The 56,488-nt window shown below is 73.9% G+C and carries 53 protein-coding genes and 1 pseudogene (2 of these 54 only partly in view); 19 read left to right on the top strand and 35 right to left on the bottom strand.

Annotated elements, in window-relative coordinates:
• The 6 genes from ffh to ftsY form a co-directional block, all read right to left on the bottom strand.
• A protein-coding gene (ffh, locus tag M8C11_RS10555; RefSeq protein ID WP_252449415.1) for a signal recognition particle protein crosses the window boundary here: on the bottom strand, window positions 1-31 show its 5' end (the start). Its footprint begins 1,523 nt before the window's first position; 31 of the gene's 1,554 nt are visible here — the first part of the coding sequence; its start codon is at window positions 29-31; its stop codon lies off the left edge, out of view.
• A 114-nt stretch (window positions 32-145) separates the two neighbouring features.
• On the bottom strand, window positions 146-2,407 hold the full coding sequence (locus tag M8C11_RS10560; protein WP_252449416.1) for a [protein-PII] uridylyltransferase: 2,262 nt from the start codon (window positions 2,405-2,407) through the stop codon (window positions 146-148).
• Between the two features lie 17 nt (window positions 2,408-2,424).
• The gene (locus M8C11_RS10565; RefSeq protein WP_013284578.1) at window positions 2,425-2,763 is read right to left on the bottom strand and encodes a P-II family nitrogen regulator; all 339 of its coding nucleotides are present in this window, start codon (window positions 2,761-2,763) and stop codon (window positions 2,425-2,427) included.
• A gap of 25 nt (window positions 2,764-2,788) precedes the next feature.
• Complete coding sequence (locus tag M8C11_RS10570; RefSeq protein ID WP_308212737.1) at window positions 2,789-4,144, bottom strand: ammonium transporter; 1,356 nt, start codon at window positions 4,142-4,144, stop codon at window positions 2,789-2,791.
• A gap of 166 nt (window positions 4,145-4,310) precedes the next feature.
• The gene (locus M8C11_RS10575; protein WP_175438700.1) at window positions 4,311-5,174 is read right to left on the bottom strand and encodes an aminoglycoside phosphotransferase family protein; all 864 of its coding nucleotides are present in this window, start codon (window positions 5,172-5,174) and stop codon (window positions 4,311-4,313) included.
• Between the two features lie 8 nt (window positions 5,175-5,182).
• Window positions 5,183-6,373, bottom strand: a complete 1,191-nt coding sequence (ftsY, locus tag M8C11_RS10580; protein ID WP_120571183.1) for a signal recognition particle-docking protein FtsY — start codon at window positions 6,371-6,373, stop codon at window positions 5,183-5,185.
• 148 nt (window positions 6,374-6,521) lie between these two features.
• Between ftsY and M8C11_RS10585 the strand changes: the two genes are divergently transcribed.
• The 5 genes from M8C11_RS10585 to M8C11_RS10605 all read left to right on the top strand — a co-directional run bounded on the left by M8C11_RS10585 (window position 6,522) and on the right by M8C11_RS10605 (window position 11,447).
• The gene (locus M8C11_RS10585) at window positions 6,522-8,234 is read left to right on the top strand and encodes an alkaline phosphatase D family protein (protein WP_252449417.1); all 1,713 of its coding nucleotides are present in this window, start codon (window positions 6,522-6,524) and stop codon (window positions 8,232-8,234) included.
• A gap of 13 nt (window positions 8,235-8,247) precedes the next feature.
• Window positions 8,248-8,673, top strand: a complete 426-nt coding sequence (locus tag M8C11_RS10590; protein WP_120571185.1) for a MarR family winged helix-turn-helix transcriptional regulator — start codon at window positions 8,248-8,250, stop codon at window positions 8,671-8,673.
• Between the two features lie 110 nt (window positions 8,674-8,783).
• On the top strand, window positions 8,784-10,373 hold the full coding sequence (locus M8C11_RS10595) for an MDR family MFS transporter (protein WP_252449418.1): 1,590 nt from the start codon (window positions 8,784-8,786) through the stop codon (window positions 10,371-10,373).
• A gap of 2 nt (window positions 10,374-10,375) precedes the next feature.
• Window positions 10,376-10,864, top strand: a complete 489-nt coding sequence (locus M8C11_RS10600) for a universal stress protein (RefSeq protein WP_120571187.1) — start codon at window positions 10,376-10,378, stop codon at window positions 10,862-10,864.
• A gap of 52 nt (window positions 10,865-10,916) precedes the next feature.
• Window positions 10,917-11,447, top strand: a complete 531-nt coding sequence (locus M8C11_RS10605) for a DinB family protein (RefSeq protein WP_252449419.1) — start codon at window positions 10,917-10,919, stop codon at window positions 11,445-11,447.
• Window positions 11,448-11,453: 6 nt separating this feature from the next.
• Here M8C11_RS10605 and M8C11_RS10610 read toward each other — a convergent pair whose 3' ends face one another.
• The 3 genes from M8C11_RS10610 to M8C11_RS10620 form a co-directional block, all read right to left on the bottom strand.
• Window positions 11,454-12,071, bottom strand: coding sequence for an HAD family hydrolase (locus M8C11_RS10610; RefSeq protein WP_120571189.1), 618 nt, complete (start codon window positions 12,069-12,071; stop codon window positions 11,454-11,456).
• Window positions 12,068-15,667, bottom strand: a complete 3,600-nt coding sequence (smc, locus tag M8C11_RS10615) for a chromosome segregation protein SMC (RefSeq protein ID WP_252449420.1) — start codon at window positions 15,665-15,667, stop codon at window positions 12,068-12,070. The genes M8C11_RS10610 and smc overlap by 4 nt, the downstream gene beginning before the upstream one ends.
• A gap of 315 nt (window positions 15,668-15,982) precedes the next feature.
• Window positions 15,983-16,177, bottom strand: a complete 195-nt coding sequence (locus tag M8C11_RS10620; RefSeq protein ID WP_013284566.1) for a hypothetical protein — start codon at window positions 16,175-16,177, stop codon at window positions 15,983-15,985.
• A gap of 371 nt (window positions 16,178-16,548) precedes the next feature.
• Here M8C11_RS10620 and M8C11_RS10625 point away from each other — a divergent pair, with 371 nt between their 5' ends.
• Together M8C11_RS10625 and M8C11_RS10630 are read left to right on the top strand one after the other, a co-directional pair.
• Window positions 16,549-17,781 carry a CAP domain-containing protein gene (locus tag M8C11_RS10625; RefSeq protein WP_252449421.1) on the top strand — a complete coding sequence of 411 codons (1,233 nt, stop codon included), beginning with the start codon at window positions 16,549-16,551 and terminating at the stop codon, window positions 17,779-17,781.
• A gap of 77 nt (window positions 17,782-17,858) precedes the next feature.
• Window positions 17,859-18,728: an endo alpha-1,4 polygalactosaminidase gene (locus M8C11_RS10630; RefSeq protein ID WP_120571193.1), complete on the top strand. Its 870-nt coding sequence runs from the start codon at window positions 17,859-17,861 to the stop codon at window positions 18,726-18,728.
• A 48-nt stretch (window positions 18,729-18,776) separates the two neighbouring features.
• Here M8C11_RS10630 and M8C11_RS10635 read toward each other — a convergent pair whose 3' ends face one another.
• The 10 genes from M8C11_RS10635 to rsmD form a co-directional block, all read right to left on the bottom strand.
• Window positions 18,777-20,282 carry an MFS transporter gene (locus tag M8C11_RS10635; RefSeq protein ID WP_252449422.1) on the bottom strand — a complete coding sequence of 502 codons (1,506 nt, stop codon included), beginning with the start codon at window positions 20,280-20,282 and terminating at the stop codon, window positions 18,777-18,779.
• Between the two features lie 188 nt (window positions 20,283-20,470).
• The gene (locus M8C11_RS10640) at window positions 20,471-22,693 is read right to left on the bottom strand and encodes an MMPL family transporter (RefSeq protein WP_252449423.1); all 2,223 of its coding nucleotides are present in this window, start codon (window positions 22,691-22,693) and stop codon (window positions 20,471-20,473) included.
• 239 nt (window positions 22,694-22,932) lie between these two features.
• A complete protein-coding gene (gene mutM / locus M8C11_RS10645) occupies window positions 22,933-23,790 on the bottom strand; it encodes a bifunctional DNA-formamidopyrimidine glycosylase/DNA-(apurinic or apyrimidinic site) lyase (RefSeq protein ID WP_252449424.1) in 858 nt (285 codons plus the stop codon).
• Complete coding sequence (gene rnc, locus M8C11_RS10650; RefSeq protein ID WP_252449425.1) at window positions 23,783-24,580, bottom strand: ribonuclease III; 798 nt, start codon at window positions 24,578-24,580, stop codon at window positions 23,783-23,785. The genes mutM and rnc overlap by 8 nt, the downstream gene beginning before the upstream one ends.
• A complete protein-coding gene (locus M8C11_RS10655; RefSeq protein WP_252449523.1) occupies window positions 24,577-25,560 on the bottom strand; it encodes a phosphate acyltransferase PlsX in 984 nt (327 codons plus the stop codon). Before M8C11_RS10655 ends, rnc begins: the two co-directional genes overlap by 4 nt.
• A 108-nt stretch (window positions 25,561-25,668) precedes the next feature.
• Window positions 25,669-25,842, bottom strand: coding sequence for a 50S ribosomal protein L32 (gene rpmF, locus M8C11_RS10660; protein WP_030500827.1), 174 nt, complete (start codon window positions 25,840-25,842; stop codon window positions 25,669-25,671).
• A gap of 5 nt (window positions 25,843-25,847) precedes the next feature.
• Window positions 25,848-26,411 carry a DUF177 domain-containing protein gene (locus M8C11_RS10665; RefSeq protein WP_120571197.1) on the bottom strand — a complete coding sequence of 188 codons (564 nt, stop codon included), beginning with the start codon at window positions 26,409-26,411 and terminating at the stop codon, window positions 25,848-25,850.
• A gap of 124 nt (window positions 26,412-26,535) precedes the next feature.
• Window positions 26,536-27,033: a hypothetical protein gene (locus M8C11_RS10670; protein WP_018786307.1), complete on the bottom strand. Its 498-nt coding sequence runs from the start codon at window positions 27,031-27,033 to the stop codon at window positions 26,536-26,538.
• A 262-nt stretch (window positions 27,034-27,295) separates the two neighbouring features.
• Window positions 27,296-27,772: a pantetheine-phosphate adenylyltransferase gene (gene coaD / locus M8C11_RS10675; protein WP_252449426.1), complete on the bottom strand. Its 477-nt coding sequence runs from the start codon at window positions 27,770-27,772 to the stop codon at window positions 27,296-27,298.
• On the bottom strand, window positions 27,769-28,332 hold the full coding sequence (gene rsmD / locus M8C11_RS10680; RefSeq protein ID WP_252449427.1) for a 16S rRNA (guanine(966)-N(2))-methyltransferase RsmD: 564 nt from the start codon (window positions 28,330-28,332) through the stop codon (window positions 27,769-27,771). The genes coaD and rsmD overlap by 4 nt, the downstream gene beginning before the upstream one ends.
• Window positions 28,333-28,578: 246 nt before the next feature.
• Here rsmD and M8C11_RS10685 point away from each other — a divergent pair, with 246 nt between their 5' ends.
• Window positions 28,579-29,532 (top strand): cell wall anchor protein, encoded by a 954-nt coding sequence (locus M8C11_RS10685; protein WP_252449428.1) that lies wholly within the window; start codon window positions 28,579-28,581, stop codon window positions 29,530-29,532.
• An 82-nt stretch (window positions 29,533-29,614) separates the two neighbouring features.
• On the opposite strand, the gene M8C11_RS10690 is transcribed toward M8C11_RS10685, so the two are convergent.
• The 3 genes from M8C11_RS10690 to M8C11_RS10700 all read right to left on the bottom strand — a co-directional run bounded on the left by M8C11_RS10690 (window position 29,615) and on the right by M8C11_RS10700 (window position 34,448).
• Window positions 29,615-30,550, bottom strand: coding sequence for a serine hydrolase (locus M8C11_RS10690; protein ID WP_252449429.1), 936 nt, complete (start codon window positions 30,548-30,550; stop codon window positions 29,615-29,617).
• Between the two features lie 86 nt (window positions 30,551-30,636).
• The gene (gene recG, locus M8C11_RS10695) at window positions 30,637-32,838 is read right to left on the bottom strand and encodes an ATP-dependent DNA helicase RecG (RefSeq protein WP_252449430.1); all 2,202 of its coding nucleotides are present in this window, start codon (window positions 32,836-32,838) and stop codon (window positions 30,637-30,639) included.
• Complete coding sequence (locus tag M8C11_RS10700) at window positions 32,835-34,448, bottom strand: DAK2 domain-containing protein (RefSeq protein WP_252449431.1); 1,614 nt, start codon at window positions 34,446-34,448, stop codon at window positions 32,835-32,837. Before M8C11_RS10700 ends, recG begins: the two co-directional genes overlap by 4 nt.
• 210 nt (window positions 34,449-34,658) lie before the next feature.
• On the opposite strand from M8C11_RS10700, the gene rpmB reads away from it, so the two are divergent.
• A complete protein-coding gene (gene rpmB / locus M8C11_RS10705) occupies window positions 34,659-34,850 on the top strand; it encodes a 50S ribosomal protein L28 (protein WP_013284551.1) in 192 nt (63 codons plus the stop codon).
• A 209-nt stretch (window positions 34,851-35,059) separates the two neighbouring features.
• The gene (locus tag M8C11_RS10710) at window positions 35,060-36,316 is read left to right on the top strand and encodes an ATP-grasp domain-containing protein (protein WP_252449432.1); all 1,257 of its coding nucleotides are present in this window, start codon (window positions 35,060-35,062) and stop codon (window positions 36,314-36,316) included.
• On the opposite strand, the gene M8C11_RS10715 is transcribed toward M8C11_RS10710, so the two are convergent.
• Entirely contained in the window at window positions 36,313-36,780 is a 468-nt protein-coding gene (locus tag M8C11_RS10715; RefSeq protein ID WP_252449433.1) for a GNAT family N-acetyltransferase, read from the bottom strand. The two genes, M8C11_RS10710 and M8C11_RS10715, sit on opposite strands and share 4 nt — an antisense overlap.
• Window positions 36,781-36,961: 181 nt before the next feature.
• Entirely contained in the window at window positions 36,962-37,912 is a 951-nt protein-coding gene (locus M8C11_RS10720) for a thiamine-phosphate kinase (RefSeq protein ID WP_252449434.1), read from the bottom strand.
• Between the two features lie 163 nt (window positions 37,913-38,075).
• On the opposite strand from M8C11_RS10720, the gene M8C11_RS10725 reads away from it, so the two are divergent.
• Together M8C11_RS10725 and M8C11_RS10730 are read left to right on the top strand one after the other, a co-directional pair.
• Window positions 38,076-38,309 (top strand): Lrp/AsnC ligand binding domain-containing protein, encoded by a 234-nt coding sequence (locus M8C11_RS10725; RefSeq protein ID WP_013284547.1) that lies wholly within the window; start codon window positions 38,076-38,078, stop codon window positions 38,307-38,309.
• Window positions 38,310-38,897 (top strand): DUF3515 domain-containing protein, encoded by a 588-nt coding sequence (locus M8C11_RS10730; protein WP_252449435.1) that lies wholly within the window; start codon window positions 38,310-38,312, stop codon window positions 38,895-38,897.
• A gap of 39 nt (window positions 38,898-38,936) precedes the next feature.
• On the opposite strand, the gene M8C11_RS10735 is transcribed toward M8C11_RS10730, so the two are convergent.
• Together M8C11_RS10735 and M8C11_RS10740 are read right to left on the bottom strand one after the other, a co-directional pair.
• Window positions 38,937-40,040 carry a D-alanine--D-alanine ligase family protein gene (locus tag M8C11_RS10735; RefSeq protein ID WP_091420221.1) on the bottom strand — a complete coding sequence of 368 codons (1,104 nt, stop codon included), beginning with the start codon at window positions 40,038-40,040 and terminating at the stop codon, window positions 38,937-38,939.
• Between the two features lie 166 nt (window positions 40,041-40,206).
• A complete protein-coding gene (locus M8C11_RS10740) occupies window positions 40,207-40,431 on the bottom strand; it encodes a hypothetical protein (protein WP_252449436.1) in 225 nt (74 codons plus the stop codon).
• Between the two features lie 235 nt (window positions 40,432-40,666).
• Here M8C11_RS10740 and M8C11_RS10745 point away from each other — a divergent pair, with 235 nt between their 5' ends.
• Complete coding sequence (locus M8C11_RS10745) at window positions 40,667-41,512, top strand: helix-turn-helix transcriptional regulator (protein ID WP_013474343.1); 846 nt, start codon at window positions 40,667-40,669, stop codon at window positions 41,510-41,512.
• Between the two features lie 4 nt (window positions 41,513-41,516).
• Window positions 41,517-41,717, top strand: coding sequence for a DUF397 domain-containing protein (locus M8C11_RS10750; protein WP_120571209.1), 201 nt, complete (start codon window positions 41,517-41,519; stop codon window positions 41,715-41,717).
• A gap of 22 nt (window positions 41,718-41,739) precedes the next feature.
• On the opposite strand, the gene M8C11_RS10755 is transcribed toward M8C11_RS10750, so the two are convergent.
• The 5 genes from M8C11_RS10755 to M8C11_RS10775 form a co-directional block, all read right to left on the bottom strand.
• A complete protein-coding gene (locus M8C11_RS10755; protein WP_252449437.1) occupies window positions 41,740-42,789 on the bottom strand; it encodes an ROK family protein in 1,050 nt (349 codons plus the stop codon).
• Window positions 42,790-42,874: 85 nt separating this feature from the next.
• Window positions 42,875-43,666 (bottom strand): putative protein N(5)-glutamine methyltransferase, encoded by a 792-nt coding sequence (locus tag M8C11_RS10760; protein ID WP_135243721.1) that lies wholly within the window; start codon window positions 43,664-43,666, stop codon window positions 42,875-42,877.
• Window positions 43,667-43,838: 172 nt separating this feature from the next.
• On the bottom strand, window positions 43,839-44,957 hold the full coding sequence (locus M8C11_RS10765; RefSeq protein WP_252449438.1) for a cystathionine gamma-lyase: 1,119 nt from the start codon (window positions 44,955-44,957) through the stop codon (window positions 43,839-43,841).
• 11 nt (window positions 44,958-44,968) lie between these two features.
• Window positions 44,969-45,976 carry an NAD(P)H-dependent glycerol-3-phosphate dehydrogenase gene (locus M8C11_RS10770; protein ID WP_120571211.1) on the bottom strand — a complete coding sequence of 336 codons (1,008 nt, stop codon included), beginning with the start codon at window positions 45,974-45,976 and terminating at the stop codon, window positions 44,969-44,971.
• The gene (locus tag M8C11_RS10775; protein ID WP_013474338.1) at window positions 45,973-46,698 is read right to left on the bottom strand and encodes a 1-acyl-sn-glycerol-3-phosphate acyltransferase; all 726 of its coding nucleotides are present in this window, start codon (window positions 46,696-46,698) and stop codon (window positions 45,973-45,975) included. Before M8C11_RS10775 ends, M8C11_RS10770 begins: the two co-directional genes overlap by 4 nt.
• 95 nt (window positions 46,699-46,793) lie before the next feature.
• Between M8C11_RS10775 and cofC the strand changes: the two are divergent.
• The 4 genes and pseudogenes from cofC to M8C11_RS10795 form a co-directional block, all read left to right on the top strand.
• Window positions 46,794-47,417 (top strand): annotated as a pseudogene (gene cofC, locus M8C11_RS10780) (2-phospho-L-lactate guanylyltransferase); the annotation flags it as partial.
• A 24-nt stretch (window positions 47,418-47,441) separates the two neighbouring features.
• The gene (locus tag M8C11_RS10785; protein WP_043330566.1) at window positions 47,442-47,639 is read left to right on the top strand and encodes a cold-shock protein; all 198 of its coding nucleotides are present in this window, start codon (window positions 47,442-47,444) and stop codon (window positions 47,637-47,639) included.
• Between the two features lie 54 nt (window positions 47,640-47,693).
• Window positions 47,694-50,000 carry an RNA degradosome polyphosphate kinase gene (locus tag M8C11_RS10790; RefSeq protein ID WP_374667784.1) on the top strand — a complete coding sequence of 769 codons (2,307 nt, stop codon included), beginning with the start codon at window positions 47,694-47,696 and terminating at the stop codon, window positions 49,998-50,000.
• A 6-nt stretch (window positions 50,001-50,006) separates the two neighbouring features.
• Entirely contained in the window at window positions 50,007-50,924 is a 918-nt protein-coding gene (locus M8C11_RS10795; protein WP_252449439.1) for an NUDIX hydrolase, read from the top strand.
• A gap of 28 nt (window positions 50,925-50,952) precedes the next feature.
• Here M8C11_RS10795 and M8C11_RS10800 read toward each other — a convergent pair whose 3' ends face one another.
• The 4 genes from M8C11_RS10800 to leuC all read right to left on the bottom strand — a co-directional run bounded on the left by M8C11_RS10800 (window position 50,953) and on the right by leuC (window position 55,887).
• The gene (locus M8C11_RS10800; protein WP_252449440.1) at window positions 50,953-52,941 is read right to left on the bottom strand and encodes an endonuclease/exonuclease/phosphatase family protein; all 1,989 of its coding nucleotides are present in this window, start codon (window positions 52,939-52,941) and stop codon (window positions 50,953-50,955) included.
• 134 nt (window positions 52,942-53,075) lie between these two features.
• Window positions 53,076-53,681 (bottom strand): HU family DNA-binding protein, encoded by a 606-nt coding sequence (locus M8C11_RS10805; RefSeq protein WP_091419419.1) that lies wholly within the window; start codon window positions 53,679-53,681, stop codon window positions 53,076-53,078.
• Between the two features lie 159 nt (window positions 53,682-53,840).
• Window positions 53,841-54,428, bottom strand: coding sequence for a 3-isopropylmalate dehydratase small subunit (leuD, locus tag M8C11_RS10810; RefSeq protein WP_120571216.1), 588 nt, complete (start codon window positions 54,426-54,428; stop codon window positions 53,841-53,843).
• 16 nt (window positions 54,429-54,444) lie between these two features.
• A complete protein-coding gene (gene leuC / locus M8C11_RS10815; RefSeq protein ID WP_120571217.1) occupies window positions 54,445-55,887 on the bottom strand; it encodes a 3-isopropylmalate dehydratase large subunit in 1,443 nt (480 codons plus the stop codon).
• Window positions 55,888-55,936: 49 nt separating this feature from the next.
• Between leuC and M8C11_RS10820 the strand changes: the two genes are divergently transcribed.
• Window positions 55,937-56,488: the 5' portion of an IclR family transcriptional regulator gene (locus M8C11_RS10820; RefSeq protein WP_013284529.1), read on the top strand. 135 nt of this gene lie beyond the right edge of the window; 552 of the gene's 687 nt are visible here — the first part of the coding sequence; the start codon lies at window positions 55,937-55,939; its stop codon lies beyond the right edge, outside the window.

A 56,488-nucleotide genomic window follows, 5' to 3' on the forward strand; every position in this document is an offset into this window, starting at 1 on the left:
CGGACAGGCGGTCACTCAAGGTGTCAAACACGCGAACATCCCGTTTGTCGTTTTCGGCGGGCACATGCTGCCGGGCCGGTGGTCCAACCCACCGTTAGGGTATCCCGCCGCCTACCCGCCCGCTCCGGCCCGGCGGCCCGTTCCGCTACACGGCGGCCAGCACGGCGGCCTCGATCCGGGCCCGTTCCTCGTCCGAGGGCCCGCCGCCGACCAGGTAGAACGTGTCCACCACGTCGCCGCCGAGCGTCGAGATCCGGGCCGCGCGCACCTGGGCGCCGGCCTCGTCCAGCGCACAGGTCACCCGGTACAGCAGCCCGGCCGCGTCGGCGGCCCGCAGCTCCAGCAGGACCGCGTCGGTGGCCGCCTCCCGGTGCCAGACCACCCGGGGCGCGGCGCCCTGGCCGCGCGCGGCGAGCGCCCGCCCGCGCAGCCGCTGGATGACCGAGACGTCGCCGCCGACCGCGCGGCGCAGGTCGGCGCTGAGCGCGATCGGCTCCGGGGCCAGCCCGTAGCGCGGCTGCACCCGGCACTCGACCAGGGCCCGGCCGTCGACGGTGGCGGCGTCCGCGGAGATCACCTCCAGGCGGTGCAGCGCCAGGCAGCCGGCGACTGTGGCGAGCAGCCCGCGCCGGTCGGCCGCGGCCACCGACACCCGGTCCTCCCCCAGGTGTACGACCGGCAGCGGCCCCGCCACCAGCGCCGGGTCCGGAGCCGGCGGGGCGGGCACCACGCCCGTGTCCAGCGTGGTGCGCACCCGGCTCACCAGTTCGGCGATCAGCCGGCCCTTCCAGCCGGACCAGGCGGCCGGGCCGGTGGCGGCGGCGTCGGCGCGGACCAGGGCGTGCAGCAGTTCCAGCGTGCCGGTGTCGCCGACGCGCCCGGCGACCCCCGCGATGGTCTTCGGGTCGGACAGGTCGCGCCGGGTGGCCACGTCGGGCAGCAGCAGGTGCAGCCGGACCAGTGTGCCGATGAGCGCCGCCTCGTCCGGCGGCAGCCCGACCCGGGTGGCGACCGCCTCGGCCAGCGGCGCGCCCACTGTCGAATGGTCGCCGGGCAGTCCCTTGCCGATGTCGTGCAGGAACGCGCCGAGCAGCAGCAGGTCCGGCCGTTCCACGTCGCGGGTGTGCCGGCTCGCCTCGTACGCGGTCTGCACCAGGTGCCGGTCGAGCGTGAACCGGTGCACCGGGTTGTGCTGGGGCAGGCTGCGCATCCGGGTCCACTCGGGCAGCCAGCGGTCGATCAGCCCGTACCTGTCGCAGGTCTCCCAGGCGGGCACCAGGCCCGGACCGGCGCCGAGCAGGGTGACCAGCGCGGCGCGGGCCGCCGGTGGCCAGGGCGCGGGCAGCGGCGGGCAGTACGCGGCCAGCCACTCGCAGGTGGCCCGCGCGATCGGCAGCCGGGTGGTGGCGGCCGCGGCGGCCACGCGCAGCGACAGGCTCGGGTCGGGGCGGGCCCCGATGGCGGTGCGGGCGAGCACCAGTTCCCCGTCCTGCTCCACCACGTCCCGGGCGACCGGGCGGCGCAGCGGACGGCCGGGCGCGGCGCGGTGCCGCCCGGAGCGGAGCCGGTCGGCGGCCCGCCAGGCGTCGTCGAGGGCGTGGCTCACCGTGCGGGCGTCGCCGGCCACCAGCCGCAGCAGCGCGTCGCCGTCCTCGGCGCCGAGCAGGCGCGCCACGCCGTCGCGTTCCTGGGCGACCAGGCGGTCGACCCGGCGGCCCACCTGCTGGTGCAGCGCGTCGCGGGTGTCCAGCAGCCGCCGGTGTGCCGCGTACACGGCCGGGCGGAGCGCGTCGGTGACTCCGGCGGTGGCGATGGCGCGCAGGATGCCCACGTCGCGCAGCCCGCCGGCCGCCTCCTTGAGGTCGCCTTCGAGCAGGAAGGCCAGTTCGCCGTGCGCCTCCCAACGGGCAGCGGTGATCTCGCGCAGGCCGGGGAGCTGGCGGATCGCGGTCCGCCGCCAGTGGTCGGTGGCGGTACGGGAGAGCTGGTCGGTGAGCGCCGGGTCGCCCGCCACGTGCCGGGCGTCGAGCAGGCCGAGGGCGACCTTGACGTCGTCCTGGGCCACCGACAGCGCCTCGGCGACGGTGCGCACCGAGTGGTCCAGCCGCAGTCCGGCGTCCCAGATCGGATACCAGAGCGACGCGGCCAGCTCGTCGATGCCGGGCACGCCGGCGTGCAGCAGCACCAGGTCGAGGTCGCCGTAGGGGGCGCACTGGCGGCGGCCCAGCCCGCCCACCGCGACGAGCGCGACGCCGTCCCGGTCCGGGAAGGCCCGGCACAGCCAGGCGTCGAGCGCGTCGGCCCGCGCGGACCGGGCGGCCGCGCCGATGCCCCCGGGTACGCCGACGACCTCGTTGACCACCGCCTGGCCCTCGGAGGGGCCGGAGGCGGTGGTCAACGAGGTCATGTCGGCGGATCCGGCGATCAGAGGGCGTCGAGCCCGCGCTCGCCGGTACGCACCCGGACGACCTCCTCGACGCCGGTCACCCAGACCTTGCCGTCGCCGATCTTGCCGGTCCGGGCGGCGCCGACGATCGCGTCCACGATCTTGTCGACGTCCATCTCGTCGGTGAGCACCTCGACCCGGATCTTGGGCAGGAACTCGACCGTGTACTCGGCACCCCGGTAGACCTCGGTGTGCCCCTTCTGCCGGCCGTAGCCCTGGACCTCGCTGACGGTCAGCCCGGCCACGCCGAGCGCGTGCAGGGCCTCCTTCACCGCGTCCAGCTGGTACGGCTTGATGACCGCGGTCACCAGCTTCATGTCCAACCCCTCCATCCCAGGAACGTTAACCGGCGACCTTCTCGCTGACCGGCGCGGACTCGTCGGTCTCGACGGCGGGCTCCGCGGCCGGCTTGCCGGCGCCGATCCCGGCCATCGCGAACGCGCCACCGCTGCTGCCCGTGGTGGGCGACAGGTCGTAGCCGCTCTCCGCGTGCTCGGCGATGTCGATGCCGTCGACCTCGGCCTCGGCGGAGACCCGCAGGCCGATCGTCTTGTCGATCACGAAGCCCAGGACGAAGGCGACCACGAAGGAGTAGACGCTCACGATCAGCGCGCTGATCGCCTGCTTGCCGAGCAGCGAGGCGTCGCCGCCGACGAACAGGCCGTCGGTCTCCACCAGCGAGCTGACCGAGGCGGTGCCGAACAGGCCGATCCAGAGGCAGCCGATCCAGCCGCCGACGAAGTGCACGCCGACCACGTCGAGCGAGTCGTCGTAGCCGAGCCGGTACTTCAGGCCGACCGCGAGGGCGCAGACCGCACCGGCCACCACGCCCAGCAGCACCGCTGCGGCCGGGGTGATGAACGCACAGGCCGGGGTGATCGCGACCAGGCCGGCGATGGCGCCGGACGAGGCGCCGACCAGGGTCGGCCTGCCGTCGCGCAGCCACTCCACCACGATCCAGCCGAGCAGCGCGGCGGCGGTGGCGACCTGGGTGTTGATGAACGCCAGCGCGGTGACCCCGTCGGCGGTCAGCTCGGAGCCGGCGTTGAAGCCGAACCAGCCGAACCACAGCAGCGCGGCGCCGAGGGCGACCATCGGGACGTTGTGCGGCTTCATGCTCTCGCGCGGCCAGCCGACCCGCTTGCCGAGCACGAGCACCAGCGCGAGCGCCGCCGCACCGGCGTTGATGTGCACAGCGGTACCACCGGCGAAGTCCAGCGCGCCGATGTCGCCGCCGATCAGCCCGCCGCCCCAGACCATGTGGGCGACCGGGAAGTAGACCAGCGTGGCCCAGCCGAACGCGAACAGCAGCCAGCCGGCGAACTTCACCCGGTCGGACAGCGCGCCGCTGATCAGTGCCACGGTGATGATCGCGAACATCATCTGGAAGGCGATGAAGACGTAGATCGGGATGCCGGTCTCGCCCCACAGGTCGTTCTCGCCGACGAAGGTCTTGGTGCCCAGGTACTGGCCCAGGTCACCCCAGAACTTGCCGCCCTCGCCGAAGGCGACGGTGAAGCCGTAGAAAAGCCACAGGATGCTGACGAGCCCGATGGACGAGAAGCTCATCATCATCATGTTCAGAACGCCCTTGGACCGGTTCAGGCCGCCGTAGAACAGCGCGAGACCGGGGGTCATGAGCAGCACGAGGGCAGTCGAGACAAGCAACCAGGCAGTGTTCCCGGTGTCGATCTCCACGCTGCCTCCTCTCGTTGTCGTATTCCTCCCTCCGACTGAGACCTGGCAGCATCGCCCGTCAGCCGGTTGCGCGGAAGCTTTGTCGCCGGCTGTTTCCTTCAGCGACACCGCGCGATTTCCGACGCGTGACGGGTTGTTTCCGGCGTGTGAAGAACGCCGATCTTGGTCAGCGGAGCGCGTACTCCAGCTGGTGCCGCTCGTAGTCGAGCAGCCGCAGGTCGCGCATAGGGCGACGCAGGTGACCCTTGTGGACGATCCGGACGAACGCCGGCTCACCGGCGGCGGCCATCCGCCGGATGCCCTCGACGTGGTCGACGATGCGCTTGCGGATGGTCCGGATGAGGCGGTGCCGGTCGCGCGGGATCAGCCCGTACGCGTCGGCGAACAGCCGCAGCCGGCGCGGCCGGTCCGGGTGCTTCCAGCCGAGCGTGACCGAGTCGCGGTCGGAGAAGATCGGCACCCAGGTCCAGGCCGCGTACGCCACGTCGTAGATGCGGGCGCCGGGCGAGGCGAGGTCGAAGTCGATCAGCCCGAGCGTGCCGTCCGGCCGCCAGATCACGTTGTGCGGCGCGGCGTCGTGGTGGCAGATGACCTCGGTGTCCGGCGGGGGCGGCCCGAACGAGCGCCAGACCGCGCCGGGCGGCGGGGTGAAGCCGTACTGCGCGTCGTGAAACATCCGCAGCATGGTGGCCACAGTCACCAGGGCCTCGTCGGTGACCCAGTGCGGGGCCAGCGGGTACTCCCCGCACTCCCCCTCCAGGTACGACAGGACCTCCCGGTTGCGCTCGTCCATGCCGAGCGCCCGGGGCGCGCCGGTGAATCCGACGTACTCCAGGTGGCGCAGCAGCGCGTGCACGGAGGGCGTCCACGGGCCGGCGTTGCGCCGGACCGTGTCTCCCACACGGACCACTGTGCTCACGTTCCCGCCGTGCAGCGGGATCTCCTGCGAAGTCACGTACGGTCTCCCGAGGCGTGGCGACGGGTGGCTGGGGTCGCGCCACCCCGCGTAGGCGCGATCGTCAGTCGTCACGGGAGAGGCTACGCGTCCCGGGCGAGCGGCTCGGTGCCGAGCAACGCGTCGACGAACTGTGCCGGGTCGAACGGGGCCAGGTCGTCCTTGCCCTCGCCGAGGCCGACGAGCTTGACCGGGATGCCGAGCTTGCGCTGCACGGCGATCACGATGCCGCCCTTGGCCGTCCCGTCGAGCTTGGTCAGCACCACGCCGGTGACGTTCACCGCCTCGGTGAAGACCCGCGCCTGCTCCAGCCCGTTCTGGCCGGTGGTGGCGTCGAGGATCAGCAGCGTCTCGTCGATCGGGCCGTGCTTCTCCACCACCCGCTTGACCTTGCCCAGCTCGTCCATCAGGCCGACCTTGTTCTGCAGCCGGCCGGCGGTGTCGATGAGCACGGTGTCCACGCCGGTGTCGATGCCGCGCTTGACCGCGTCGAACGCGACGCTCGCCGGGTCGGCGGCCTCGGGCCCGCGGACCGTCTCGGCGCCCACCCGGCCGCCCCAGGTCTCCAGCTGGTCGGCGGCGGCGGCCCGGAACGTGTCGGCCGCGCCGAGCAGCACGCTGCGGCCGTCCGCGACCAGCACCCGGGCGATCTTGCCGCAGGTGGTGGTCTTGCCGGCGCCGTTGACGCCGACCACGAGCACCACCGCCGGGACGCCCTCCTTCGGCGCGGTACGCAGCGCGCGGTCCAGGCCCGGGTCGAGCGCGTTGACCAGCTCGGCGGCGAGCAGCGCCCGCAGTTCGTCACCGGTACGGGTGCCGAGCACCCGGGTCCGCTCGCGCAGCCGGTCGACGATCTCCCGGGTGGCGTCGATGCCGACGTCGGCGGTGATCAGGCTGTCCTCGATCTCCTCCCAGGTGTCCTCGTCCAGCCGGTCGCGGCTGAGCAGGCCGAGCAGGCCCTTGCCGAAGACGTTCTGCGAGCGGGACAGCCGCGAGCGCAGCCGGACCAGGCGGCCGGCCGTGGGTTCCGGCACCTCGACCTGCGGCACCTCGACCGGAGGGGCCGGCGGCGCCTCCACCACCACGCCGGTGGTGAGTTCCGCCTCCGGGGCCTCGACCGGCGGGCCGGCCAGGTCCTCCTCCGTCCGGGTGTCGACCTCCGTGCGCGGCAGCGGCGGCTGCGGGCGCCGGCGCAGCCGGGGCACCACGAGGCTCAGGCCGCCGATGATCAGCACGCCGAGCAGGGCGAGAGCGACGAGGAGGTATTCCGTCATGCCCGAAATCCTGTCAGATGCCGGCGACGGCGTCCCACTCACCGCCTCGGCACGCGAACAACCTGCGGGTACGCTCGCACCGGAAGGCGTACCGCAACCGCCGGCCGGGTAGGGAACAGCCGAAACGATCTTGTCGGAGGTGTATGTCGTGCCCGGTTCCCGCCTGCTCATCGGCCCGTTGCTGCGCCGGGTCGTCGACACGCGGGCGACCGTCTGGGTCGAGACGAGCGCGCCCGCGGTGGTCACCGTCCGCACGGCCGACGGCGCCACCGGCAGCGCACCGACCTTCTCCGCGTACGACCACCACTACGCGATCGTGGTGGTGACCGGGCTCACCCCGGACAGCGTCACGACCTACGAGGTGCTGATCGACGACGAGGTGGCGTGGCCGCTGCCCGACTCGTCGTTCCCGCCCAGCGTGATCCGGACCCGCGCGCTCGACGACGCGGACCAGCCGGTGCGGCTGCTGTTCGGCTCCTGCCGGGAGACCACCCAGCACTCCACCGCGCGGAAGCTGCCGCCGGACGCGCTCGACGCGTACGCCCGGCGGGTGATGGCCGCGCCCGACGAGGCCGCGCTGCCCGACCTGCTGGTGCTGCTCGGCGACCAGGTGTACGCGGACGAGACCTCGCCGACGGTGCGGCGGCTGCTCAAGCGGCGCCGGCGGCGGCCGAAGGACGCCCCGGCGACGCAGGTGGTCAGCTTCGACGAGTACACCAAGCTCTACCTGGAGTCGTGGCGCGACCCGGAGATCCGCTGGCTGTTCTCCACCGTGCCGAGCGTGATGATCTTCGACGACCACGAGGTGATCGACGACTGGAACACCTCGCAGTCGTGGCGCGCGGACATGCGCGAGCAGCCGTGGTGGGCCGAGCGGATCCGCAGCGGCCTCGCCTCCTACTGGGTCTACCAGCACCTGGGCAACCTGAGCCCGGACGAGATCGCCGCCGATCCGGTGTACGCGAAGGTGATGGCCGCCGAGGACGCCACAGGCGTGCTGCACGAGTTCGGCGAGCGGGTCGACAAGGAGGCCGACCTGGCGCACGACACCGAGCGCTGGCGGGCCGTGCAGTACCAGTGGAGCTACGCGCTGGACCTGGGCCGCACCCGCCTGGTCATGCTGGACAACCGGTCCAGCCGGGTGCTCCAGCCGGGCAACCGGGCGATGCTGCCGCCGGGCGAGTGGTCGTGGTTCCTCGACCAGGCGCACGGCACCTACGACCACCTGGTGGTGGGCAGCTCGCTGCCGTGGCTGCTGCCGCCGGGCATCCACCACGTCGAGGCGTGGAACGAGCGCCTGGCCGACTCCAGCCGGCCCTGGGTGGCCCGGCTCTCCGAGCAGATCCGCCGGGCGCTGGACCTGGAGCACTGGGCGGCGTTCCGGCGCTCGTTCGAGGCGCTGGGCGAGCTGTTCGCGCGGCTGGGCAGCGGCACCGCGCCGCGCACCGGGGCGCGGGTGGGCGCCGGGCCGGCGTACGCGCGACCGGCCTCGATCAGCGTGCTCTCCGGTGACGTGCACCACTCGTACGTGGCCCGGGCCCGGTTCGCCGACCGCGACGTCCGCACGCCCGTGCACCAGCTCACCTGTTCGCCGATCCACAACCAGGTGCCGGCCGGCATGCGCCCGCTGATGACGCTCGGCTGGAATCCGGGTCCCGCCGGGGCGACCCGGGCGCTGGCGCGTTCGGCCGGGGTACGCCGCCCGCCGGTGCGCTGGCGGAAGCTGGCCGGGCCCTATTTCGGCAACGCGGTGGCCACGCTCACCCACCAGGGCCGTAAGGCCGCCGTGGTGATCGAGGGCACGACCAGCGACGGCGAGCTGCGGCCGGTGGCGCAACAGCAACTCAGCGACGGGGACTGAGTACCCTCTGAGCGTGGACGAGACGCTGCGCGCCGTGGAGCACGAGTTGACCGCGTTGCTGCGCCGCGGCCGGGCGCTGTCCTGGGAGATCGCCCGCGAGGTCCACCCGAATCTGGAGCCCAACGCGTACGGCCTGCTGCTCTGGCTGCGCCGCTCGGGCTCGATCCGGCTCACCGACCTGGCCGCGAAGCTGGGCATCGGCAAGGGCACGCTCAGCCGCCAGATCGGCGGGCTGGAGGCGCTGGGCCTGGTCCGCCGCGACCCGGACCCGACGGACCGGCGGGCGGCCCAGCTCAGCCTCACCGAGGAGGGCACCCGGCGGTTCGACGCGGCCCGGGCGGCCCGACTCGGACAGATAAGGCGTTCCCTCGAAAGCTGGCCGCAAGAGGACGTCGCGGACCTCGCCCGCCTGATGCACCGCTTCAACGAGTCGTTCTGACCCGGCCCCACCTGGAACAAAGCCCGCCCGGGTGAAGTTGTTGCTTTAGGCAACCACCTCCTACGGTTGCCCGAGGCAACCTTTCTCCCCCGCTCCGGAGGCAATCCACGATGACTCAGGCGACTGCGCCCGCACGGGCGACCGCCGTCGACATGTCCCACCGGCAGATCCTGGAGGCGCTCTCCGGCCTGCTGCTGGGCATGTTCGTCGCGATCCTCTCCTCCACGGTCGTCTCCAACGCGCTGCCGCGGATCATCACCGACCTGCGCGGCGGCCAGTCCGCGTACACCTGGGTGGTCACCTCGACGCTGCTGGCGACCACCGCGACCACGCCCATCTGGGGCAAGCTCTCCGACCTGTTCAGCAAGAAGCTGCTGGTCCAGCTCTCCCTGGTGGTCTTCGTGCTGGGCTCGGTGCTCGCCGGACAGGCACAGACCACCGGTGAGCTGATCGCCTGCCGGGTCGTGCAGGGCGTCGGCGCGGGCGGCCTCACCGCCCTCGCCCAGGTGATCATGGCAACGATGATCGCGCCGCGCGAGCGCGGCCGGTACAGCGGCTACCTCGGCGCGGTCATGGCCGTCGGCACCATCGGCGGGCCGCTCATCGGCGGCGTGATCGTGGACACGTCCTGGCTCGGCTGGCGCTGGTGCTTCTACGTGGGCGTGCCGTTCGCCGTGCTCGCCCTGATCGTGCTCCAGCGCACGCTGCGCCTGCCGGTGGTCAAGCGCGACGTGACGATCGACTGGTGGGGCGCCACGCTCATCACCGCCGCCGTCTCGCTGCTGCTCGTCTGGATCACACTGGCCGGCGACAAGTACGACTGGATCTCCTGGCAGAGCGGCGTGATGGTGGCCGGCGCGGCGGCGCTCGGCGTGCTCGCCGCCCGGGTCGAGAAGCGTGCCGCCGACCCGATGATCCCGCCGCGGCTGTTCCGCAACCGCACCATCACGCTCGCCGTCGTCGCCAGCATCGCGGTCGGCGTCGGCATGTTCGGCGCCTCGGTGTTCCTCGGGCAGTACTTCCAGATCAGCCGCGGCGCCAGCCCGACCATGTCCGGCCTGATGACGCTCCCGATGATCGGCGGCCTGCTGGTCTCCTCCACGGTGGTCGGCCGGATCATCACCGCCACCGGCCGCTGGAAGAGCTGGCTGGTCATCGGCTCGGTGCTGCTCACCGCCGGCTTCGCGCTGATGGGCACCATGCGCGCGGACACACCGTACTGGCACCTCGCCGTCTTCATGGCCCTGATCGGCCTCGGCGTCGGCATGAGCATGCAGAACCTGGTGCTGGCCGTGCAGAACACGGTCCGCCCGGACGAACTCGGCGCGGCCAGCTCGGTGGTGGCGTTCTTCCGCAGCCTCGGCGGCGCGATCGGCGTGAGCGCGCTCGGCGCGGTGCTCGGGCACCGGGTCACCGGCTACATGGCCGACGGCCTGAGCCGCCTCGGCATCCCGGCCTCCGGGTCGGCCGGCGGCGGCCTGCCGGACGTGCACACGCTGCCCGGCCCGATCCGCACCGTGGTCGAGGCCGCGTACGGGCACGCCGCCGGTGACATCTTCCTGGCCGCCGCACCGTTCGGGCTGCTCGCCCTCGTCGCGGTGGTCCTCATCCGGGAGGTGCCGCTGCGCCGCTCCAACGCCGAGCCGGTCCCCGCCGGGCGGGAGACGGCCGAGGCGATCCCGGCCGGAGCGGGAGACTGACGATGGACGCCGCGGAACGTGAGCGGTACGGCCCGCGGACCCGTCCGCTGCCCTACGAACGGGGTACGGACGGGCCACGGGTGGTGCTCGTCGGCGTGGACGGCAGCCGCACCTCGATGCGAGCCGCCGCGTACGCCGCCGGACTGGCCCGGCGGCAGGGCGCCACGCTGGTGGCGGTGTTCGTCAGCTCGCCGACCTCGTACAGCGCGATGCTCTCCGGCGTGGTGGCCGGGGCGGTCCAGCAGACCCACGACGAGCTGGCCGACGAGCTGCGCGCCGAGTGCCGGCGCGGGGCCGAGGAGCTGGACCTGCCGGTGACGTTCCTGTGCCGGCGCGGCGACGCCTACACCGAGCTGTGCCGGGCCGCCGACGAGCACCGGGCCGACATGGTGGTGGTCGGCTCCTCCGAGCAGGCCGGGCACAGGCTGGTCGGCTCGGTCGCCACCCGGCTGGTCCGCACCGGCCGCTGGCCGGTCGTCGTGGTGCCGTGAGCCGGCGGTTAACGCGTCGCGGGGTGCCCGGCGCTCACCTAGCATCCCTCGGATGACCTGGACCGCACCCGAGATCGACCGCCGCCACGAACCCTACGTCGCCGACGAGCGCACAATGCTGCAAGGCTGGCTCGACCTCCACCGTGACACCCTGCAACACAAGTGCGCCGGGCTGACCGCCGAGCAACTGCGCACACCGAGCGTGGAGCCCTCCGGGCTGACGCTGCTCGGCCTGGTCCGGCACCTGGCCGACGTCGAGCGGTGGTGGTTCCGCCACCGCGCCGCCGGCCTGGACCTGCCGGACCTCTACGACTACAGCACCGACCCGGACGCCGACCTCAACGACGTCGCCGACGCCGACCCGGCCGAGGCGTTCGCCACGCTGCGGGCCGAGATCGAGGCGGCCGACCGGGCCGTTGCCGACCTGCCGCTGGACCACACGTTCCGGCACCGCCTGCCCGACGGCAGCACCGGCGAGATCAGCCTCCGCTGGGTGTACGTGCACGTGATCGAGGAGTACGCCCGGCACAACGGCCACGCGGACCTGATCCGGGAACGCGTCGACGGCGTGACCGGAAGCTGACCCGGCTCAGTACGCCAGCGCCGCCCGCAGGTACCGCAGGTCGGCCGGGCCGCTCCAGCGGTGCGCGGACAGGCCCGCCACCCGGGCACCGGCCACCGCGCGGTCCTCGTCGTCGACGAACAGCACCCGCCCCGGCGGCGTCCCCAGCGCCTCGCAGGCGGCCTGGAAGTACTCCTTCGCCGGCTTGTGCACCCCGATGACCGAGGAGTTGACGATCACGTCCAGCTCCTCGGTCAGGCCCAGCGCGGCCAGGTCGGCGTCGAGCAGGTCGGTGGCGTTGGTGCCCAGCCCCACCCGGATGCCCGCCGCCCGCACCTCGCGGACGAACGCCAGCACCTCCGGGTCGACCTCGCCGCGGTAGCTCTGCCACTCCGCAACGGCCGCACGCGCCCGATCCACGCCGACCGCGGGGGTCAGCGCGTCGGCGACGCTCATCATCCACTGGGCGTGGCTGACCTGGCCGGTGAGCACCGGCTGGAGCATTCCCCAGGACATCGCGATCTCACCGAGGACACCCTCGGTCAGCCCGTACTCCCGCTCGACACCCGCGGCCACCGCCGGATCCCAGCGGCGCAGCACGCCGTCGAAGTCCACCAGGAGCGCCGTGGCGCGTTCCCGACTCACTCGCTCGTCACCTGTTCCTCGTCGTCGGCCCGGTTGAGCCGCTGGCTGATCACCTGGGTCACACCGGCGCGCATGGTCACCCCGTAGAGCGCGTCGGCGATCTCCATGGTCCGCTTCTGGTGCGTGATCACGATGAGCTGGCTCTTCTCCCGCAACTGCGCCAGCAGCGTGATCAGGCGGCCCAGGTTCACGTCGTCGAGCGCCGCCTCCACCTCGTCCATGATGTAGAACGGGCTGGGCCGGGCGCGGAAGATCGCCACGAGCATCGCCACGGCGGTCAGCGACCGCTCCCCGCCGGAGAGCAGCGAGAGCCGCTTGATCTTCTTGCCCGGCGGGCGGGCCTCGACCTCGACACCGGTGGTGAGCAGGTCCTCCGGGTCGGTGAGCACCAACCGGCCCTCGCCGCCGGGGAACAGCACGGTGAAGACCTGCTCGAACTCCCGGGCGGTGTCTTCGAACGCGCTGGCGAAGACCTCCAGGATGCGGTCGTCCACGTCCTTGACCACGGTGAGCAGGTCGCGCCGGGTGGCCTTGAGATCCTCCAGCTGCTCGGAGAGGAACTTGAAGCGCTCCTCCAGCGCCGCGAACTCCTCCAGCGCGAGCGGGTTCACCTTGCCCAGCAGGGCCAGTTCCCGCTCCGCCTTGGCCGCCCGCTTCTCCTGCACCGGCCGCTCGTAGCGGACCGGCTCGGGCACCGGCCGGCCGTCCTTCTCGGCGAGCGCCACGTCCGCGTCGGTGGGCGGGACCAGCCGGTCCGGGCCGTACTCGGCGACGAGCGTGGCCACGTCCAGCCCGAAGTCCTCGGCCGCCTTCGCCTCCAGCTGCTCGATGCGCATCCGCTGCTCGGCACGGGCCACCTCGTCGCGGTGCACCTGGCTGGTGAGCCGTTCCAGCTCGGCGGCGAGGCGCTTGGCCGCACCGCGTACCTCGGACAGCTCGGCCTCGCGGGCGGCGCGCTCGCGGGCGACGGCGTCGCGGTGCTCCTCGGCCCGGGCGATCGAGACGGTGAGCCGGGTGAGCGCCTCGCGGGCGCCGCCGACCACGGCCCGGGCGATCTGGGCGCCGCGCGTGCGGGCCGCGCGCCGGGCCGCGGCGCGCTCCCGCGCCGCCCGTTCGGCGGTGGCCTGCCGGGCCAGCGAGTCGGCCCGCCCAGCGATCGAGGCCACCCGCTCCTCGGCGGTACGCACCGCGAGCCGGACCTCCATCTCGTTCTGCCGTGCCTGCGGCACCATGGCGGCGAGCTGGTCCCGCTCCTCGGTGGACGGCTCGGCGTCGATCGGGGTGGCCTCGGCCAGCCGGAGCCGTTCCTCCAACTCGGCGAGCGCGGCCAGATCCCGTTCCCGGGCCGCCTCGGCGCGGGCCCGGGACTCGCCGAGACGGTCGGTCTCCGCCTTCGCCGAGCGGGCGGCGGCGCCCAGTTCGGCGAGGCGGCGCGCGGCGGCGTTGCGGTGGCTCTCCGCCTCCCGCTTGGCGGCGGCGGCGTGCTGCACCGCCTCCTTGGCGGCGGTCACCTCGGCGCGCGCTTCGGCCAGCTGTTCGCGCAGCTCGGCGGCGGTGCGTTCGGCGGTGGCCCGGTTGGCGCGCGCCTCCTCGACGGCGGCCTGCACCTCGATGAAGCTCGGCGCCTTGGCCGACCCGCCCGCCGCCGCGTACGCACCGACCACGTCGCCGTCGGGGGTGACCGCGCGCAGCTCCGGGTTCGCGGCGACGAGCGCGGACGCGGCGGCCAGGTCGTCGACGAGCGCCACGTCGCGCAGCGCCCGGTGCACGGCCGGGCGGATCGCGGCCGAGCACTCCACCAGGTCCGGGGCCCAGCGGGCGCCCTCGGGCAGCTTCGGGCGCAGCGCGTCGGCGGAGCCGTCCATGCCCGGCCCGGCGGGGCTGCCGACGAGCAACCCGGCCCGGCCGGCGTCGGAGATCTTCAGCAGCCGCATCGCCTCGACTGCCTCGTCCACGCCGCTGACCGCGACCGCGTCGGCCAGGCCGCCCAGCGCGGCGGCCAGCGCCGCCTCGTCACCGGGGGCGACGGTGAGCAGCCCGGCGAGGCTGCCGAGCAGCCCCGGCACCTGGTCGGCGCGGGCGAGCAGCTCACCGGCACCGTCCTTGCGGCGCAGGCCCATGGCGAGCGCCTCCTCGCGGGCCTTCCAGGTGGCGGCGTCCTTCTCGGCGGCGCGCTCACCGTCGGCCAGGCTGCGCACCGCCGCCTGGGCCCGCTCGTGCACGGCCACCGCCTCGTCGTGCCGGGCGTCCAGGTCGGCGTTGTCCCGGTCCGCCTCGGTCGACTGTTCGGCGACCGCGTCCAGGTCGGCCTGCGCCTTCTCGGCCCGGCCCATCGCGTCGGTGTGCGCGGCGGCCAGCCGTTCGATCTCCTCGCCGGCGCTCGTGGTCCGCGCCCGGGCGGAGTTGACCTGGCCGGTCAGACGGGCCAGCCCCTCCCGCCGGTCGGCGATGGCCTTGGCGGCGGCGACCAGTTCCCGCTCGGCGGCGGCGAGCTGCCGTTCCAGCTCCTGGCGGTGCTCGACCGCCTCGGCCAGCCGGATCTGGTCCTCGGTGAGCGCGGCGCGCAGCTCCTCCTCCTGCTCGCGTACGCGCCGCGACTCCGCCTCCAGCTGCTCCGGGTCGCGGCCGGGGCGCTCGTCGTCGCCGGCGGCGCTGAGGTGACGCAGCCGCTCCCGGGCCAACTGCTCGATCGAGCGGAACCGCTCCTGGAGCGCGGAGAGGCGGTACCAGGTGTCCTGCGCCGCCGCGAGCAGCGGCGCGTCCTCGGCCAGCGCCGCCTCCAGCTCGCCGAGGCGGCCCTGCACCTCGCCGTGCTCGGCCTCGATCAGCTCGCGCCGCTCGCGCAGCGCGGTCTCGTCGGCGATCTCCTTGTCCAGTGTGGTCCGCAGCGTGTGCAGGTCGTCGGCGAGCAGCCGCAGCCGGGCGTCGCGCAGGTTGGCCTGGATCCCGGCGGCGCGGCGGGCCACCTCGGCCTGCCGGCCCAGCGGCTTGAGCTGGCGGCGCAGCTCGGCGGTGAGGTCGGTCAGGCGGTTGAGGTTGGTCTGCATCGCGTCGAGCTTCCGCAGCGCCTTCTCCTTGCGCTTGCGGTGCTTGAGGACGCCCGCCGCCTCCTCGATGAACGCCCGCCGGTCCTCCGGCTTGGCGTGCAGCATCCCGTCGAGCCGGCCCTGCCCGACGATGATGTGCATCTCGCGGCCGATGCCCGAGTCGGACAGCAGCTCCTGGATGTCCAGCAGACGGCAGGAGTCGCCGTTGATCTCGTACTCGCTCTCGCCGGAGCGGAACATCCGGCGGGTGATGGAGACCTCGGTGTACTCGATCGGCAGCGCGCCGTCGGTGTTGTCGATGGTGAGGGTGACCTCGGCCCGGCCCAGCGGCGCCCGCCCGGCGGTGCCGGCGAAGATGACGTCCTCCATCTTGCCGCCGCGCAGCGCCTTGGCGCCCTGCTCGCCGAGCACCCAGGCGATGGCGTCGACGACGTTGGACTTGCCGGAGCCGTTCGGGCCCACCACGCAGGTGATCCCGGGCTCCAGCTTCAACGTCGTGGCGGAGGCGAAGGATTTGAAGCCCTTCACCGTCAGGCTCTTGAGATGCACCTTCTCGATCCTCGTCCGGTGGCCGCCGTACCGTCGCCGGCTGCGCGGACCTGGTGAACCCGCAGACTAACCCGGGACCGGGGCGCCGCCGCCACGCGACCCACCCGCCGGACCGGCTGTCCGCTTTCGGCCCGGTGGTCGCGGAGGGAACAGAAATGCATGATCACAATTACCGGGCGCAATTCCGGGCGGTTCCGCAAGATCGATAATTGCGGCGGCGGCGACGAAAAGGGGTACGAACATGGCTGCGCGCCGGCACTTGAGTGTCGGCGCGCTTTTCGGTGTGGTGCGATTCAGTTTTCCGACAACTGGAGATCAGGTCAGTGCGGGCTCAGCCAGACGGAGGAGGTCATCCGCCTCCGCCGCTGCCGCCGCAAGCCGATCGTTGTCGGCGCGCAGACGCGTGATCTCGAACTCCAGTGCCTGAACCCTGGCACGCAGTCGGGTGACCTCGTCGAGCAGACGCCGGTCGGGCGCTGCACTTACGTGGCCGTAGAGGGCCTTCGCCATGCTGACTCCTTGATGTGCGCTGCCGGAAAGGCCGGCCAACGCGCGCCCATGATGTTCGCGGCTACCATTCCCACTGCATCGGGGCATGGCTGGGCGCGACTGGCGACACCTACATATTGAGCCGAAACCCCCTCCTTCGTCAAGTTGACCAAGGCCGTAGATCATCTCCACGTCAGCCGGTCCACTCGCCGGGGGCTGCCACAAGGCGCGGACACGCTCTGTCCGGACGCCTTTACTGTACGCCAGAAATGTGTGAACGACTCATCCTTGCCGCAGGCTTCGCCTTAACTCTTTCTTAGCCACGTTGCCGCAGCTCGGAGCGCACCCGTAGCGTCACCCGGGCCCGCAACCGACCCGTGGAGGGGACAGGCGTGTACCGCTGGAACGACCCGATCGAACCGGAGGGCGCCCGCCGGCGTCCCGAGCCGCCGACCGACGAGGGTCCGGCGTGGCTCAGCGACCGGCCCGAGCCGCGGTCGTCGTACCTGTTCGGGGACGGAGCGCCGCAGCCGCCCGCCGGTCACGGACCGCCGGCCGCCGAGGGCTACCGCCCCGAGAGCGCGCCCCCGGCCTACGTACCCGCCGGCTCCTACCCGCCGCCCCGGGACCGGTGGAACGGCGAGGAGCAGCCGACCGCCGCCTGGCACGGCCAGGAGCCCGCGTGGCAGGGCCACGAACAGCCCACGGCGTGGCAGGGCCAGGAGCAGCCGACGGCGTGGCAGGGCCACGAGCAGCCCACCGCCTGGCAGGGGCACGAGCAGCCGGCCGGCGGTTGGGAGCAGCCCGCCGCGACCTGGCAGCCGGCGACCGACACCCCCGCCGACGACCGGCGCCCGAAGCGGCGCCTGTCCCGGCCGCTCGTGATCGGCGGGGCCGCCGCCGCGGCGACGCTCGTGGTGAGCCTCGGCGTGGGCGCCGTCCTGCTGCCCGGCGACGACCAGGGGACGAAGCGCACCTCCGCCGACGCGCCGGTGGCCGCCGCGCCGCAGGCGCCCGACGGCACCGAGGAGGGGCCGGCCGACGCGCTCGCCCCCGAGTCGGCGAGCCCGTCGGCCGTACCGACCACCGCCGCGCCGAGCCCGACGAAGAAGGCCACCCCGAAGCCGAGCCGCAGCACCGCACCGTCGCGGCAGCAGGAGCGCAGCAGCGCCCCGAGCGGCGGCGGGTCGAGCGGGTCGAGCGGCGGCTCCACGAGCACCAAGGCCACCGCCACGACCGGCCTCAGCGCCGAACTCCAGAAGGTCGTCACGATCGTCAACCAGGAGCGGGCGAAGGCCGGCTGCAAGGCGCTCACCGTCAACGCCAAGCTGAACCTGGCCGCCCAGCGGCACAGCCAGGACCAGGCCGACCACCAGAAGATGGACCACACGGGCAGCGACGGCAGCCAGCCCTGGGACCGGGTCAAGGCCGCCGGCTACAGCTACCGCATGGTGGGCGAGAACGTGGCCTGGAACTACCAGACCCCGGCGGCGGTCATGGAGGGCTGGATGAACTCCGAAGGCCACCGGAAGAACATCCTCAACTGCTCGTACACCCAGATCGGTGTGGGCGTTGCGCGCAGCAACGGGCCGTACTGGACGCAGGTCTTCGCCACCCCGAGCTGACCGCGCGTCGTGACCGGCCCGGCGCTCGTTGACCGGTCGGGGGCGGCGTCGGGCCGCCCGCGTCCGGGGAGCTGTCGATGCGGATCCGGCCGGTGTGGGCCGTGCCGCGCTCCCGGCCGGCCCACGTCCGCCGACGTGGCCCGCGCCGGGGCGTGGCGCTCGCGCTGACCGCGCTGCTGCTCGCCCCGGTGCCGGCCTGCCGCCGGCCGATCACGCCGCCCGGCGCGCCCACGCCCTGGCCGGCCGCCCAGGCCGGCAGCTGGCGGTGGCAGTGGCAGCTCACCACCCCGGTGGACACCACCGTCGACGCCGACGTCTTCCTCCTCGACCCGGTGGCGACCACCTCGGCCGAGACCGCCGCGCTGCGCGAGCAGGACCGCCGGCTGGTCTGCCACGTCCGGGTCGGCACGTACGCCGCCGACGAACCGGACGCCACCCGCTTCCCCGCCGCCGTACGCGGTACGGCCGTGCCGGGGCGGCCGGGAAGCCGCTTCCTGGACGTACGGAACTGGGACGCGCTCGCGCCGGTGCTGGCCGACCGGTTCCGGCTGTGCCGGGGCAAGGGTTTCGGCGCGGTGGCGTTCGCCGACGCGGACGGCTACCGGCACCGCTCCGGCTTCCCGCTGGACTTCGACGACCAACTGCTGTTCAACCGCCGGCTGGCCGGGCTGGCCCGCAAGCTGGACCTCTCCCCCGGCCTGGTCGACGACGTCGCGCAGGTGGCCGCGCTGGCCCCCGACTTCGACTTCGCGGTCAACCAGGAGTGCGTACGCCGCCGCGAGTGCGCGAAGCTGCTGCCGTTCGTCGACGCCGGCAAGCCGGTCTTCCACGTCGAGTACACCGGCGAGCCGGCGGACTTCTGCGTCACCTCGGTCGGCTACGGCTTCGCCTCGATCCGCAAGGACCGCCAGCTGGACTCCTGGCGGGAGCCGTGCGCGCTGCCGTGACGCCCCGGCGCCCCCGCCCGTCGGGAGCGGGGGCGCCGGGGTGCGCGGTCAGCCGGTGGGCGCGCCGGCGGCCGGGGCGGTCGTCTCGCCGCCGCGCTGCGACGGCACCCCCGCGTGTTCCGCGCTCAGCGGGGTGGCCAGGTCCTCCAGCGACTTGCCCTCGGCCTTGACGCCGAGCGTCAGCTCCACCAGCCCGCCGATGATCATGACGGTGGCGCCGATGACGAACGCCAGCACGGTCTGCCCGACCTCCCCGCTGCCGACCAGCTTGGCGAAGAGCAGCGGGCCGGTGATGCCACCGGCGGCGGTGCCGATCGCGTAGAAGAACGCGATCGCCATGGCCCGGGTCTCCATCGGGAAGATCTCGCTGACCGTCAGGTACGCCGCGCTCGCGCCGGCCGAGGCGAAGAACAGCACCGCGCACCAGCAGGCGGTCATGGTCACGGCGCTCAGCACGCCGGAATGGAACAGCCAGGCCGTGCCGAGCAGCAGCACACCCGAGCCGATGTACGAACCGGCGATCATCGGCACCCGGCCGACGGTGTCGAACAGCCGGCCCAGCAGCAGCGGGCCGAGCAGGTTGCCGACCGCGATCACCGCGAAGTAGTAGCCGCTGTTGCCGGGCGGGACGTCGAAGAACGTCTCCAGGATCTGGGCGAACCCGAACGTGATCGCGTTGTAGAGGAACGCCTGGCCGATGAAGAGCGCGAAGCCCAGCGTGGCCCGTTTCGGGTAGCGGCGGAACAGCGTCCGGGCGATCTCCAGGAAGTTCGTGCTCCTGCGCTGCCGGATCTCGATGTAGTTGTCCGCCTCGGCGAGGTCCCTGCCGGTCTCCCGTCTCACCTCGGCCTCGACCGAGTCCACGAGGTGGTTGGCCTCGTCGGCGTGCCCGTGGATGAACAGCCACCGTGGGCTCTCCGGTACGTGCCGGCGGACCAGCAGGATCACCACGCCGAGCACCGCGCCCAGCCCGAACGCCACCCGCCAGCCGAGGTTGGTCGGCAGGCCGTTGAGCAGCGGTACGGTCAGCAGCGCGCCGAGCGCCGCACCGAGCCAGAACGTGCCGTTGATGATGATGTCGATGCGGCCGCGGTGGCGGGCCGGGATCAGCTCGTCGATCGCCGAGTTGATGGCGGCGTACTCACCGCCGATGCCCATGCCGGTGAGGAACCGGAACAGGAAGAACCACCAGGTGTCGAACGACAGCGCGGTGAGCGCGGTGGCGACCAGGTACAGCCCGAGCGTCAGCAGGAACAGCTTCTTGCGGCCGAACCGGTCGGTGAGCCACCCGAACAGGAGCGCGCCGGTACAGGCGCCCGCGACGTAGAGCGCGGCGGCCAGGCCGGTGACCTGGCTCTGGGTGATGTTCAGGCCGCTGCCCGGCTCGGCGAGCTTGCCGGAGAGGTTCCCGACGATCGTCACCTCGAGCCCGTCGAGGATCCAGACCGTGCCCAGACCGATGACGATCATCCAGTGCCAGCGGGACCACGGCAGCCGGTCGAGGCGGGCCGGGACGTTGGTCCGTACGGTGCCGGTCGCGGTGTCGGTGCTCACGACGCCCGCCGGCGGGATGCGGAGGCCGGGGCGCGACGGGCCGCCGGCGACAGCTGTTCGTCCATGGCGGCCCAGATGCCCCGCTGGTCGGGGCCTTAATCCACGGCGAAGAACCGGAACCGACATGCCCCGGGAGCCGTGACTCCCGGGGCATGTCGTGCGGGCCGGACGCCGCCTGGGCGCCCTGGTCAGCGGGCGCCGACCAGCTCCGGCGCCGGTGCGGGCGGCGGCTCGACCGCCGGGGCGGCCGTACGGCGGCGCATGAAGCGCGGCGCCCACCAGTTCGCGTCACCCAGCAGCGTCATCACCGACGGGAGCACGACCGCGCGGATGATCGTGGCGTCCAGCAGGATCGCCGCCGCCAGGCCGATGCCGAGCTGCTTGAAGTCGATCATGCTGAGCGTGGCGAAGATGGAGAACACCGCCACCATCACCACCGCCGCGCTGGTCACCACCCCGGCCGAGGAGGTGATGCCGTGCGCCACCGCCTCCCGGTTGGGCATCCCCCGGTCGACCGCCTCGCGGATCCGGCTCACCACGAACACGTGGTAGTCCATGGACAGTCCGAACAGCACCACGAACAGGAACAGCGGCAGCCAGGTGACGATCGCGTCCATCGAGGTGAAGCCGAGCAGCCCTTCCGCCCAGTCGCTCTGGAAGACCAGCACCAGCAGCCCGTACGCGGCGCCGGCGGAGAGCAGGTTCAGCACGATCGAGGTCAGCGCCACCACCACCGACCGGAACGTCCACGCCATCACCAGGAACGTCAGCGCCAGCACGAACGCCGCGACGATCGGCAGCTTCGCCCAGATGTGGGCGGCGTAGTCCTCACTGGCGGCCACGCCGCCGCCGACCGCGTACTCCACGCCCGGGATGCCGCCGAGCGTGGCCGGGACCAGGTCCTCGCGCAGCTCGTGCAGCGACCGGGACGCCTCGTCGGAGCGGCTGGCGTGCGGCGTGGCCACCTCCAGCACCGACACCCGCCGGTCCGCCGACACCTGGATCTCCGGGCCGTCCCCCTCGGCCGGCGCGAAGAGCGGGTCGGCGGCGGTACGGCCGGCCAGGTCGGTGAGCGCGGCCCGCACCCGGTCGGCCTGCTCGGCGGGCGCCCGCACGGCCACCGTGTGACTGGTGCCGTTGCTCGGGAACGCCGCGGTGAGCCGGTCGTACGCCTGCATGGCCGCCGTGTTGCGCGGCACGTCCTCCGGGCCGGGGAACTTCAGCTTCATGCCGAGCGCGGGCGCGGCGAGCGCGAGCAGCAGCGCCACCGAGATCAGCAGCGTGGCCACCGGCGCGCGCAGCGCCGGCTTGAGCACCGCCGGCCAGAACCGGGGCCGGGCCGGCTGCCCGTCCCGCCCGGTGCGCGGGGCGGTGAGGCGCCACAGCAGCGGCACCCGCGGCCGGTCCACCCAGCGGCCCAGCTTCGCCAGCAGCGCCGGCAGCACGGTCAGCGAGCCGATCACGGCGACCGCCACCACCAGGATCGAGCCGACCGCCAGCGAGGAGAAGATCGCGTCCTGGGCGAGCAGCAGACCGCCCATCGAGATGATCACGGCGGTGCCGGAGACCACCACGGCGTGCCCGGAGGTCTCCGCCGCGATCTCCACGGCGTCCAGGCCGGACCGGCCCTTCGCCCGTTCCTCCCGTTCCCGCCGCACGTAGAACAGCGAGTAGTCCACACCGACCGCCATGCCGATCAGCAGGATCACGCTCGCGGTGGTGTCGGTGGCCGGCACCAGGTGCGAGGCGAGTGTGGACAGACCCATCGCGGCGGCCACCGAGGAGAGCGCCAGCAGCACCGGCACCCCGGCGGCGATCAGCGCGCCGAACGCGATGATCAGGATGGCCAGCGTCACCGGCAGGCTGAGCAGCTCGGCGCGCTTGAAGTCCTTGCCGAGCGTGTCGTCGAGCGCCTTGTCGATCGACGGGCCGCCGACCTGCTCCACCCGCAGTTGCGGGTGCGCGACCTGCACCTTCGCGGTGGTGTCCCGCAGCGGCTGCACCCGGTCCCCGGCGGTGCCCGGGTCGCCCGACATGGTGATCGGCACCAGCAGCGCGCTGCCGTCGCGCGACGGCATCGGCGTACCGATCGACGCCACGCCGTCGACCTGCCGCAGCCGGTCCGCCGCGTCCTGCGCCGCGGCCTTCGCGGCAGCCTGGTCGAGCGGACCCGACCGGGCGGTGATCAGCACGTTCTCCGTGGCCGGCTGGTCGAACCCGCCACTGTCGACGATCAGCTGTGCCCGTCCGAACTCGCCGATCGCCTGATCCTCGTCGGTGGCCTCGTTCAGCCCGGCGGCGCTGCCGCCGACGAAACACACCGCCACGAAGACCACCCACAACGCGATCGCGCGCCACGGATGCTCCGCACTCCACCGTGCCAGCCGCACGGTCACCGGTCGCCTGCCCATGTCCCGGGTTCCACCCTCCTGATGCCGGCCCTGCGCCGACCCAAGATGACGCTAGGCAGCAGGCGGGTCCCCGACATCGGGGAACGGCCCCCGCTCGTCCCCGATCCGGGCGGCGAGGTCCGCGCGGCCGGTTCCGGCCGCGCGGACCGGGCGGAAAAGGGCATCTCCGGGTACGCTCCGGCGCGTCTCCGGGGACCGCCTGGCGATGCACGCCGGCGCAACCCCGAACCGGCTCGGGGTCATCCCCGGAGGGTGCCCCGGGGCCGCGGCTGGCATCGCGGGCAACTGTAGGAGGACCGGTTCATGAACGCCTCGCGCCGGATCGGCGCGCCGCAGCGCGGGCAGGGCTCCCCCTCCCGGCCGTACGCGTTGAGCGACCGGTCGAAGTAGCCGCTCTCGCCGTTGACGTTGACGTACAGCTCGTCGAAGCTGGTGCCGCCCTGCTTGATCGCCTCGGCGAGCACGTCCCGGACGTGCCCGAGCAGCCGCAGCGCGGCCGGGCGAGTGAGCGCGTCGGCCGGGCGGGCGCCGTGCAGCTTCGCCCGCCACAGCGCCTCGTCGGCGTAGATGTTGCCCACCCCGGAGATCAGCGTCTGGTCGAGCAGCGCGCGTTTGACCTCCGTACGCTTGCGGTGCAGCGCCGCCACGAACGCCTCGTCGGAGAACTCCGGGTCCATCGGATCGCGGGCGATGTGGGCGATCTCGGCGGGCAGCTCCGCTCCACCGGCCGACACGGACAGGCCGCCGAACGTGCGCTGGTCGACGAAGCGCAGCTCCGGCCCGTCGTCGGCGAACCGGAACCGGACCCGCAGGTGCAGCTCGTCGGCCGCGCCGACCGGCTGCAACAGCAGCTGGCCGGACATGCCGAGGTGGCCGATGACCGCGTCGCCGCTGTCCAGCGGCAGCCAGAGGTACTTGCCGCGGCGGCGTACCCCGGTGATCGTCCGGCCGGCGAGCACGTCGGCGAAGTGCGCGCCGCCGGGCGCGTGCCGGCGTACCGCCCTCGGGTGGCGTACCTCGACCGCGGCGATCCGCCGGCCGATCACCCACTGGGCGAGTCCCACCCGGACGGTCTCGACCTCGGGCAGCTCAGGCACGGCCGGCGCCCGCCTCGACATCCGTGGTGTCGACCTGCGGGCTCGCCTCCTCCTGGGCCCGCGCCGCCGCCTCCGCCTCGGCCTGCTCGGTGAGCGTCCGCCAGGCCGACTCGGCCGCGCGCTGCTCGGCCTCCTTCTTGCTGCGCCCCTCCGCGCCGCCGTAGCGGTTGCCGGCCACCACCACCCAGGCGGTGAACGTCTTGAGGTGGTCCGGCCCGGTGCCCTCGATCCGGTACTCGGGCACGCCGAGCCCGAGCGCGGCGGTCAGCTCCTGGAGGCTGGTCTTCCAGTCCAGCGCCGCGCCCCGGCCCGCCGACTCGGCCATCAGCGGGTCGAACAGCCGGTGGATGACGATGGCGGCGGTGTCCAAGCCGTACTGGAGGTAGATCGCGCCCAGGAGCGCCTCCAGCGTGTCGGCCAGGATGCTCGCCTTGTCCCGTCCGCCGGTGGCCTCCTCGCCCTTGCCCAGCAGCAGGTACGCGCCCAGCCCGTCCGGGCCCAGGCCACGCGCCACGTCGGCGAGCGCCCGCATGTTGACCACGCTGGCGCGCAGCTTCGCCAACTGCCCCTCGGGCAGGTCGGGGTGGTTGTGGAACAGCGCTGTGGTGATCACCACGCCGAGGACCGAGTCGCCCAGGAACTCCAGCCGCTCGTTCGTGGGCAGGCCACCGTTCTCGTACGCGTACGAGCGGTGGGTCAGCGCGCGTTCCAGCAGTTCCGGGTCGAGCGACACCCCGAAGGCCGCCTCCAGGTGGCCGACGGGAGCACGCCGCCGCTTGTCGTTGGTCATGGTGCTACCTCGGTGTCGTGTCGGTCAGGTGCGGGATCGTGCGGAATGTCGGCGAGCAGGTCGCGGGCCGTCCCGGCGGCGTCGCGGCGCCACAGGTGAGCGGCCAGCGCGATGCCGGAGGCGACATCCTCGGCGCCGGCCGCGCCGTGGCACACGACCACGGTGCCGCCCACGCCGAGCAGCGCGGCGGCACGCGGGGCGCCGCCGCGTGACGGCGGGCCGCCGGCCATGGCGTACGCGCCCTCGATCGCCTTCAGCAGGACGTTACCGGTGAAGCCGTCGGTCACCACGACGTCGGCGCGGACGCCGAGCGAGATGTCGTACCCCTCGACCAGGCCGACGTAGCGACCGTCGCAGGGCAGTGGCGCGGCGGCGAGGGCGGGCGCGGCGACGCGGCGCAGCCGGTCACCCTTGCCCGTCTCGAGGCCGACGGAGAGCAACCCGACGCGGGGCGCGGTGACGGCGTGGGCCACCGACGCGTAGGCGGCGCCGAGGAGGGCGTGCCGGGCCAGCGTGGCCGGGCCGGGTTCGAGTGTGCCGCCGACGTCGAGCAGCACCACCGGCCCCTCGACGGCGGGCAGCGTGGCGGCGAGCGCGGGCCGGCGTATCCCGGTCCAGCGGCCGAGGCCGAGCGCGGCGGCGGTGACCGTGGCGCCGGTCGAGCCGGCGGAGACGACGGCGTCGGCGAGCCCGTCGCGGACGGCCTGCACGGCGGTGCGGACCGTGCTCTCGCCGCGGGCGGCGGTGGGATGGTCGGCCATGCCGACGGCGGCCCGCACCGGGCGGACCGTGACCCGGGCGCGCTGGGCCGGGTCGAGCGCACCGATCAGCCCGTCGGCCACCTCGATCGGGCCGACGAGCAGCAGGTGCAGGGCGGGATCCGTGCGTACCGCTCGCAGAGCGCCGTCAACCACGACGGCGGGAGCATCGTCCCCGCCGAGGAGGTCGACGGCGATCCGCGCGGTGCCCGGCTCCGACAGTCCGCCGGCCGTGAGCCGGCCGACGGCGACGGGAGCCGGGGCACCGGGCGAGAGCCTTGGTGCGCGCGTCCCCCGACCGGTGGTCGGGGACGTCACTCGGCAGCCGGGTCAGACCTCGAGGACCTGACGGCCGTTGTAGGTGCCGCAGACGGAGCAGGCGGCGTGCGGCAGCTTGGCCGACTTGCACTGCGGGCAGGCCACGGTCGCCACCGCCGAGGCCTTCCAGTTCGCCCGGCGGGCGCGGGTGTTGCTGCGCGACATCTTGCGCTTGGGGACGGCCACGGTTCTTACTCCTCTGTACGGGTCAGTTGCGTCAGGCTCGCCCAACGCGGGTCGACCTGCTGATGGCTGTGGTCGGCCGGCAGATCGTCCCAGTGCACCCCACACTCGGGGCACAGGCCTGGGCAGTCCTCCCGGCAGAGCGGGTTGGTCGGCAGCGCCAGCACCACCGCGTCCCGCAACGCCGGCTCCAGGTCGATCAGATCGCCCTGCATCCGGCCCACCTCGTCCTCGTCGGTCGTGTCGTCCGTGGTGCTGTGCTCGTACGCGTACAGCTCCTGGATCGTCACTGCCAACGAGTCGTCGATCTCGCGCAGGCAGCGGCCGCACTCGCCCTTGACGGGACCGGTGACGGTCCCGGAGACGAGCACGCCCTCGGACACCGACTCCAACCTCAGGTCGAGGTCGAGGTCCGCGCCCTCCGGCACGCCGATCAACTCGACGCCGAGGTCCGCCGGTGCCGGCACGACCCGCTTGTGCGTACGCAACGCGCCAGGTCGGCGCGGCAGTTCCCTCGTGTCGAGGACCAGCGGCGACCTGGGGTCGAGTGTGCTTGGCGAGTGTTTGGGCATAGTCAGACTCCGGCCGTTGAGAGGCCGACAAAGAAGGTTACCTGCCAGACGGGCGGACCGTCGAACCGGGGGCTCACCTCCGGCCCGGCGGCAGCCGGCTGTCGGCGACCGGCCCGCGCGCCGCTCAGAAGGGTAGCGGGCGGTCCGCCTCGTCCCCGGCGAAGGTGCCGATCTCACGCAGCGCGTGCATCTTGTCGCGGCCACGCTCTATCGAGGCCAGCGCCCGGGTGAGGAACTGCTCGAAGTTGGCCAGCGCGGTGTCGACGTAGTCGTCCACCTCCTCGCGGAGGCGCTGCGCCTCGGCCCGTGCCTCGGCGATGATCCGGGCGCCCTCGTGCTCGGCCGAGACGGTGATCTCGTTGACCGAGACCAGCCGGGCGTGTTCCGCCTCACCCTCGCTGATGATCCGGTCGGCCTCACGCTTGCCGGCCTCCATGATCTTGTCCCGCTCCTCCAGCAGCGCGGCGGCCCGGCGCAGGTCCGCGGGAAGCTCCGCGCGCAGCTCGTCGAGCGCGGCGATCATCTCGCCCCGGTCGACCATGCAGTTGTTGCGCGACATCGGGACGGAGCGGGCCTGCTCCACCATGGCGATCAGTTCGTCGATGCGATCGAGCGGGTCCACCGGTACCTCACTCCTGTCTTCGTCGGCCGCCCTCCATCATGCGGCCTCGCGCCCCGTCTCGGCGCTGCAGACATCATGTCGCGCCGAGGCCACCCACACCCCACCCGCCCCACCCGGCGCGTCGCCCCCCGCCCCTCTCCCCGGCCCCTCTCCCTCGCGATCTTGCACTTGTGGCCCGGCACTCGTCCCTTGCGGGAGGAATGTCCGGGCCGAAAGTGCAAGATCGCGGGGCGGAGGGGGGTGGGGTGGGCGAGGGCGGGGGTCAGGGGCGGAGGCGGGCGGAGAGCTGGGCTCGGACCAGGTCGGGGACGTGGGCGGAGATGTCGCCGCCCCACTTCGCCACGTCCTTGATCAGGCTGGACGAGATGAACGAGTAGAGCGGGTTGGTCGGCATGAACAGCGTCTCCACGCCGGCCAGGCCGATGTTCATCTGGGCCATCTGCAGCTCGTAGTCGAAGTCGCTCACCGCCCGCAGACCCTTGATCAGCACACTCGCCTGCTGCGCGCGGCAGAAGTCGACGAGCAGGCCGCGGAACGACTCCACCCGGACGTTGTCGTACGAGGCGGTCACCTCGTGGAGCATGTCGATCCGCTCCTCGACCGTGAACAGGCCCTGCTTCGACTGGTTGACCAGCACTCCGACGATCACCTCGTCGAACAGCCGGCTGGCCCGGCCGATGATGTCGAGGTGTCCGTTGGTGACCGGGTCGAACGAGCCCGGGCAGACCGCACGTCTCATGATCGGCGACCGTACCAAAGAGTTGTCTCGCCGTAACGTCTGCTGCGCTCCGGAGTGACACCTTCCACCCACGTGACCGGTCCGGTACGGCTGGACCGCTCGACGATCACGAGGGCGTCCGGGGCGAGCCAGCCGCCGTCGACCAGGGCCGCCAGCATCGCGGTGATCTCGGCGTCCGGCACCGCGTACGGCGGATCGGCGAACACCACGTCGTACGGCCCGTCGGTGGGCCCGGCCGCCAGCACGGTGGCGACCTTGCCGGTGACCAGGCGCGCGGCCGGCGCCGCCCGGAGTGCGGCGATGTTCTCCCGGATCACCCGGGCGGCCCGCGCGTCGGACTCGACGAGCAGGACGTGGGCCGCACCGCGGGACAGCGCCTCCAGACCGACCGCGCCGGAACCGGCGTACAGGTCGGCGAAGCGCGCCCCGTCCAGGTCGACGTGGGAGTGCACGGCGCTGAACAGCGCCTCGCGGACCCGGTCGGAGGTGGGCCGGGTACCGGCACCCGGTGGCGCGGCGATCCGCCGGCCGCCGAGCGTGCCGGCCACGATCCGGGTCACCGTCGCTCCCTGCGCATGCCCCGACGCTACGCGACGCCGCGAGGCGGGCACGACGTACCCGGCGCGACGATCCGTGACTCGACGTACATCAATGATCTCGAATGCATAACGGACCCTTTACGACCCTTCGATCACGGTGACACCCGCACTGTCGATCTCGCTAGGGTCTGGCCCGATTGCCGAGTGGACGCGCGGCTTCGGCCCCTCCGCCCGGTCTCTCCCATCCTCCCCTCGTCAGGAGTAGGCGTGAACCGTCTCCACCTCCGGCGTGCCGCCGTCCTCACCGCCGGCACGCTGCTCGGCCTCGCGGGCGTCGTCACCGTCGCCGGCCCGGCCGCCGCCCACCACCCCGAGCCGTCCGGCAGCTACTGCGCCGCCGAGAACGGCACCGTCACCGTGACCTGGTCGGTGATCAGCAGCGAGACCGACATCTCCGGCCGCATCACCACCGTCGAGTCCTCGGTGCCCGGCGCGATCAGCGGCGGCCTGGCGGTCGGCGCGGAACTGAAGCCGGCCGGCCAGGGCCCGCTGACCGGCACCCAGACCCACACGTTCACCGGCCCGATCCCGGAGCTGAAGCTGACCGTCGGCGCGCACTGGGAGCGGGGACGCAAGTCGCACGACGGCGAGCGGACCGTGACGGCCCGCCCGGGACGGAACTGCGCGACGCAGAGCCCGTCGCCGTCGCCCTCGCCCAGCACGCCGCCGAGCCCCACGCCCACGCCGAGCACGCCCGCCTCGCCGACCCCGACGCCGTCGGCGTCCGTCCCGCCGAGCCCGTCCACCCCGCCGGCGCCGTCCGCGCCGCCGGCCGAGCCAGGTGAACCGGTCTTCAAGCTGGACCAGGACTGCGACTCGATGACCTTCATCGTGGAGAACCCGGCCGACGGCATCGCCTTCACCGCCACGTTCACCACCGAGAAGGGCGAGAGCAGGAAGCTCGTCTCCGAGCCGGGCAAGGCCGGCTCGGTCGAGTTCGAGGCGTACCGGGGCCTCACGGTCACCGTGAAGTACGACGTGGTCGAGGAGTCCGAGACCATCCCGTACGCCGCGCCGCGGGACTGCTCCGGGCAGGGCGGTGGCCTGCCGGTGACCGGCCCGGCCGCAGGCGCCATCGCCGGTGGCGCGGCGCTGCTGCTGGCCGCCGGCGCGGTGCTGTTCGTGGTGGCCCGTCGCCGCCGGATCCGCTTCACCGCCTGATCCGCCGATCTGGCTGATCCGCATCGAGGGCGCGCCGACCACCCGGTCGGCGCGCCCTCGCCGTGCGTGCGACGCGGGCGGATCAGACCGCGTCGAGCACCGACGTGACAGCGGCCGTGCTCACCTCGGCCTGGTTGGCCAGCAGGACGAGCCGCTCGTCCGAGTCGGGCAGCCAGGCGGCGAACGCCTTGTAGCCGCCGTTGTCCCCCGAGTGGTGCACCGCCCGCCGCCCGGCCAGCGGCCCGACGAAGAACCCGTAGCCGTACGCCTCATCCGGCCGCCCGGTCGGTGCGTGCGGTGCGGTCAGCGCCGTCACCGAGGCCGGGGCGAGCAGCCGGCCCCGGCGCGGTACGTCCAGCCAGGTCATCAGGTCCGCAGCGGTGCACCAGACGTCACCCGCTCCCATGCTCACGGTCGCCAGGTCCCAGGACGGCACCGGACGGCCGCCCTCGTGCCCGACCGCCAGGTCCGGCCGGCCGTCGCCCGCACCGGCGAAGCTGCCCGTCATGCCCAGCGGCGCGAAGACCTCCTCGGCGAGGAACGCGGCGTACGGCCGGTCGGCCGCCCGCTCGACGGTCCGGGCCAGCAGCACGTAACCGGGGCTGCTGTAGTGCCACCCGGATCCGGGCGGGAACAGCGGCGGCAGCGCCGCGAACCGGTCCAGCAGCTCGTCCGGCTCGGCCGGTCCGTGCAGGTCGATCGCCGGGTACTCCTCCCAGTGGCCCAGGCCGGAGGTGTGGGTGAGCAGGTGGTGCAGCGTCATGCCGGACCATTCGGGCGGCGGCGTGCCGGGCAGCCACCGGGTGACGGGGTCGGTCAGGCGCAGCACGCCGCGCTCGGCGAGCAGCAGCACCGCCACGGCTGCCATCTGCTTGCTGATCGAGGCGATCTGGAACCGGGTCGCCGGGGTGCACGGCCGGCCGGACGTCTCGTCGGCCGCGCCGGCGACCCGGTCCACAAGCAGTTCGTCGCCCCGGGCCAGCAGCAGCACACCGCGTTCGAGGAATGGTGTCGACATCTGCGCGAGCCTAGGCACGCGACGCGCGCGCCGCAGTCCCGCCGACCCCCACCAGCGCGGTCACCGGGCACGCCGGCCGCCGAACGTCAGCCCTTCTCCAGGTATTCGGCGCGCTCCTCGTCGACCAGCGCGGCGACCGAGGCCGCCAGTGCCGGATGCCGGGCCAGCTCCGGATCCTCCTCGACCAGTTCGATCGCCTCGGCCCGCGCGTCGCGGATCAGCTCGGTGTCGCGCAGCAGGGACAGCAGCCGCAGGTGCGAGCGCCGGCCGGACTGGGTCGCGCCCAGCACGTCGCCCTCCCGGCGCTGTTCCAGGTCGAGTTCGGCGAGCTTGAAGCCGTCGGTGGTGGAGGCGACCGCGTCCAGCCGCTCCCGCGCGGACGAGCCCTCCGCCGCCTCGGTGACCAGCAGGCACAGACCGGCGGCCGAGCCCCGGCCCACCCGGCCACGCAGCTGGTGCAGCTGGGAGACGCCGAACCGGTCGGCGTCCAGCACGATCATCACTGTCGCGTTCGGCACGTTCACGCCGACCTCGACCACTGTGGTCGCGACCAGCACGTCCAGCTCGCCGTCGGCGAACGCGCGCATCACCGCGTCCTTCTCGTCGGCCGGCAGCCGCCCGTGCAGCACCCCGATGCGCAGCCCGTGCAGTGGCCCCTCGGCGAGCAGCGGGGCCACCTCGGTCACCGCCAGCGGCGGGCGGCGGCCGTTGTCGTCCTCCCGCGGCGCCTCCTCGTCCGACACCGAACCTTCACCGATCCGCGGGCACACCACGTACGCCTGGTGGCCCTTCGCGACCTCCTCGCGCAACCGGCGCCAGGCCCGGTCGAGGAAGGCCGGCTTCTCGGCGGCCGGGACCACGTGCGACGCGATCGGCGAGCGGCCCTGCGGAAGCTGGGACAGCGTGGACGTCTCCAGGTCGCCGTAGACGGTCATGGCCACGGTGCGCGGGATCGGGGTGGCGGTCATCACCAGCACGTGCGGCGGCTGCTCGGCCTTGGCGCGCAGCGCGTCGCGCTGCTCCACGCCGAAGCGGTGCTGCTCGTCCACCACCACCAGGCCGAGGTCGTGGAAGTCGACGCCCTCGTAGAGCAGGGCGTGCGTGCCGAGCACGATGCCGGCGCGGCCCTCGGCCACCTCGGCCAGTGCCCGGCGCCGGGCCGCCGCGCCGAGCGAGCCGGTGACCAGCTCCACCCGCGTGGCGTCCTCGGCGGCGCCCAGCTCACCGGCCCGGCCGAGCGGGCCGAGCAGGTCGAGGATGCCCCTGTGGTGCTGGGCGGCGAGCACCTCGGTCGGGGCCAGCAGCGCGGCCTGCCCACCGGCGTCGACCACCTGGAGCATGGCGCGCAGCGCCACCACCGTCTTGCCGGAACCCACCTCGCCCTGGAGCAGCCGGTGCATCGGGTGCGCCCGGGCCAGGTCGGCGGCGATCTCCCGCCCGACGACCTGCTGGCCGGAGGTCAGCTCGTACGGCAGCCGGGCGTCGAACGCGTCCAGCAGGCCGCCCGCCTTCGCCGGCCGGGCCCGCCCCGGCGACGCCGCCGCCCGGTGCTTGCGCTGCACCAGCGTGAGCTGCACCGCGAACGCCTCGTCCCACTTCAGCCGGCGGCGGGCCCGGTAGAGCGCCTCCTTGCTGGTCGGACGGTGGATCTCGCGAAGCGCGGTGCCGATGTCGATGAGGTTGCGGGTGGCCCGCACGGTGGCCGGCAGCGGATCCTCCGGCGGGGTGAACGTGTCCAGCACGACGCGGACGCAGCGGGCGATCACCCAGGTCGGCACCGCCGCCGCGGCCGGGTAGACCGGGATCAGCGCCCCGGCGAACTCCTCGACCTCCTCGTTGGCCGCCGCCTCACCCTCGCCGCCCTCGCCGAGCAGGACGTACTCCGGGCCGTTGAGCTGGCGCTTCCCGCGGAACTCGGTCACCTTGCCGGCGAACAGCCCCCACCGGCCGGGCCGCAGCTCCCGTTCCCGCCACGCCTGGTTGCCGAAGAACGTGCAGGTGAGCACGCCGCCGGAGCCGTCGCCGACGGTGACCTCCAGCAGGTTGCCGCGCCGCTGACGCATCGGGCGGACCGCGGTGCGCTGCACCTGGGCCAGCACGGTGACCTGTTCCCCCACGTCGAGCGAGCGGATGTCTGTGTGCTCGCCGCGCTCGTCGTACCGGCGCGGGAAGTGGTAGATCAGGTCGCCCGCGGTGTGCAGGTCGAGATGCCCGGCCAGCGCCTTCGCCGTGCGCTCGCCGACCAGCTTCTTCAGCGGCGTGTCCACGGTGGCCGCCTCGCTCGTCATTCGACCCCCACCAGGAGCGGATAGTGCGGCTGCCCGCCCTCGTACGCCTGCACCTCGACGAACGGCCAGGCCCTCTCGACGTGCGCGCGGACCCGTTCGGCCAGCCCGGCCGGCGCGTCGGCGCCGCAGAGCAGCGTGACCAGTTCGCCGCCGCCGCCGAGCATCCGGTCCACCACGGCGGTGCAGGTGTCGACCAGATCCTGCCCGATCAGGTGCACCTCGCCCTCGACCAGGGCCAGCACGTCACCCGGGCGGGCCGGGCCGGCGACGGTGAGGGCCTCCCGGGCGGCGTGGCAGACCTCGGCGTACCGGCAGGCGCCGGCCGCCTCGGCCATGGCGATCACGTCGTCCTCGAAGCGCCGCTTCGGATCGCGTACGGCCAGCGCCGCGAGCGCCTGCACCGGCGAGCGGGTCGGCACCACGCTCACCTTGATGCCGAGGCCGTGCGCCTCCTTGGCCGCCGCGCTCGCCACCGACTGGGTGTTCGGGTCGTTCGGCAGCACCACCACCCGGGCGGCGCCGGTGGCCCGGATCGCGTCGAGCAGCTCACCGGTGGACGGGTTGGCCGGCACCACCACCGCGCCCTCGGCGGCGAACAGCTCCGCGATGCCCGCACCGGTGGCCACCACCACGGCGGCCCGCCCCTCGGGCAGCGGCACCTGCGGCCCCGGCGCCGGGGCGACCTGGTCGGCGAAGCGGGTCACGCTGATCCGGTGCGGACGGCCGGCGACCACGCCCGCCTCGACCGCCGCCCCGATGTCGTTGACGTGCACGTGCACGTTCCAGGTGCCGGCGCCGTCGCCGACGATCGCCAGGGAGTCGCCGAGCGCGTCCAGCTCGGCGCGCAGCCGGGTCACCGCCTCGTCGGTGGCGTCGAGCAGGTACTGCACCTCGTAGGCGTACGCGTCGGAGCCGCTCTCCCGCACCGCGGTCGCCGGCACGCGGCGGGCGGGCGGCGCGGGCGCCGGCTGGGCCGGGCTCTCCCCGGTGACCACCTCGACCAGCGCGTCCAGCAGCAGGCACAGGCCGCGACCGCCGGCGTCGACCACGCCCGCGCGGGCCAGCTCCGGCAGCTGCTCGGGGGTACGCGCCAGCGCGTGCGCCGCCGCCTCGGACGCGGCCCGGGCCACGGCGCGCAGGTCGTCGCTGTCCGCCCGGCGGGCCGCGTGCGCCGCGGCGGCGACCACGCTCAGCAACGTGCCCTCGACCGGCCGGGCCACAGCGGCGTAGGCGGCGGTGGTGGCGTCGGCCAGGGCGTCGGCTAGCTGCCGCCCGCGCACGGCGGGCACGGCGGCGAGCGTGTCGGCGAGACCGCGCAGGATCTGCGAGAGGATCACGCCGGAGTTGCCGCGCGCCCCGAGCAGCGCGCCCCGGGCCATCAGCCGCAGCGCGTGCCCGTGCGGGGTGTGCCCGTCGTCGGGGAGCGTGCCGAGGTCCATGGCCAGGGCCTGCTGGGCCGAGGTGAGTGTGAGGACCAGGTTGGTGCCGGTGTCGCCGTCTGGCACCGGGTAGACGTTCAGCTCGTCGATCTCGCCCTGGTGGGCCCGGAGGGCGGTCAGCCCGCTCGCGCACCAGCGGCGTACCGCTGCGGCGTCGAGGGTCTCCAGCACGTCGGGAAGCCTACTGGCGTACACCGACACGCGCCGGGGTCGTCCGCCGCGTGTCCGCCCCGGCCGACGGCCCGGCGGGGACGCCGGTACGCTGGGTGGGCTCGCGAAAGGGCCGGTTGGGCGTACCGACTGTCATCGGGTAACCTGACCAGGTTGCCCGGGCAGCGCCTGGCGGCGACCTCATGAACGTTTCAATCCCAGGAGTATCCCGTGGCTAGCGTGTGCGACGTCTGTGGCAAGGGGCCGGGCTTCGGCCACAACGTGTCCCACTCGCACCGGCGGACCAACCGCCGCTGGAACCCGAACATCCAGTCGGTGCGTACCCCGGCCGGTGGTGGCACCACCAAGAAGTTGCAGGTCTGCACCTCGTGCATCAAGGCCGGCAAGGTCACCCGCGCCTGACGCGGTAGCGCCACCGGAACATCGTCGGTCGCCGGCGGATCCCTTCGGGGTCCGCCGGCTTCTGTCGTGTCCGGCGCCCCGGGGCGTTGTATCCACCGACCCGCCCCCGCACCCCTGACCGACCGTACGGCGACCGACGCGATCCGGCCGGTTAGGGTGCTGCTGCGCCGGCCGTCCGGTTCCGGCGCGAGCCGTGGGGAGGGTGACCGGTGGACCTCGATCTGGGTCGCGAGCAACTGGTGGTGGTGGGCGCGTCGTTCGGCTCGCTGAGCTGGTTCGACCAGGAACTGCCGCCCGGCAGCGTGGTGCTGGTCGAGGAACCGGATGTGATCGCCCGCCGCGACCTGGCCCGGTTCGCCGATCGGCTGCCGATGATCGGGCGCCTCGTCGCGGCCGAGTACCAGACCGGCTTCGACCCGGACGCCCTGCTCGCCCGCGAGCCCGGCCTCGCCGACGCCCGGCTGGTCCTGCCCGGCCTGGAGTACGCGGTCGGCGCCACCGCCCGGCTCGCCGAGCGCCTCGGCCTGCCCGGCGCCGGGGTGGAGGCCGCCGACGTCTTCTCCGACAAGCACCGGATGCGGCTGCTCGCCGACCGGATCGGGCTGGCCAACCCCGCGTACGAACTGGTCGACGACCCGGCGCGGGCGGTGGAGTTCGCGCAGGCGCACGGCGGCCGGTGCGTGCTCAAGCCCACCCGCCGCTCGGGCAGCCTGGGCGTTCAGCTGATCACCGACGCGGCCGAGGTGCCGGCCCGCTGGGCGGCGAGCGCCGCCCCGCCCGACCCGGCCGAGGCCACCGAGCGCGGCCTGCCCACCGGCGTGCTGGTCGAGGAACTGCTCGTCGGCTCCGAGCACAGCGTGGAGCTGCTCGTCGCCGACGGCGAGGTGGTCTTCGCCAACGTCACCGACAAGCGGATCGCCGGAGGCCGCTACCCGGTCGAGACCGGCCACACGGTGCCGTCCGCGCTGCCCGCCGCCGCGCACGACGCGCTGCGCTCCGCCGCGGTACGCCTCGCCGAGGCGGCCGGCTTCCGCAGCGGCATGCTGCACAGCGAGTGGATCCTCGCCGACGGCGTGCCGACGCTGGTGGAGTGCGCGGCCCGGATGCCCGGCGACATGATCACCGCGCTCATCTCGATCGCCTACGAGCGGGACGTCATCGAGGCGTACCTGCGGATCCTGCGCGGCGAACGGCCGGCGCTGCCGGCGCGGGCGACCGGCGCGGCGGCCATCGAGTTCCTGATCGCGCCGCCCGGCCGGGTCACCGCCGTGGACGGCAGGCGCGACGCGCTGCGCGTGCCGGGCGTGCTCGACGTGCAGGTGGAGACGAAGGTCGGTCAGACCGTGCCGGAGCTGCTCTCCTCGGCGCACCGCAGCGGGCACCTGATGACCTGGGGCGCCACCCCGGACGAGGCCGCGAACGCCGCGCGCCGCGCCGCCGGGGAGATCCGCATCTCCGTCGCCTAGAGCGTGCGGGCGTACGACAGGCAGCCCGGGGCCTCCTTGTAGAAGCCGAAGTTCGGGATCCGCTCGTAGCCCGCCGAGGTGTACATGGCGATCGCCTCGGGCTGCTTGTCGCCGCACTCCAGCACGATGCGCTTGCGACCGTGGTCGCGGGCGGACCGCTCGACCGCGGCGAGCACCGAGCGGGCCACGCCCCGGCCCCGCGCCGCCGGGTCGGTGTACATCCGCTTCAGCTCGGCCGTGTCGCCGTCCTCGCCGTGGCTGCGCCAGCCGCCGCAGCCCACCGGCCGCCCGTCCAGGTAGGCGACGAGGAACGCGCCGTCCGGCGGGGTGAACTCGGCCGCGTCGACCGGGGTCTCGTCGCCGCTGCCGCCGTACCGGGCGCCGAGGTCGGCCAGCGCCGCCCGGATCAGCGCCTGCGACTCGGGCGCGTCGAAGCGCCGCTCCCGGATCTCGATCTCGCTCACCGTGCCAGGTTACGACCGCCGCCGGCCCCGGCCCGGCCCGGCGGCCCGGGGTCGGACGCAGATCACTCCGGCCCCGCCACTGCGCCGGCCGTGCCGGCTGTTCCGCCGTCCGGCGGCTGTGCCGGCTACTCCGCCGTCCGGCGGCTGTGCCAGCTACTCCGCCGTCCGGCGGCTGTGCCGGCTATTCCGCCGTCCGCCGGAAGTGGTCCCAGCCGCGCGGGCCGCTGTAGGCGGCGCCGTCGACGGTGACCCCGGCGCCGGGCGCCACCCGCCCGACCGGCCGCCAGCCGTCGGGAAGCGCGGCGTCCCCCGGGAACGTCGCCGCCAGCGCGTGGTCCTCGCCGCCGGCCAGGATCCAGGTGTACGGGTCGACGCCGAGCGCCTGCGCCGCGTCCCGCATCTGCCGGGGCACCTCGAACGCCTCACGGCTCAGGTCGATCGCCACGCCGCTGGCGGTCGCCACGTGCCCGAGGTCGGCCAGCAGCCCGTCCGACACGTCGATCATGGCGGTGGCCCCGGCCGCAGCGGCGGCGGGTCCGGCGGCGTACGGCACCTCGGGGCGGCGGAACGCCTCGACCAGCAGCCGGGGCGTGCGGAAACCCCGGGACAGCACGGTGTAGCCGGCCGCCGACCAGCCGGTGCGCCCGGCCAACGCCACCACGTCGCCGGGGCGGGCGCCGGAGCGGACCACCGGGGCGCGGCCGGCCAGGTCGCCGAGCGCCGTCACCGCGACGGTGAGCGTCGGGCTGCCGGACATGTCCCCGCCGACCACGCTCGCGCCGACGAGCGCTGCCTCCGCGCCCAGCCCGTCGGCCAGTTCCTCGGCCCAGGCCGGGTCCAGCTCGGCCGGCATGCAGAGCGCGACGAGCAGCGCGGTCGGGGTGGCGCCCATGGCGGCGATGTCCGCGAGGTTCGCCGCCGCCGCCCGGTGTCCCACGTCTCGCGCCGACGACCAGTCCCGGCGGAAGTGCCGCCCCTCCACCAGCACGTCGGTCGAGGCGACCACCCGCCGGTCCGGCGCCGCCACCACCGCGCCGTCGTCGCCGGGGCCGAGCAGGCAGTTCTGTCCCTGCGCCAGCCGGGCGGTCACCCGGTCGATCAGGCCGAACTCGCCGACATCAGTGACAGTCATTCCGTCCCCTCGCTCCGCTGCGTCGTTCCGCACGTCCCACCCCTGTCCGTACCGGCGTGTGCTCGCTCACCGCGTCCGACCGGCAACCGATAGGGATCACGGCCGCTCAGTACGGTAGTTTCACCCTTCGGGTCGCCCGGAGGCGACGGACGGAGGTCGAGTCGTGGTACAGGCGTACATCCTCATCCAGACCGAGGTCGGCCGGGCGCGTGACGTGGCCGGTCTGATCGCGGACCTGGCCGGCGTGGTACGGGTCGACGCCGTCACCGGGCCGTACGACGTGGTAGTGCTCACCGAGGCGAACACCGTCGACGAGCTCGGCAAACTCATCGTCAGCAAGGTGCAGATGGTGCCCGGCATCACCCGCACCCTCACGTGTTCGGTGGTGCGGCTGTAAGTGGACGAGAAGGACACCTCCCCCCGCCGGGACGGCGCCACCCGCCGTGCCGCGCTCTGGGCGACGCTCGTCGCGGTGCCGGTGACCCTGGCGGTGGCCGGGTTCACGTTCGCCAAGCTGGCCCCGGAGTCGCCGGACGCCGAGCCGAGCGCTTCGGCGAGCCCCCGGACGCAGTCCAGCGCGCCGGTCGAGATGCCCGCACCGGCGCTGGCCGAGCGCCCGACCATCCTCTGCCGGGCCCTGATGTCCCAGCTCCCGGACAGCGTGCGCGACCTGGCGCAGCGCCCGGTGACCGCGGGCCCGGAGCAGAACGCCGCGTACGGCGACCCGGCGCTGACCGTGGCCTGCGGGGGCAGCCCGGCGCAGTTCCCGCCCACCGACGAGGTGTGGACGGTCAACAAGGTCTGCTGGCACGCGGCCGAGGAGGCCGACGCCACGATCCTGACCACGGTCGACCGGGAGACCCCGATCCAGGTCCGGGTGCCGAAGTCGTACGAGCCGCCGCTGCAGTGGGTGACCTCGATCTCCGACACGATCGTCAGCTCGGTCCCCTCGGCGAAGCAGGCCCCCTCGGGCTGCTCCGCCTGACGCCCGCCGGCTCAGCGGCCGGCGCGGCGGTGCAGGCGGTCAGCGGCCGGCGCGGCGGTGCAGGGCGGTACGGATCAACCGGTTGACCAGCTTCGGGTACTCCAGCCCGCTGGCCGACCACATCCGCGGGAACATCGACGTCGGGGTGAAACCCGGCATCGTGTTGATCTCGTTGAGGTAGACGTCCATCTGCGGGGTCACGAAGAAGTCGACCCGGGCCAGGCCGGAGCAGTCGAGCGCGGTGAACGCACGGGTGGCGTAGTCGCGCACCTGCCGGGCCACCGGCTCGGGCAGGTCGGCCGGTACGTCGTACTCGCAGACCTCGTCGGCGAAGATGTACTTGGCCTCGAAGTCGTACCAGTCGCGGTCGCCGATCATGCGCACCTCGGCGAGCACCGAGGCCTCCGGCGCGCCACCGGCCTCGCCCTCCAGCACGCCGCACTCGATCTCGCGGCCGACCACCGCGCCTTCGACGAGCACCTTGCTGTCGATCTCGCGCGCGGTGACGAGCGCGGCGTCCAGGTCGGCCCAGTCGTCGACCTTGGTGATGCCGAACGAGGAGCCGGCCCGGGACGGCTTGACGAAGACGGGCAGCCCGAGGCGCTCCTTGTCCTCCTCGCTCAGCGACATCCCGGCGCGCAGCACCGCGTACGGGCCGACCGGGATGCCCTCGGCGGCGCAGAGCTTCTTGGTGAACTCCTTGTCCATGGCCGCGGCGGAGGCGAAGACGTTCGCGCCGACGTAGGGGATGTCGGCCATCTCCAGCATGCCCTGGATGGTGCCGTCCTCGCCGTACGCGCCGTGCAGCACCGGGAAGACCACGTCCACGTCGGCGAGTGCGACCGGCCCCTGGGCCGGGTCGAGCACCATCAGGCCGCCGACGGCGGGGTCGGCGCGCAGCACCAGTTCGGCGCCGGAGCCGGCGGTGATCTCGGGGAGCTTGCGGTCGGCGATGGCGAGCCCGCTCGGGTCACCGCTGGCGAGCACCCACTGGCCCTGCCGGGTGATGCCGACCGGGACCACCTCGAACTCGTCCGGGTCGAGCGCGGCCAGCACGCTGCCGGCGCTGACGCAGGAGATGCCGTGTTCGGGGCTGCGGCCGCCGAAGACGATCGCCACGCGGGTCTTGCCTGGGGTGGTCATGGTCACCTCATCGTTCGCGACTGCGGCTGGCCGTGCTCGCCGGTGGCGCTCACCCGAATGACCTTACTGTGCGTTGCCGCAAGCGGTGGTCGTTACCCGGGGAGACACGGAGTCGCGTGGCAAACGGTCAAGGTGACATCTACGGTGAGTAACGGAACGGTGTGTCTCAGAAGACCGGTTGCCGGGGCCGGCGGCCGACCGCGATGACCTTCACGCGTTGCCGGCCGGCCCGCACCATGCCCAGCGCCATGAACGCGCCGGCGATCCGGTCGGCGGCCTCCCGGCTGCTCGCGCCGACCACCTGGCGGCGGCGTTCCGGGCTGGTCCGTTCGTCACGCCGGGTGCCGTCCGGTGGACGCACGTCGGTCAGGACCACCAGGAACCTGGTCACCGCGGAACCCCTCCCCGTCTCGTGGACCGGCAGGGGCACGCGGCGGTCGGATCGTGGGGGAGTGAAGAATCCGACCACCGCGCGCCCCATCCCCTCCGGTCGCTCACCATCACCGTCGCCACGACAACCGATGGTGAGGACGCCGTCACACATTGACAGGTTCACCGGCGTGAATGCAACTCTCATCGACTTTCTCTCATGCCCGCTTTCCCGCGGGATGTGCGACCATCGATGCATGGCGCCGAAGACCGCCCGGGCCCGACGGCTCGGCATCGCCCTGCGGACCCACCGGGAGGCCGCCGGCCTCACCCTGGAGGCCGCGGCCGACGAGATCAACAGCACCCGGAGCACGTTGTCCCGCTACGAGAACGCGCAGACGCTCGTCAGTCCCGCCACCGTGCGAGCGCTGCTGACCAGCTACGGCGTGGGCCCGGCGGACATCGCCGCGGCGGTGCAGCTGGCGAAGGACGCCCGCAAGCCGGGCTGGTGGGTGTCCTATTCGTACCTGCTGGACCAGCGCACCATCGACTTCATCGCGTTGGAGGCCGAGGCCACCGGCATCGCGAACTTCGAGCCGTCGGTGGTGCCCGGCCTGCTCCAGACCGCCGACTACATCCGCGGGGTGATGCGCGGCGGGCCGCACACGCTCACCGACGAGCAGGTGGAGCAGCGGGTCCAGCTACGGCTGGACCGCCAGCAGCGGCTCTCCGGCGCCGAGCCGCCGATCCTCGACGCCATCATCGACGAGGGCGCGCTGCTGCGCCCGGTCGGTGACCGCTCGGTCATGTCCGGCCAGCTCCAGCACCTGCTGAAGATGGCCGAGCTGCCGAACGTCACGGTGCAGGTGATCCCGCTGGCCGCCGGCTACCACCGGGGCACCCGGGGATCGCTGCACATCCTGGAGTTCGCCGACCCGGAGGACCCGATCATCGCCTCGGTGGAGACCGTCGCCGGGCAGATGGTCCTCGACCGGCCGGGCGACCTGCGAACCTGCGCCAAGATCATGGAGCACCTGCGGACCGTGGCGCTGAGCCCGGCGGCCAGTCGGGACCAGCTCCTCCGCCTGCTGAACGAGAGGTGACCAGATGAACGGCACGAACCGCGCGAACCCCACACCGGCCCGCTGGCGCAAGAGCAGCCACAGTGGCGACGAGGGCGCGTGCGTGGAGATGGCGCCGCTGCCCGGCGCGGTGGCGGTCCGCGACTCCAAGGACCCGGCCGGCCCGGTGCTGGTGTTCCCGCCGCAGGCGTGGGCCGCGTTCACCGCGGCACCGCCGCACGCCTGAGCGGCCCGTCATCGGGCGGCGATCAGCCGAGTGGGGCGGCGGCGGTGACGATGCCGCGTACCGCCTCCAGCGCCGCGATGGCCACCCCGCGCGCCCCGGCCATGTCCCGGTCCGGCACCAGCGCGAAGGTGGCCACCGCCCGCTGCTCCTCCCGGAGCACCGTGTGCTCGGCGACGGCGGCGAGGAACCAGTCCCGGAACTCCGGCGCCGCCTCCACCACACCCCCGCCGACGAAGTACGCGTGCGGGTCGGTGAAGTTGGCCGCGATGGTGAACAGCCGCCCCAGCGCCTTGGCCTGCTGGGTGAACACCAGGCGGGCCAGCGGGTCGCCGCGTTCGCCGTAGCCGCGCAGCAGCTTCGCCGCCCGGTCCGGCTCCTCCGCCGCGAGCGGATGCTCCGGGTGCCGGGCCAGCCAGTACGGCAGCAGGTTGCGCCGGATCGCGGTGAGCGAGGCGACGCTCTCCGCGTCCCCGGTGAAGCCGCAGGCGCAGACCGGCGCCGCCTGGTCCGGCTCGACCAGGCCGTCCAGCGGGATGTGCACGTGCCCGAACTCGCCGGCCATGCCGGCCGCGCCGCCGACCACCCGGCCGGACTCCACCACTCCCCCGCCGAGCCCGGTGCCGACGATCGCGGACACCGACGACCGGGCCATCGCCTCGGCGCCGAAGTGCACGTGGTGCGCGTAGAGCGCGGCGGCGTTGCCGTCGTTGGCGTAGACCACCGGGAGGCCCAGCCGCCGCTCCAGCGCGGTGCGCACGTCGAAGCCCCGCCAGGCGGGCTGGGAGAAGTTCGTCGAGCCGCGGGACGAGATGACGCCGGTGGCGCTGGCCGGGCCGGGCGTGTCCAGCCCGACCGCGCGGACCAGGTCACGCGGCACGCCGGTGTGGGCCAGGACGCCGTCGAACGCCCGCGCCAGCGCCTCCACCGCCGCCTCCGGGCCGTCGCCGACCTCGCTCGGGATCTCCAGCAGCCCGTCCACCAGGAACCGGCCGTCGACGGTCAGCACCGTGGCGTTGTCGCTCGTGCCCCCGTTGTCCAGTCCCACCACCACCGGCACACCTGAGCCGCCCACCGCCACCGCCTCCCGCCGCGCCTGACCCGAGGCTAGTTCCCGCCCGGCCCACCCGCCACGCCCCGGCGCGGACTCCCCGGCGCGGTCAGCCGGGACGACGGGCGGTGACCGCCGTGGCCTCCCGCTCCTCGTCGCGTACCACGGCCGGGTCCAGCCCGGCGGCGGTGAACACGGCGCACAGTTCCGGGGCCTGCGCGGCGCTCGCCTCGACCACGACGTGCCCGCCCGGCGCGAGCCACTCGGCCGCGCCGGAGGCGACCCGGCGCAGCACGGACAGGCCGTCCGTGCCGCCGTCCAGCGCCACCGGCGCCTCGTAGAGACGCGCCTCGGCCGGCAACGAGGCCACCGCACCGCTCGGCACGTACGGCGCGTTCGCCACCACCAGGTCCAGCTCTCCGCGCCGCCCGGCCGGCAGCGCGTCGAACAGGTCGCCCTGGTAGACCGGGACGCCGAGCGGTTCGAGGTTGCGCCGGGCGCAGGCCACCGCCACGGGGTCGATGTCGGCGGCGGCCAGCCAGCGGGGCGCCAGCCGTTCGTGCAGCACCACGGCGGCGGCGCCGGAGCCGCAGCACAGGTCGAGCACCGCCGGTGCCGGCCCGGCCAGCGCCGTCGCCGCGTCAACGAGCAGCGCGGTCCGGCCGCGCGGCACGAAGACCCCCGGGTGTACGGCGATCCGCCGGCCGCAGAACTCGGCCCAGCCGAGCAGGTGCTCCAGCGGCAGGCCGGCGACGCGACGGTCGACCAGCCGGGTCAGCGACTGCGCCGAGTCGGCGGCGGCGATCAGCAGTTCCGCCTCGTCCTCGGCGAAGACGCAACCGGCGGAGCGCAGCCGCCGGACGAGGGCGGGACGGTCGGGGGTGAACACGGTGGATGCCATGGCAAGCCTTTCGGGAAGCGCTCGTCGGCGCCCCCGGCGTCGCCTCAGCCCCGAAGCGACGCGGACTCGGAGGGAGCGCCGGTCCTCTGCTGGTGGATCGGACTCACCTCCTCGGGTCGGGGCCGCACGGGCCGTGGCCGACCGTCACGATAGCCCAGCGGCCGACACGCCGTCAGCCCGCCGCGTCGAGCGCCGCCGACACGTCGGCGAGCAGGTCGGCGGTGTCCTCGACGCCGCAGGAGAACCGCACGAAACCCGCCGACGTGTCGTCACCCCACTGGGCCCGCCGGTCGGCTGTGGTGTGCAGGCCGCCGAACGAGGTGGCCGCGGCCACCAGCCGGGCGGCGCCGAGGAACCGGGCCACCCGGCGCTCGTCGCCCAGGTCGAACGAGAGCACACCCGGTACGCGCCGCATCTGGGCCGACGCGACCGGGTACGCCGGGTCGTCCGGCCGTCCGGGCCAGCGCACGCCGGTGACGTCCGGGCGGCCCGCGAGCAGGTCGGCCAGCGCCCGCGCGTTCGCGGTCTGCCGGGCCAGCCGCAGGTCGAGCGTGGCCAGCGAGCGGTGGGCCAGCCAGCAGTCGAACGCGCCCGGCACCCCGCCGGTGGCGTTGCGCCAGGTGGTCGCCGCGTCCCGCAGCCCGGCGTCCCGGGTGGCCAGGTAGCCCAGCAGCAGGTCCGAGTGGCCGGTCAGCGCCTTGGTGCCGGAGGCGACCACCACGTCCGCCCCGAGGTCCAGCGGACGCTGCCCGAGCGGCGTCGCGGTGGTGTTGTCCACCGCCACCAGCGCACCGGCGGCGTGCGCGGCGGCGGCCACCGCCCGGACGTCGGCGACGTCCAGGCCGGGGTTCGCCGGGGTCTCCAGCAGCACCAGCCGGACACCCTCGAACGAGGGGTACGGCCCGGCCGTCGGCACGAGCACCACGCGTACGCCGAGCTGTTCCAGCGTGTCCGAGGCGAACGCGCGCACCGAGTAGTAGCCGTCGGCGGGCAGCAGCACGGTGTCGCCGGGGCGCAGCACGGTCAGCAGCAGCCCGGTGATGGCGGCCTGGCCGCTGGCGAAGACCCGGCAGTCGCCGCCCTCCAGCTCGCCGATCGCGGTCTCCAGCAGCCGCCGGGTGGGGTTGTCGGGCCGTCCGTACCCGTCCACCGCCGCCGACGGGCCGCGCTCCGGGTCCAGGTGGTACGGCGCGGCGAAGACCGGGCCGGGCAGGAACGGCTGCCCGGGTACCGCGTCCGGCAGGCCGGCGTGCACGCTGCGCGTGCCGTCACCCCAGTGCTCGTCGGTCATCCCGGCTCCGCTCACTCGTACGACTCGGGCTTGGCGGTGCGGCTCATCAGCGCGTCCACCGCCAGGCGCGGATCCATCCCCTCGTGGCAGATCCGCTCGATCTGCTCGGTGATCGGCATCTCCACCCCGTGCGCCCGGGCCAGGTCGCGGATGGCCAGGCAGCTCTTGACGCCCTCGGCTGTCTGCCGGGTGGCCGCCTGGGCCTGTTCCAGCGTCTCCCCCCGGCCCAGGTGCTCGCCGAAGGTGCGGTTGCGGGCCATCGGCGACGAGCAGGAGGCGACCAGGTCACCCATGCCGGCCAGCCCGGCGAACGTGATCGGGTCGGCGCCGAGCGCCACGCCCAGCCGGGCGGTCTCGGCCAGGCCGCGGGTCATCAGCATGGCCCGGGTGTTGTCGCCGAAGCCCATCGCGGTGGCGATGCCGTACGCCAGCGCGATCACGTTCTTCACCGCGCCGCCCAGCTCGCAGCCGATCACGTCGTCGTTGGTGTACGGGCGGAAGTACGGCGTCCGGATGGACGCCTGCACCAGCGCGGTGCGGCGGCTGTCGGTGCCCGCGACGACAGTGGCGGCCGGCTGCTCGGCGGCGATCTCCGGGGCCAGGTTGGGCCCGGAGACGACCACCACCCGGTCGGCGGGCACCCCGGCGGTCTCCGTGATCACCTGGCTCATCCGCTTGGTGGTGCCCAGCTCGATGCCCTTCATCAGCGACACCAGCGTGGCGTCCGGCGCCAGGTACGGCGTCCAGTCGGCGAGGTTGCCGCGCAGCGTCTGCGAGGGCACCGAGAGCACCACCACCTCGGCCCCCTCGATCGCCTCGGCTGCGTCACCGGTGGCGGTCACCCGCTCGGGCAGGCGTACGCCCGGCAGGTACTCCGGGTTGTGCCGCCCGGTCCGGATCGCCTCGGCCACGGCGGCCCGGCGGGCCAGGACCGTCACGTCCCGCCCGGCGTCGGCGAGGATCTTGGCGAACGCGGTCCCCCAGGAACCGGCGCCCAGCACGGCGACGTGCCCGCTCATTCGGTGACCTCCCGGGTGCCGGTGCGGGCGGGCCGCTGCCAGAGCGGCGGTGGTGTGCCGCCGCGGATCTCCGCGACCAGATCCCGGATGCGCAGCATGATGGTGTCCGTCATCTCCTCCAGGATCGGCCGGGTCGGCGTGGCGCCGGCCCAGCGGCTCAGGTCCACCGGCGGACCGGCGATCACCGTCACCGGGGTACGCGGGCGCAGCCCGAACCGGGCCGTACGCGGGTCGAACATCCGTTCCGGGCCGACCATGGCGATCGGGACCACCGGGGCGCCGGTGGCCAGCGCCAGGCGGGCCGCGCCGGTCTTGCCCTTCATCGGCCACAGGTCCGGCTCGCGGGTGGTGGTGCCCTCCGGGTAGATCACCACCGCGCCGCCCTCGGCCAGCGCCGCGACCAGCTTGTCCAGCGACTTGACCGCCTCGACTGTGCCCCGCTCGACCGGGATCTGCTGGCACCGGTGCAGGATCCAGCCGACCACCGGCACCCGGAACACGCTGGCCTTGCCGAGGAAGCGCGGCCAGCGCCCGGCGTCGTAGATGTAGTGCGCGACCACGAGCGGGTCGGCGTGCGAGATGTGGTTCGGCACGAGGATCACGCCGCCGTCGCCGCGCAGGTGCTCCATGCCCCGCCAGGTGCGCCGGGTCCAGACCGTCATCAGCGGCTTGACCAGCACCACGGCGAGCCGTCGCCAGACCCCCAGCCTCCGCCGTGCCACAGTGCCTCCTCGATCCGCCCTCGCGCCCCGGCACAGAATCATGCCTGTTCGCCCCCGCTGCGGCCAGTGCGGGTACCGCCGCCCTCGCTGGCAGGATGGTCGGCGTGTCTGAGGCCCGCTGGACCGTGGTGATGCCGGTGAAGCGCCTTCCGGCGGCGAAGAGCCGTCTGCGGGGCGCGCTGCCCGGCGTACCCCATGAGGAGCTGGCGCTCGCCCTGGCGGCCGACACGCTGCGCGCGGTGCGGGCGTGCCCGGCGGTCGCCGGGGTGCTCGTGGTCACCGACGACCCGCGGGTGAGCGCGGCGGCCGGCGCGGCGGGCGCCCGCGTCGCCGGCGACCCCGGCGGCGGGCTGAACGCGGCGTTTCGGCACGGCGCGGCCGTCGCCGGGCCGCGCGCCGCCGTGGCCGGCCTGACCGCCGACCTGCCGGCGCTGCGACCGGCCGACCTGGCCGCCGCGCTGCGGGCCACCCAGGGGGTACGCGGGTTCGTGGCTGATGCCCCGGGCGGAGGCACCGTGCTGCTCGCCGCGCCGGCCGGGACGCCGCTGGCGCCGCGGTTCGGGCCGGGCTCGGCCGCGGCGCACGCGGCGAGCGGGGCGCTGCCGCTCGCCGGCGACTGGCCCAGCCTGCGCCGGGACGTGGACACCCCGGCGGACCTGGCCGACGCCGCCGGGCTGGGCGTGGGGCCGCGCACGGCCGCGCTGCTGGCCCGGGTCGCCACGGCGGTGGAGTACGGTGCTGGCATGCAGGGGACGGTGGCGACCTACGACGCGTCGACCCGCAGCGGTGTGCTGCTGCTCGACGACGGCACCGAGCTGGCGTTCCCGGCCCGCGCGTTCGACGCCTCCGGGCTGCGATTGCTCCGGTTGGGGCAGCGTGTCCGGATCGAGCGGGACGCCGACGGCGAGGTGGTCCGGGTGACCTTGCCGACGATGGCGTGAACAACCTGGCCCGAGTTCATTTTCCGTTCACCCTTATCGGGGAATCATGAGGTGGTGAGCACCCCTCGCGAGCAACCCGACGGCCCGCCGCCGATCCTCGACCCCGGCACGCCCCGCAACGGCCGCCCCACCCGCGGCCCGGACGGGCGGTTCCGCCAGCCCCGCCCCCCGGAGGAGCGCCTCGGCGCCGATCCGGACGCGGCCGACGCGGCCGGGCTGGACGAACCGCTCGACCCGGTGGAGGGCCCCGGCCCGGCCGACGAGACCGCAGCGGACGCCGCCCCGTCGGCCGTGCCGCCGCTGCCGGAGGACCGCTTCCTCAACCGGGAGCTGTCCTGGCTCGACTTCAACGCCCGGGTGCTGGCGCTCGCCGAGGACCCGCGCACCCCGCTGCTGGAACGGGCCAAGTTCCTGGCCATCTTCGCCAGCAACCTGGACGAGTTCTACATGGTCCGGGTCGCCGGGCTGAAGCGGCGGCTCTCCGCCGGCCTGCCGGTACGCGGCGGTGACCGGCTGCCGCTGCGCACCCAGCTCGACCTCGTCACCTCCAAGGCGGCCGGCCTGGTCGCCCGGCACGCCGCCTGCCTGGTCGACGACGTGCTGCCGAAGCTCGCCGCCGAGGACATCCGCATACTGCGCTGGAGCGATCTGGACGACGCCGAGCGGGAGCGGCTGCGCACCTGGTTCCGGGAGCACATCTTCCCGGTGCTCACCCCGCTGGCGGTCGACCCGGCGCACCCGTTCCCGTACATCTCCGGCCGGTCGTTGAACCTGGCCGTGTCGGTACGCGACCCGGACGGCGGCTCGGAGCTGTTCGCGCGGGTCAAGGTGCCGAACAACGTGCCCCGGTTCGTCCGGGTCCACCGCGACCAGCCGGGCGTGCGGTTCCTGCCGGTCGAGGACCTCATCTCGGTGCACCTCGGCCAGCTGTTCTCCGGCATGCAGGTGGTCGAGTGCCACCTGTTCCGGGTGACCCGCAACGCCGAGGTGGAGGTGGACGAGGACCGCGACGAGGACCTGCTCCAGGCGCTGGAACGGGAGCTGGCCCGGCGCCGGTTCGGCCCGCCGGTACGCCTGGAGGTCGCCGCCTCCATCTCCGACCACATGCTGGAGCTGCTGGAACGCGAGCTGGACATGGACGGCCACGACGTGCTGCGGGTACGCGGGCTGCTCGACCTGTCCGCGCTCTGGCAGGTCTACGGCGAGGCCGACCGGCCCGACCTCAAGGACCCGTCGTTCGTGCCGGCCACCCATCCGCGCCTGGCCGAGGGTGAGGTGCCGCGCAGCGTCTTCGCCACCCTGCGCGACGGCGACGTGCTGGTGCACCACCCGTACCACTCGTTCGCGACGAGCGTGCAGCGCTTCGTCGAGCAGGCGGCGGCCGACCCGAACGTGCTCGCCATCAAGCAGACGCTCTACCGCACCAGCGGCGACTCCCCGATCGTCGACGCGCTCGTCGACGCGGCCGCCGCCGGCAAGCAGGTGGTGGTGCTGGTCGAGCTGAAGGCGCGCTTCGACGAGGTGGCGAACATCGGCTGGGCGCGCACGCTGGAACGAGCCGGCTGTCACGTGGTGTACGGCCTGGTGGGGCTCAAGACGCACTGCAAGACCGCGCTGGTGGTACGCCAGGAGGGCAACCAGATCCGCCGCTACTGCCACATCGGCACCGGCAACTACCACCCGAAGACCGCCCGGCTCTACGAGGACTTCGGCATGCTCACCGCCGACCCGGAGATCGGCGCCGACCTGACCGACCTGTTCAACGTGCTCACCGGCTACAGCCGGCAGACCGCGTACCGGCGGCTGCTGGTGGCGCCGCAGGGCATCCGCAGCGGCCTGATCGAGCGCATCGACCGGGAGATCGAACACGTCCGGCTGGGCATGCCGGGGCTCGTGCAGTTCAAGGTGAACTCCCTGGTGGACGAGGAGATCACCGACGCGCTCTACCGGGCGTCGCGGGCGGGCGTGCACGTGGACCTGCTGATCCGCGGCATGTGCACGCTGCGGCCGGGCGTGCCGGGCCTGTCGGAGAACATCCGGGTCCGCTCGATCCTCGGCCGGTTCCTGGAACACTCGCGGATCTTCCGGTTCGGCAACAACGGCGACGCCGAGTTCTGGATGGGCTCGGCCGACCTGATGCACCGCAACCTGGACCGCCGGGTGGAGGCGCTGGTGCAGGTGAGCGACCCGGTGGCCCGGGCCGAACTGGACCACGTCCTCGCCGCCGCGTTCGATCCCGACGTGGACGCGTTCGAGCTGGCCGCCGACGGCACCTGGCACCGGCGTACCGCCGACGGCGACGTGCCGCTGACCCACCTCCAGGATCTGTTGCTGCGCCGGGTCGGCGGCCGGGCGGACTGACCGGGCGTGGCGCGTGGCGGGCGGGCATACGGTGAGCGGGTGAGCGACGACGAACCGGTGCGGATCCGGGCCGCGGGCGGCGTGGTGTGGCGCCCGGGTCCGGCCGGCGTCGAGGTCTGCCTGGTGCACCGTCCCCGGTACGGCGACTGGTCGCTGCCGAAGGGCAAGCTGGACCGCGGTGAGCACCCGCTCGTGGCAGCCGTCCGCGAGGTGGCCGAGGAGAGCGACGTACGCGCCGTGCCGCAGGTACGCCTGCCCACCGTCCGCTACCGCAGCGAGGGTCTCGCCAAGGCGGTCGACTACTGGTCCATGCGGGCGGCCGGCACCGGCGGTTTCCAGCCCGGCACCGAGGTCGACGACGTGGCCTGGTTCCCGGTCGACGACGCGGTACGCCGGGTCAGCTACCCGCACGACGCCGAGGTGATCGCCGCGTTCGCGGCGCTGCCGCCGGTCACCGCGACGGTGCTGCTGGTCCGGCACGCGCACGCCGGCAAGCGCGGCACCTGGACCGGCCCCGACCACGGCCGCCCGCTGGACGAGCAGGGGTGGGCGCAGGCACGTCTGCTGGTCCCGCTGGTGGCGCTGGTCCGCCCGGCCCGCCTGTTCTCCGCCTCGGCCCGGCGCTGCGTGCAGACGCTCGACCCGGCGGCGGCCCGGTTGGACCTGCCGATCGAGGTCTGCGGCGACTTCGACGAGCCGGTGCCGGGCCAGCAGATCGAGGAGTGCGCGCTCGCCGCCGCGGCCCGGGTGACCGCGCTGGCGCAGGCCGTCGGGACGGTAGCGGTGTGCAGCCAGGGCAAGGTGATCCCGGGCGCGCTGGAACGGCTCACCGGCCGCGTGGACGAGGACTTCACCACCGCCAAGGGCGGCGGGTGGCTGCTGCCGTTCGCCGGTGACCGGTTGGTCCTTCCCGACCGGTTGTGAGGCCGGCCGCGGTCGTTGCGGCGGCCGCTCAGGGCAGCGTGACGGTGAGCGTCACCGGGAGATGGTCGCTGGCCTCGGTTCGCGGCGCGCGTACCTCGCCGGCGGTCAGGCCCGGCGACACGAAGACGTGGTCGATCTGGGTGCGCGGATCGTCGGCCGGGCTGGTCCGCAGCGGCCGGGCCGCAGCCAGCGCGTCCACCAGGCCCGCGCGGGTGAACTCGGCGAACGCCGGGTCGTCCGGTTCGGTGTTCAGGTCGCCGCCGAGCACCAGTGGACGGCCGTTCGCGTACCGGCCGGCGAACGCGGCCACCTCGCCCGCCTGCTCGACCGGATCCCGGCCGGGCGGCGGTTGCAGGTGCGTGGCCACCACCGCCAACTCCCGGCCGCCGACCTCGAGCGTGACGCCGAGGGCCTGCGCCCCGGTCGGCGCGCCGTGCGCGGTCAGCCGCCGGGTCTGCCCGGAGCGCATCGGGAAGCGGCTGAGCACCGCGTCACCCCAGACCGGGTCGGCGGCGGGCGCGAAGACGTACGGCATCCCGAGGCGCCCGGCCAGCAACGCCAGCGTGTCGTGGCCGCCGTTGAGCCACCAGCCCCGATCCACCTCGCTGAGCAGCACGACGTCCGCGTCGCGCAACTCCCGGGCCAGCGCGTCCAGGTCCAGCCGGCCGTCCAGGCCGAACCCCATCCGGATGTTGTACGCGGCCACGCGTACCGCCGCCGGTGCGGTGGTGGCCCGGGCCGGTGTGGGCGGCACGTGCAGCGCGGCGGCGAGCCCGGCCAGCGCGGTGAGCCCCGCCAGGGCCGCGATCCGGACCGTGGCGGGCAGCACCGGGCCGGGCACTGCCGCGCCGTGCGACATCGGGGCGGGCGACGTCATGGCGGGGCGGACAGGCGCGGTAGCCGCCACCAGAGCCACCAGGACGGCCGCGGCGACCGGAGCCCAGCCGTTGGGGTACCCCACGTCGTAGGCGGCGTAGTAGGCCACCGTGGCCACCGCGAACACCAGCATCCCGAGCACCGCCGCCCGTCCCCGCCGCGCCCCCGCCCGCCCGTCGTCACCGTTCCCGGCCGCGTCGTCGGCGGGCGTGTCGGTGAGCGCCAGGCAGCCGCCCAGACCGGCGGCGGTGAGCAGGTACGCCGGGACGAGACGCCCGGTCACGAACAGCACCGACCCGGCGAGCAGCGCCAGCGGCCACAGCACCCGGGCCACGCGCGCCGGTGCCCGGAACAGTGCCGCCGCGAGGAACAGCAGCACCGCGAGCACGCCCCACAGCGATCCGCCGGCCGGGCGGGCGAGACCGGGGAAATCCGGCGACCCGGTGCCGGCGGCGGCGCTCCAGATCGCCGGGGCGAGCGCCACCTGACCGGCCAGCAACAGCGCCGGCCCGCACAGCGACCAGGCCCGCCGGCCCGGGGTGGGCACGCGCCGCCCGCCGTCGCCGTCCGCCGCATCCGCCGCCGGGACGGCCGGCCGCGCCGCGTCGCCGCGTACCGGAGCGGCCGTCCGCTCCCGCCGTGCCACCGCCGCGGCCAGGAACGCCGCTACCAGCAGGGCGCTCAGGCCCCAGGCGAGCACGCCGCCGCGCCACACCAGGTCCTCGGTGCCGAGCAGGGCGTGCCCGACCGCGTTCCCGGCCAGGCCGAGCGCCAGCCCGGCGACAGGTCTTGGAACCGACGCGGCGATCGCGGCGAGCCAGACCAGGCCCGCGAGCAGCCCGGCGCAGGCCAGCCAGAGCTGGGCCGGGCCGCCGGGTTGCGCGGTCAGCGCCAGCCGGGCCACCGCCAGCACGCCCGCGGCGACGAGTCCGACCGGGCCGGCACCCATCCGGCGTACGAGCATGGGCGCGGCGAGGGCGAGCAGGAACCAGCCGAGCGCGAACGCGCCGAGCAGTTCGGCCGGCGTCTCGGCGGCCTGGCCGAACAGGGTGATGATCGACGGCAGCCAGACCCGCAGCACGTCCAGCAGAATCGCGATGCCCAGCGCGAGCGCCAGGGTGGAGAGGTGACGGTGCCGCACGGGCGCCTCTTCTCGTGACCGACGGGGGTTTTCGGCACGGCGATTCTGCGGGGCGCGGCGGCGGGCGGTCAACGCGTACCCATGCGAAAGGGCGCCCACCGCGAACGGTGGGCGCCCTTTCGTGGGCCGTCCGGTCAGCGCCGGGTGGCGGCCTTCTTGGCCGGCGCCTTCTTCGCGGGCGCCTTCTTCGCCGCCGTGGTCTTCTTGGCCGTGGCGGACTTCGCCGCGGTCGTCTTCTTGGCGGTGGTGGTCTTCTTCGCCGCGGTGGACTTCGCCGCGGTCGTCTTCTTCGCCGCCGTGGTCTTGGTCGCGGCGGCCTTCTTCGCCGGCGCGGCCTTCTTGGTCGCGGTGGTCTTGGTGGCCTTCGCCGCCGTGGTCTTCTTCGCGGCGCCGGTGGTCTTCGCCGCGGTGGTCTTCTTCGCGGCGCCGGTGGTCTTCTTCGCGGCGGCGGTGTCCTTCGGCACCTTGCCGCTGGCCACCATCTCCTTGAAGCCCGCGCCCGCCCGGAACGTCGGGACGGAGGTCTTCTTGACCTTCACCGCCTCGCCGGTCCGCGGATTGCGCGCTGTTCGGGCTCCCCGGACGCGCTTCTCGAACGCTCCGAAACCGGTGATCGCCACCTTCTCGCCCTTGGTGACCGCCGCCTGGACCTCAGCGAGAACCGCGTCGAGCGCGGCCGTCGCCGTCTTCCGGTCCCCCAGGCGAACGGCGAGCGCCTCGATGAGCTCGGCCTTGTTCACGACTTCCTCCCGATTGTGCAACTGACTCGACGCGAGCCATTCTGCGCGCACGGTATGCCCTGTGCTGCCTGGACACAAACATTCGGTGGAAAAAAGCCCTTGTGTCGCAACGGATTCGCCCCCACCGGATGCACCGGTGGGGGCGAATAGCGCTGGAAGTCAGGCGATCGAGGGCAGGAACGCCGGCCGGTCGGCCTCGTACGCGCTGATCTCGGCCTCGTGGCGGAGGGTGAGTCCAATGTCGTCCAAGCCCTCCATCAGCCGCCAACGGCTGTGGTCGTCCAGCGGGAACGCCCAGGTGGCGTCACCGGCGTGGACCTGGCGGGCGGCGAGGTCGACAGTGATCGGCGTGGTCGGCTCGGATTCCACGAGATCCCACAGTTCTTCCACGGCTTTCAATTCCAGCTCGACCGGAAGGAGACCTTCCTTGAGCGCGTTGCCGCGGAAGATGTCACCGAAGCGAGGCGAGATGACGGCCCGGAAGCCCCAGTCCCGCAGCGCCCACACGGCGTGCTCCCGGGAGGATCCGGTGCCGAACTCGGGGCCGGCGATCAGAATCGACGCACCCGAATGGACGGGATCGTTGAGGACGAATGACGGGTCCTCCCGCCACGCGTTGAACAGACCATCGGCGAATCCGGTCCGGGTCACCCGCTTGAGGTACACGGCGGGGATGATCTGGTCGGTGTCCACGTTGGATCGGCGCAGCGGCACGGCCGTGCCGGTGTGGGTGGTGAACTTGTCCATCTGTCGGCTGCCCTTCTTACAGGTCGGCGGGGGCGGCCAGCCGGCCGACCACGGCGGTGGCGGCGGCGACCGGCGGGGACACCAGGTGGGTACGCCCGCCCCGGCCCTGGCGGCCCTCGAAGTTGCGGTTGGAGGTCGAGGCGGAACGCTCGCCCGGCTTCAGCGTGTCCGGGTTCATGCCCAGGCACATGGAGCAGCCGGCGAAGCGCCACTCGGCGCCGGCGTCGGTGAAGACCTTGTCCAGCCCCTCGATCTCGGCCGCCTCGCGGACCGCGGCGGAGCCGGGGACCACGAGCATGCGTACGCCGTCGGCGACCCGCCGCCCGCGCAGCACCTCGGCGGCGGCCCGCAGGTCCTCCAGGCGGCCGTTGGTGCACGAGCCGACGAACACCACGTCCACCGCGAGGTCGCGCAGCGGGGTGCCCGGGGTGAGGTCCATGTACTCCAGCGCCCGGCGGGCGGCGACCCGCTCCGGTTCGGTGACGAACTCCTCCGGGTCCGGCACCGTGGCGCCCAGCGGCACGCCCTGCCCGGGGTTGGTGCCCCAGGTGACGAACGGCGTGATCCGGCTCGCGTCCAGCGTCACCTCGGTGTCGAAGGTCGCGCCCTCGTCGGTGGGCAGCGTCCGCCAGTACTCCAGCGCCGCGTCCCAGTCGTCGCCCTGGGGCGCGTTGGGCCGCCCCTTCAGGTACGCGAACGTGGTCTCGTCCGGCGCGATCATGCCGGCCTTGGCGCCCCACTCGATGGACATGTTGGCGATCGTCATCCGCCCCTCCATCGAGAGGTCGCGGATCGCCTCGCCCCGGTACTCGACGATGTGACCGCGTCCACCGCCGGTGCCGACCTGCGCGATCAGCGCGAGCACCAGGTCCTTGGCGGTGACGCCGGGCGCCAGCTCGCCGACGACGTTCACGGCCATGGTCTTCGGGCGTGCCTGCGGCAGCGTCTGCGTGGCCAGGACGTGTTCGACCTCACTGGTGCCGATGCCGAACGCCAGCGCCCCGAACGCGCCGTGGGTGGCGGTGTGCGAGTCGCCGCACACGATCGTCATGCCGGGCTGGGTGAGGCCGAGCTGCGGGCCGATGACGTGCACGATGCCCTGGTTCTCGTCGCCCAGCGGGTGCAGGCGGACGCCGAACTCGGCGCAGTTGCGACGCAGCGTCTCGATCTGGGTGCGGGAGGTGGGGTCCGCGATCGTGAGCAGGTCGCCGCGCCGGGAACGGAACGCCGGGTCGTCGTACCCGGTCGGGGTGTTGTGGTCCTCGGTCGCGATCGTCAGGTCGGTACGGCGGACCCCGCGCCCGGCCAGACGCAGCCCGTCGAACGCCTGCGGGCTGGTCACCTCGTGCAGCAGGTGCAGGTCGATGAAGAGCAGGTCCGGCTCGCCGGCGGCGGAGCGGACCACGTGTGCGTCCCAGACCTTCTCGGCCAGGGTCCTCGGTTGAGTGACTCCCACCATCTGGACATCCTAAATTCTGGGAGGTAAATTTCGGCTTGTGGGACACAGTATGAGCGGTGTCGGCGTTCTCGACAAGGCGGTGGTCATCCTGGCCGCCTGTGTCGACGGCGCCAGCCTGGCCGAACTCGTTGAACGCACCAAGCTGCCCCGGGCCACCGCGCACCGGCTGGCACAGGCGCTGGAGATCCACCGGATGCTCGTCCGGGACACCCAGGGGCGCTGGCGCCCGGGTCCACGCCTGGGCGAGCTGGCCAACGCGGCCCCGGACGTGCTCCTGACCGCCGCCGAGCCGCTGCTCGCCGCGCTACGGGACGCCACCGGCGAAAGCGCCCAGCTCTATTTGCGCCGCGCCGACGAGCGGATCTGCGTGGCCGCCGCCGAGCGTGCCAGCGGCCTGCGGGACACCGTCCCGGTCGGCTCGGTGCTGCCGATGACCGCCGGTTCGGCGGCGCAGATCCTGCTCGCCTGGGAGCCGCCGGAGGCGGTCATGCCGCTGCTCCCCCGCTCCAAGTTCACCGGCCGCACGCTGGCCGAGGTGCGGCGGCGCGGCTGGGCGCAGAGCGTCGCCGAGCGGGAGGCGGGTGTGGCGAGCGTCTCGGCC

This window comes from Micromonospora sp. CPM1, from assembly GCF_023896895.1.
Classification (GTDB): domain Bacteria; phylum Actinomycetota; class Actinomycetes; order Mycobacteriales; family Micromonosporaceae; genus Micromonospora; species Micromonospora tulbaghiae.

Excerpts from the sequence above, each read along its gene's own strand:
- M8C11_RS10560 (WP_252449416.1), bottom strand. The coding sequence starts at position 2,407 with ATGACCTCGTTGACCACCGCCTCCGGCCCCTCCGAGGGCCAGGCGGTG.
- M8C11_RS10565 (WP_013284578.1), bottom strand. The coding sequence starts at position 2,763 with ATGAAGCTGGTGACCGCGGTCATCAAGCCGTACCAGCTGGACGCGGTG.
- ftsY (WP_120571183.1), bottom strand. The coding sequence starts at position 6,373 with ATGACGGAATACCTCCTCGTCGCTCTCGCCCTGCTCGGCGTGCTGATC.
- M8C11_RS10595 (WP_252449418.1), top strand. The coding sequence starts at position 8,784 with ATGACTCAGGCGACTGCGCCCGCACGGGCGACCGCCGTCGACATGTCC.
- M8C11_RS10600 (WP_120571187.1), top strand. The coding sequence starts at position 10,376 with ATGGACGCCGCGGAACGTGAGCGGTACGGCCCGCGGACCCGTCCGCTG.
- M8C11_RS10605 (WP_252449419.1), top strand. The coding sequence starts at position 10,917 with ATGACCTGGACCGCACCCGAGATCGACCGCCGCCACGAACCCTACGTC.
- M8C11_RS10620 (WP_013284566.1), bottom strand. The coding sequence starts at position 16,177 with ATGGCGAAGGCCCTCTACGGCCACGTAAGTGCAGCGCCCGACCGGCGT.
- M8C11_RS10630 (WP_120571193.1), top strand. The coding sequence starts at position 17,859 with ATGCGGATCCGGCCGGTGTGGGCCGTGCCGCGCTCCCGGCCGGCCCAC.
- M8C11_RS10640 (WP_252449423.1), bottom strand. The coding sequence starts at position 22,693 with ATGGGCAGGCGACCGGTGACCGTGCGGCTGGCACGGTGGAGTGCGGAG.
- rnc (WP_252449425.1), bottom strand. The coding sequence starts at position 24,580 with ATGACCAACGACAAGCGGCGGCGTGCTCCCGTCGGCCACCTGGAGGCG.
- M8C11_RS10665 (WP_120571197.1), bottom strand. The coding sequence starts at position 26,411 with ATGCCCAAACACTCGCCAAGCACACTCGACCCCAGGTCGCCGCTGGTC.
- coaD (WP_252449426.1), bottom strand. The coding sequence starts at position 27,772 with ATGAGACGTGCGGTCTGCCCGGGCTCGTTCGACCCGGTCACCAACGGA.
- M8C11_RS10690 (WP_252449429.1), bottom strand. The coding sequence starts at position 30,550 with ATGTCGACACCATTCCTCGAACGCGGTGTGCTGCTGCTGGCCCGGGGC.
- recG (WP_252449430.1), bottom strand. The coding sequence starts at position 32,838 with ATGACGAGCGAGGCGGCCACCGTGGACACGCCGCTGAAGAAGCTGGTC.
- M8C11_RS10720 (WP_252449434.1), bottom strand. The coding sequence starts at position 37,912 with ATGACTGTCACTGATGTCGGCGAGTTCGGCCTGATCGACCGGGTGACC.
- M8C11_RS10735 (WP_091420221.1), bottom strand. The coding sequence starts at position 40,040 with ATGACCACCCCAGGCAAGACCCGCGTGGCGATCGTCTTCGGCGGCCGC.
- M8C11_RS10745 (WP_013474343.1), top strand. The coding sequence starts at position 40,667 with ATGGCGCCGAAGACCGCCCGGGCCCGACGGCTCGGCATCGCCCTGCGG.
- M8C11_RS10750 (WP_120571209.1), top strand. The coding sequence starts at position 41,517 with ATGAACGGCACGAACCGCGCGAACCCCACACCGGCCCGCTGGCGCAAG.
- M8C11_RS10760 (WP_135243721.1), bottom strand. The coding sequence starts at position 43,666 with ATGGCATCCACCGTGTTCACCCCCGACCGTCCCGCCCTCGTCCGGCGG.
- M8C11_RS10765 (WP_252449438.1), bottom strand. The coding sequence starts at position 44,957 with ATGACCGACGAGCACTGGGGTGACGGCACGCGCAGCGTGCACGCCGGC.
- M8C11_RS10770 (WP_120571211.1), bottom strand. The coding sequence starts at position 45,976 with ATGAGCGGGCACGTCGCCGTGCTGGGCGCCGGTTCCTGGGGGACCGCG.
- M8C11_RS10785 (WP_043330566.1), top strand. The coding sequence starts at position 47,442 with ATGCAGGGGACGGTGGCGACCTACGACGCGTCGACCCGCAGCGGTGTG.
- leuD (WP_120571216.1), bottom strand. The coding sequence starts at position 54,428 with ATGGACAAGTTCACCACCCACACCGGCACGGCCGTGCCGCTGCGCCGA.
- leuC (WP_120571217.1), bottom strand. The coding sequence starts at position 55,887 with ATGGTGGGAGTCACTCAACCGAGGACCCTGGCCGAGAAGGTCTGGGAC.